Source organism: Burkholderia sp. MSMB1498 (assembly GCF_001526245.1).
GTDB lineage: Bacteria > Pseudomonadota > Gammaproteobacteria > Burkholderiales > Burkholderiaceae > Burkholderia > Burkholderia savannae.
The window spans coordinates 1-56,036 of sequence record NZ_LOYJ01000130.1 but is presented as its reverse complement, the minus strand read 5'-3'; the positions used below and the strand labels follow the sequence as shown (position 1 = coordinate 56,036).

Below are 56,036 nucleotides of genomic sequence, written 5' to 3'. Positions count from 1 at the left end.
GGCGCAAGGCGCGCGTGCTACCATAGTCCGTTCCTAATCCCGTCCTTCGATGTCCCTGCAATGAACTCCGAGACTCTTTCGGCCGAGCTGCCTGCGACGCTGACGATCGCGTCGCGCGAGAGCCGCCTCGCCATGTGGCAAGCCGAGCATGTGCGTGATGCGCTGCGCAAATTATATCCAGCTTGCGACGTGAAAATCCTCGGGATGACGACGCGCGGCGATCAAATTCTCGATCGCGCGCTCTCGAAGGTCGGCGGCAAGGGCCTCTTCGTGAAGGAACTCGAGAACGCGCTCGCCGATGGCCGCGCGGATCTCGCCGTGCATTCGCTGAAGGACGTGCCGATGGAGTTGCCCGAAGGCTTCGCGCTCGCGGCCGTGATGAGCCGCGAGGACCCGCGCGACGCGTTCGTGTCGAACGACTACGCGTCGCTTGCCGAACTGCCCGCGGGCGCCGTCGTCGGCACGTCGAGCCTGCGCCGCGAGGCGATGCTGCGCGCGCGCCATCCGCACCTCGACGTGCGGCCGCTGCGCGGCAATCTCGACACGCGGCTCGCGAAGCTCGACCGCGGCGACTACGCGGCGATCATTCTCGCCGCCGCGGGCCTGAAGCGCCTCGGCCTCGCCGCGCGCATCCGCGCATTGCTCGACGCCGAAGACAGCCTGCCCGCCGCGGGCCAGGGCGCGCTCGGCATCGAGATCGCCGCGCGCCGCGCGGACGTCGCCGCCTGGCTCGCGCCGCTGCACGACGCCGCGACCGCGCTCGCCGTCGAGGCCGAGCGCGCTGTGTCGCGCGCGCTCGGCGGCAGCTGCGAGGTGCCGCTCGCCGCGCATGCGGTGTGGCAGGGCGACGAACTGCGCCTGACGGGCAGCGTGTCGACGACGGACGGCGCCCGCGTGCTCGTCGCGCGCGCGCAGGCCCGCGCCGCGACGCCCGCCGACGCGCTCGCGCTCGGCCGTGCCGTGTCCGACGATCTCGAGCGCCAGGGCGCGCGCGCGATCGTCGACGCGCTCGTCGCGGCGAGCGCGCAAAAGGGCGGCGCGTGATGGCGGGCGCGCCGCGCGCGTTCACGGCGGTGCTCACGCGCCCCGACGGACAATCGGCGGAGCTTGCCGCGCAGCTTGCCGCGGCGGGCCTCGACGTGCTCGACTTTCCGCTCATCGACATCGCGCCGCTCGCCGACGACGCGCCGCTCGCCGACGCGTTCGCGCGGCTCGATGCATACGCGCTCGTCGTGTTCGTGTCGCCGAACGCGATCGATCACGCGCTCGCGCGGCTCGGCGCGATCTGGCCGCATCCGCTGCCGATCGGCGTGGTCGGGCCGGGCAGCGTCGCCGCGCTCGCGCGGCATGGAATCGCGGCGGGCGCGCATCGCGTGATCGCGCCGCGCGAGCCGGACGACGGCGGCGGCGAGCCGCACTACGATTCCGAAAGCCTCTTCGCCGAGATCGTCCGCGCGTTCGACGGCGAGGCGAAGCTCGCCGGCAAACGCGTGCTGATCGTGCGCGGCGACGGCGGCCGCGAATGGCTCGCCGAGCGGCTGCGCGAAGCGGGCGCCGAGGTCGAGCTCGTCGCCGCGTATCGGCGCGTGAGCCCGGAGCCTTCGATCGGCGCGTGGGAGCGCGTGCATGCGCTGCTGTCGGGCGCGCCGCACGCGTGGCTCGTGACGAGCTCGGAAGGCGTACGCAATTTGCGCGAGCTCGCGCACGAGCATTTGAACGAGACCGAGATCGACGCGCTGACGCACGCGCAGTTCGTCGCGCCGCATCCGCGGATCGTCGAGACCGCGCGCGCACTCGGTTTTGATAGGATTACGCTGTCCGGCGCAGGCGATGAGCGCATCGTCCGCGCGTTTCGTACGTTGGCCGATCAGGCCGATCAACCGGCGACTGCCGCTCCGATGCCTTCTCGCATGACAGACACCAACGATACCAAAGACGTCTCTTCCAAACCGGCCGCGGCCCCCGTTGCGCCGCCGAATCAACCGTTTACGCCGTTTGAAACGAAAGAGCGGCGCAGCGGCTCGAGCGCGGCGCTGTGGTTCGTGGTCGCCGTGATCGCGGCCGCGGCGGGCGTCGGCGGCTATGCGCTGAACCGTAAGGTCGATCGCCTCGACCAGCACGCGGTCGAGCGGCAGAAGGCGCTCGACGCGCAGACGGCCGAGATCCGCACGAAGACCGATCAGGCGCTCGCGAGCGTGCATCAGGCCGATTCGCAGCTGTCGCAGCTCGAAGGCAAGCTCGCCGATGCGCAGACCGCGCAGACCGCGCTGCAGCAGCAGTATCAGGACCTGTCGCGCAATCGCGACGCGTGGATGATCGAGGAAGTCGGCCAGATGCTGTCGAGCGCGAGCCAGCAGCTCCTGCTGACGGGCAACACGCAGCTCGCGCTGATCGCGCTGCAGAACGCCGATTCGCGGCTCGCGTCGTCGCAGAGCGCGCAGGCCGTCGTCGTGCGCAAGGCGATCGCGCAGGACATCGAACGGTTGAAGGCCGCGCCGTCGGCGGATCTCACCGGGCTCGCGATCAAGCTCGACGACGCGATCGGGAAGGTCGACGCGCTGCCGCTCGCGGGCGAAGCGATCGCGCCGCACGCGCAAACGACGCCAGACGTCGCCGCGAACGCCGAGCAGGCGGCCGCGGCGGCGGGCGAGCCGCGCTGGAAGGCGTGGTGGCGCGGCTTCTCGGCGGGCATCGGCGCGCAGCTGAAGTCGCTCGTCGAAGTGCGCCGCATCGACCACGCGGACGCGATGCTCGCGTCGCCCGAGGAAGGCTACTTCGTGCGCGAGAACGTGAAGCTGCGCCTGCTGAGCGCGCGGCTGTCGCTCCTCGCGCGCAACGACGGCGCGATGAAGTCCGATCTGCATGCCGCGCAGGCGGCCGTCGCGCGCTACTTCGACGGCGCGTCGAAGGACACCCGGATCGTTCAGGATCTGCTCAAGCAGGTCGACGCCGCGTCGCTGACGGTCGCGGTGCCGAACCTCAACACGAGCCTGAACGCGGTTCAACAGTTCAAGAGCCGGGGTTGACGACATGACGCTGCGTGGAATCATTTGGCTCGCCGTGCTGTTCGCGATCGCCGCGGCGCTCGCGACGGTCGGCCGCTTCGACACCGGCCAGGTGCTGATCGTCTACCCGCCGTATCGCGTCGACGTGTCGCTCAACTTCTTCGTGCTCGCGATCATCGTCGCCTTCATCGTGCTGTATGCGCTGATGCGGATCGTGCGCAACGTGTGGCGGATGCCGCAGCGCGTCGCCGCGTATCGCGCGCGGATGCGCAACGAGCGCGCGCAGGCCTCGTTGCGCGACGCGCTCGCGAACCTGTACGCGGGCCGCTTCTCGCGTGCGGAAAAGGCCGCGCGCGATGCGCTCGCGGTCGACGCGAACCAGGGCGCGGCGAGCCTCATCGCCGCCGCGGCGACGCACCGGATGCACGAGTATGCGCGTCGCGACGAATGGCTCGCGAAGGTGAGCGGGCAGGAATGGCAGGACGCGCGCCTGCTCGCGACGGCCGACATGCGCGCGGACGGCCGCGACGCCGAGGGCGCGCTCGCCGCGCTCGCCGAGATGCAGGCGTCGGGCGGCAAGCGCATCCATGCGCAGCAGATCGCGCTGCGCGCGCAGCAGCAACTGAAGAACTGGGGCGAGGTGCTGAAGATCGCGAAGGCGCTCGAAAAGCGCGAGGCGCTGCATCCGGCCGCCGCCGTGCGTCTGCGCCAGCAGGCGGCCGAGCATCTGCTGCGCGATCGCCGGCACGACGCCGACGCGCTCCTCGAAGTGTGGCAGTCGCTGTCGGCCGCCGAGCGGCAGTCGCCGCGCCTCGCGGATCTCGCGGCCGAATTGCTGATCGCGCTCGAGCGCCGCCAGGAAGCGCGGCGAATCGTCGAGGACGCGCTCGCGCACAACTGGAACGCGCGGCTGCTGCGCCGCTATCCGGACACGGCGGGCTCCGACGCGCTGCCGCTGATCCAGAAGGCGGAGGGTTGGCGCCGGGAACGCCCGGAAGACGCGGACCTGCTGTTCGCGCTCGGCCGGCTGTGCCAGCAGCAGCAACTGTGGGGCAAGGCGCAGTCGTTCCTCGAATCGGCGCTGAAGCTCGCCGACGACGAGCCGCTCAAGATCCGCACGCATCGCGCGCTTGCGCGCCTGTTCGAGCATCTCGGCGAGACCGACAAGGCCGCGCAGCATTATCGCGAAAGCGCGCTCTCGATCACGGTCGTTTGAGCGTTCGCGCCGGGGCGTCGCCCGGCGCGCGGGCGGGACGCAAAGAAGACGGCGGCCTTGGTGGCCGCCGTTTTCGTTTTTGCCGGCACGGGCGCGCCGCGCGTCGAATCAGATGTCGACGAGCGCCTTCGGCACCGACAGCGCGAGCAGGCCGCCCAGCAAGAGGAACCCGGCGAGCATGTACATCCCGGCGTCGTTCGACGCGGTCGCCTGCTTGAGCCAGCCGACGAGGTACGGGCTCAGGAAGCCGGCCAGATTGCCGACCGAATTGATGATCGCGATGCCCGCGGCCGCGGCCGTGCCGCCGAGAAACGCGGTCGGCAGGCTCCAGAAGAGGGGCAGCGTCGTCAGGATGCCCATCGTCGCGATCGTGAGGCCGAGCATCGCGAGCATCGTGTCGTGCGCCCAGACGACCGACAGCACGAGCCCGAGCGCGCCCGCCGCCGCGGGGATCGCGAGATGCCAGCGCCGCTCGCGGCGGCGGTCCGCGCTGTGCGCGATCGCGAGCATCGCGACGACGGCCGCCGCATACGGCACGGCGGACAGCAGGCCGATCGAGAACGTGTCGGTCACGCCCGTCGACTTGATCAGCGTCGGCAGCCAGAAGCCGACGCCGTAGAGCCCCATCACGAACGAGAAATAGATGAGGCCCATCAGCCACACGCGCGGGCTCGCGAACACGACGGCGAGCGGCAGGTCTTCCTTGCGCGCGTCCTCGAGCGCGATGTTGCGCGTGAGGAGGGCCTTTTCATCGTCGTCGAGCCATGCCGCCTTCGCGATCCGGTCGTCGAGCGCGAACAGCAGCAGGATGCCGACGAGCACCGACGGCACGCCCTCGAGCAGGAACAGCCACTGCCAGCCGTGCCAGCCGTTCGCGCCGTCGAACGTCTTCAGGATGTAGCCGGAGATCGGGCCGCCGACGACGCCCGACAGCGCGACGGCCGTCATGAAGAGCGTGGTCATCCTGCCGCGGCGGTGCGCCGGATACCAGTAGGTCAGATAGAGGATCACGCCGGGGAAGAAGCCCGCTTCCGCGACGCCGAGCAGGAAGCGCATCGTGTAGAACATCGCGGGCGTCGACACGAACATCGTCAGCGCGGAGATGATGCCCCACGTGACCATGATCCGCGCGATCCACACCCGCGCGCCGACCCGGTGCAGGATCACGTTGCTCGGGACCTCGAACAGAAAGTAGCCGACGAAGAAGATGCCCGCGCCGAGGCCGTAGACCGCGTCGGACAGATGCAGGTCGGACGCCATCTGCAGTTTCGCGAAGCCGACGTTCACGCGATCGAGATACGCGACCACGTAGCAGAGCAGCAGCAGCGGCGCGAGCCGCCACGAGACCTTGCGGTAGGTTGCCGCCTCGAAGGCGGACGGCGGAGTCGGCGTGAACGCCGGCGCGGTGCTGGCCATGATGTCTCCTCTGGCACGTTTGAATGGCGGCAGGCGGGGTGGACCGCGGGCGGCGCGGCGCGTTCAGACGCAGCGGCCGCCGTCGACTTCGACGCACACGCCGGTGACGAACGCCGCGTCGTCGGATGCGAGATAGAGCGCCGCGTTCGCGATGTCCTGCGGCGTCGACAGGCGGCCGAGCGGGATCGTCGCGATGAAGCGCGCGCGGTTCTCCGGCGTGTCCGGCACGCCCATGAACTCGGCCGTGAGGCCGGTCTCGCCGAGCACCGGGTTCACGCAGTTCACGCGAATCCGGTCGGCTCCGAGCTCGACGGCGAGAGTCTTGCTCGCGGTGATCATCGCGCCCTTCGTGCTGTTGTACCAGACGAGGCCCGGGCGCGGCCGCACGCCAGCGGTCGACGCGATGTTGACGAACGCGCCGCCGCCCGCTTGGCGGAAGTACGGCACGAACGTCTGCACGCTCCAGAAGAGGCTCTTCATGTTGACCGCATACACGCGATCGAACTCGGCTTCGGTGACGTCGAGCACCGGCTTGTTGCGATGCGTGGTGCCCGCGTTGTTGACGACGACGTGCACGCCGCCGAACGCGTCGAGCGCGGCGTCGAGCAGCGCGCGCCAGTCGTCGCCGCGCGACACGTCGCCCGCGATGGCGAGCGCGCGGCCGCCCGCGAGCGCGATTTCGCTCGCGACGCGCTCGGCCGCCGCCGCGTTCAGATCGTTGACGACGACGCACGCGCCCTCGCGCGCGAACGTTTTCGCGATGCCTTCGCCGAAGCCCGAGCCTGCGCCCGTGACGACGGCCGTCTTGCCGCTCAACCGCATCGATTGTCTCCTGGATCTTGTCGTGAACGTTGCGAACGCGAACGCCGCCATGACGACGGCGGGCGGCGACGCGCGCTCGCGCGCTGTGCCGTGCGGCATTGCGCGCCCGCTCAGTCGTGCTTGAGCGCGATCGTCTTCAGCACGGTGAAGCCGTACAGCGCCTCGAAGCCTTTCTCGCGGCCGTAGCCCGAGCGCCCGGTGCCGCCGAACGGCAGCTCGACGCCGCCGCCCGCGCCGTAGTTGTTGACGAACACTTGCCCCGCGCGCAGCCGGCGCGCGAGCCGCATCTGGCGCGCGCCGTCGCGTGTCCACACGCCCGCGACGAGCCCGTACGGCGTGCCGTTCGCAAGCGCGAGCGCTTCGTCCTCGTCGGCGAACTTCATCGCCGCGAGCACCGGGCCGAACACTTCCTCCTGCGCGAGCCGGTGCGTGTGCGGGACATCGCGCAGCAGCGCGGGCGCCTGGTAGAAGCCCGTTTCGGGCGCGTCCGGCACGACTTCGCCGTGCGCGGCCATCACGATGCCGTCGTGCTGCGCGTCGGACAGGAAATCCCACACGCGCTGCTGCTGTTTCGCGCTGATGAGCGGCCCGCAGTCGAGATCGGCGCGGCCGGGGCCGACCTTCAGCCCGTTGAACGCGGTGGCGAGACGCTCGACGAGCGGCTCGTAGACCGCCCTGTCGATCAGCACGCGGCTGCCGGCCGAGCAGGTCTGGCCGGCGTTCTGCACGATCGCCGATACGAGCACGGGCAGCGCGGCGTCGAGATCCGCGTCGGCGAACACGATCTGCGGCGACTTGCCGCCCAACTCGAGCGTGACGCTCGCGTGGTGCTCGGCCGCCATCTGCGCGACGAGGCGGCCCGTGTCCGGCGAGCCGGTGAACGAGATGTGATCGACGCCCGGATGGCGCGCGAGCGCCGCGCCCGCTTCGTGGCCGTAGCCCGTCACGACGTTGAGCGCACCCGCGGGAAGCCCGGCTTCGGCCGCGAGCGCCGCGACGCGCAGCACCGACAGGCACGCGTCCTCCGACGGCTTGACGACGCATGCGTTGCCCGCGGCGAGCGCCGCGCCGACGCTGCGCCCGAGGATCTGCATCGGGTAGTTCCACGGCACGATGTGGCCCGTCACGCCGTGCGGCTCACGCAGCGTGAGCACCGTGTAGCCGTCGCGGTAGGGGAGCGTCTCGCCGTGCAGCTTGTCCGCCGCGCCCGCGTAGAACTCGAAATAGCGGGCGAGCGCGTCGGCGTCCGCGCGCGCCTGCGTGAGCGGCTTGCCGGTGTCGCGCGACTCGATGAGCGCGAGCTCCTCGCGGCACGCGGCGACGAGCATCGACAGCCGGTGGAGCATGCGTCCGCGCTCGGCCGCGCTCGCCGCGCCCCACGGGCCGCCGAACGCGGCGCGGGCCGCGTGGACGGCCGCGTCGACGTCGGGCGCCGTGCCGCGCGCGAGCCGCGCGAACGGCTCGCCGTCGGACGGATCGATCACGGCGATCGTCTCGCCGCCCGCGGGCGCCGCCCATGCGCCCGCGATGAAATGCTTCGCCTCTTCCATGCTCGCTCCCGGCTGCTCGGGCCGTGTCTGATCGTTGGCCGATTATCGGCCGAACGCGACGCAAGCGCCATCGGGCGATTGGCTATAATGCGCTTTCCATCGGAGGCGCCCGCGAGGCCGCCATCCGTCCCGATTCCCATCCGAACTTCAGAGAACGCTCATGAGCTTCAGCAACGTCCCGGCCGGCAAGGATCTGCCGCAAGACTTCAACGTGATCATCGAGATCCCGGCGCAAAGCGAGCCGGTCAAGTACGAAGCCGACAAGGAACTCGGCCTCCTCGTCGTCGACCGCTTCATCGGCACCGGCATGCGCTATCCGGTGAACTACGGCTTCATTCCGCAGACGCTGTCGGGCGACGGCGATCCCGTCGACGTGCTCGTCATCACGCCGTTTCCGCTGCTCGCGGGCTCGGTCGTCCGCGCGCGCGCGCTCGGCATGCTGAAGATGACCGACGAATCGGGCGTCGACGCGAAGCTCGTCGCGGTGCCACACGACAAGGTCTGCCCGATGACGGCGAACCTGAAGTCGATCGACGACGTGCCCGCGTACCTGAAGGATCAGATCAAGCACTTCTTCGAGCAGTACAAGGCGCTCGAGAAGGGCAAGTGGGTGAAGGTCGAGGGCTGGGACGGCATCGACGCGGCGCACAAGGAAATCACCGAAGGCGTCGCGAACTTCAAGAAGTAAGCGGCGCGACGGCGCTCGCCGCGGCGCCGTCCGGTTGCGCGAAACCGCGCGTGTCTCGTCAAGAGGCCGCGCGGTTTTGTTTGGTGCGCGTCCGCTGCGGGGCCGCCGCGCGGGCGGAACGCGCGCGCGCAGGCTCCGCTCTCCTTCCCGAAGTCGTCGGGGCCCCGGAAGACCCGGTCGCCGTCTGTTTCGATATTTTCGCCGCGTTTGGGGCCTTCTTCGGCTTCTTCGGCTTCGCGGCGCGATCCGCGGTAGCCGTGCCGCCCGTCGTCATCGCCGCGCCGATTGCGGTTGCGGCTTCGGCCGTCGCCGTTTCGGCGATGCCGGCTGCCGGCGCGGGTGTCGCGCAATCGCCGTCCGCGCGGCGTGTCGCGCCGGCGTCAGGGGCCGGCAGCACCGACGCGAGCGAGAGCGAGCCTCCCGCTAGCGCGCGCTTTTGCGTCGGCGTCAGCCGTTTGACCCAATATTCGGCGCGCGACGCGCTCGAGCGATCGGCGAGCTCGAACGACGCGAGCACGGCCCTCGGCTTGCGCGCGCGCGTGTAGCGCGCGCCCTTGCCTTGCGCGTGCTGCGAGAAACGTGCGGCGACGTCGGTCGTGATGCCGGTGTAGACGCTGCCGTCAGCGCATTCGATCAGATACAGATACCAGGACATGAAGGGCGGCGTGATGCGAAGCCGCCAGTGTCGCAGAAATTGCGCGGCGCGAGCGCGCGATTCGCCCGTCGGTTCATCCGGCGGCCGCCCCCGGTCGCGCGGCTAGCGGTGCGCGACCGCGTGGCCGGGCCGCGTGCGCGTCGCGGGCGCTTCCTGGATGCGCCGGAAGATCGCCGCGGACACGAGCGTCACCACGCCGACGCAAACGAAGCTCAGCTTGAAGCCGAGCAGCGACGAGCCGGTCTGCTCGCCAAACAGGCTCGTGAGCCCGCTGCCCACCGACGCGCCGAGCCCCATCGACAGCATCTGCACCATCGAATACAGGCTGTTGCCGCTCGCCGCGTCGCGGTGCGGCAGGCCTTTCAGCGTCACGCTGTTCATTGCCGCGATCTGAATCGAGTTGATCGCGCCGAAGATCGCAATCAGCGCCATTTCGGCGACGAGCGGCGTGTCGGGGCCGATCGCCGCGAACAGCGCGATCACGGCGCCGACGATCAGCGTGTTGACGAACAGAAACGTGCGATAGCCGTAGCGGCGAACGAGCGGCGCGATCCACGGCTTCGCGATCACGCCCGCGATGGCGGCCGGCACGAGCATGAGCCCCGAGCGCAACGGAGAATAGCCGAATTCGAGCTGCATCATCAGCGGCAGCAGGAAGGGCGTCGCGCCGATGCCGATCCGCGAGACCAGGTTGCCGGCGAGGCCGACAGCGAAGTTCGGTTCGCGAAAGAGTTCGAGCCGGAAGAGCGGATTCGCGCGCCGGCGCGCATGGGCGACGTACATGATCGCCGCGGCCGCGGCGATCGTGGTCACGCCGAGGGTCCAGTCCGTGTAGCCGCCGTCGGACAACGCGTCGATCGCGAGCGAGCCGGCGATCATCGCGCTCGACAGCAGCGTGTAGCCCGTGTAATCGAACGGCGGAGGATCGATCGGCTCGTCGCGCGGCATGTAGCGGTGGACGGCGACGAGGCCGACCGCGCAGATCGGCAGGTTGACGAGGAACACCCAGTACCACGACATCGACTGCGTGAGCCAGCCGCCGAGCGTTGGGCCGAGGATCGGCCCGATCTGGCCGAAGATCGACACGAACGCGAGCGCGGCCACGTATTCGTCGCCGGGCACACCGCGCAGTACCGCGAGCCGGCCGATCGGCAGCAGCATCGAGCCGCCGATGCCTTGCAGCACGCGGGCGACGACGAGCTGCGTCGCGCTCGTCGCGGCCGCGCAGCAGAGCGAGCCGAGCGCGAACACGACAATCGCGACGAAGAACACGCGACGCGTGCCAAAGCGATCCGCGAGCCAGCCGGACGCGGGCGTGAGGGTGGCCATCGTCAGTGTGTAGGCGGTGACGACGCCGTGCATCGAGAGCGCGTCCTGGCCGAGCGCGTGGGCGATCGACGGCAGCGCCGTGTTGACGATGGTCGTGTCGACGGACTGCATGAAGAACGCGGTGGCGACGATCCATAGCAGCGTCGTTCGGGAAGAGGTGTTGGGCATGAGCGCGGACCGATGAGTTGGGTGCGTCGCGCCTGGCGCGCGCGACGCAAGCCCCGCCGCCTCGGGCGGCGCGCAGCGCTTGCCCGAGATCGTCGGGGGCGTTGGTTAGTGGGCGCGCGTGTCGAGGCGCGTGGCGGGCGGCAGGCCGGCGGCCGGAGCGGCGCCCGCCGCGCGGGCCGCTCGGCGAGCGCCGAGGGGCGGGAAGCCCGATGGCTTGCGCCGCCGCGCTGGTTTCGCAGACGCCATTTCAAACGGCGTTTCGGGACTGATATAGGGCGATAAGAATGGCCGGCGCGTGCCGTTTAGAATCGGCAGATGGAATGACATCATTTAATACTCCTAATTGATAATCCGCATGAAGATTCTCAACCAAAAGATCAAAATGTCTCCCCATCCTCTCCGACCGCGTCAGGCGGTGCGCCGAAGGGTGAAGCTAGCGGGTGGCCTTGGAATATGAGTGTTTTTATCGATTTTCAGAATATCGAATCCGAAAATCAGAAACAGGGACGAAAGCGAATGAAATCCGCCTCTCTCTATTTCGGTGCGCATTAAGCGCACCGAAAGTCTAGGGGGTTTTGTGTGAATATTGCAACCGAATAATCTTTCAATTTCCGATTTGGAACGAATGATAATCAAATATCTCGCATAACCTGTTGAGGGAAATGAATGGCGATGCCGTTTGGGAGGCCGGCGCGCCGCGCTCGCGCGACTGCCGGCCGCGGGACGAGGCGCACGCCGCGGGCATCGCGTCGTGGTCAGCGTTCGCCGTCCCTGAACGGATTGTGCTCGCGCAACTCGTCGACGTAGGCGTGAATCTGGTTCGCCTCCTGCGAGAGGAAGCGGCCCACCGCGTCGGCGAACGCCGGATGCGCGAGCCAGTGCGCGGAGCGCGTGACGGTCGGCATGAAGCCGCGCGCGAGCTTGTGCTCGCCTTGCGCGCCGCCTTCGAACGTGTCGAGCCGCTCGTCGATGCAGAATTCGAGCAACTGGTAGTACGCGGTTTCGAAATGCAGGCACGGCACGTGTTCGAGCGCGCCCCAGTAGCGGCCGTACAGCGTGCCGCCGCCCGACGCGTCGCGCTGGTACACGGCGAGCGCGCTCGCGATCGGCCGGCCGTCGCGCTCGGCGATCACGAGCAGCAGGTTCTCCGGCATCGTCGCGCCGATCTCGCGGAAGAAATCGAGAGTCAGATACGGGCTCGAGAAGTGCTCGCGGTACGTCTGGCGGTAGCAGCGCGCGAAGAAACGCCAATCCGCGTCGGTCGCGTCCTCGCCGCGCACGCGCCGGAACGTGACGCCCGCTTGCGCGACCTTGCGGCGTTCCGCGCGGATGTTCTTGCGCTTCTTCTGCTCGAGCGTGCCGAGGAACGCGTCGAAATCGCGGTAGCCGTCGTTGAGCCAATGGAACTGCACGCCTTCGCGCAGCATCATCCCCATGTCGGCGAGCGTGCGCGCCTCGTCTTCGGTCGGAAACAGCACGTGCAGCGAAGACACCTCGCTCTGCTCGGCGAGCGCGACGAGCGTCGCGGCGAGCCGACGGCGCGCGTCGTCGTCGACGGCGAGGAGCCGGCTGCCCTGCACGGGCGTGAACGGCACCGCGCACAGCAGCTTCGGGTAATACGGCAGCTCGTTGCGCTGGTATGCGTCGGCCCACGCCCAGTCGAACACGTATTCGCCATACGAATGGCGTTTCGCGTAGACGGGCGCGGCCGCGACGAGCGCGCCCGTCGCGGCGTCCGCGAGCGTGACGAAGCGCGGCGTCCAGCCGGTGTCGTCGACCGCGCAGCCCGCGCGGTGCAGCGCGCTCAGGAAGGCGTGTTTCAGAAAGGGCGTCGGGCGCGGCGCGCGCGCGACGAGCGCGTCCCACTCCGCGGCGCTTGCGTCGAGCGGAGACGACAGGATGCCCATGCGATAATCGCAGCGTTCGTGTTTCAACGATCCGAATCCGTTTCTTTAGTGGCCGGTTGTACCTGTCAGTACCCGTTCGTACCCGTTTGCACCGTCGGCCAGGCGCGCTGTCGCGCCGGCCGGCCGTGCGTTTGATCAAAGCTGTTCGCGCCGCGGCCCGAGGAGGCCGCGCTGATCCCGTGATGAAGACGACCCGTATCGCACTTGCCCAACTCAACGTCACCGTCGGCGATTTCGCCGGCAACGTCGCCAAGATCGTCGCCGCCGCACGCGCCGCGCACGACGCCGGCGCGCAGCTTCTGATCGCGCCGGAACTCGCGCTGTCGGGCTATCCGCCCGAGGATCTGCTGCTGCGTCCCGCGTTTTACGCGGCGTCCGACGCGGCGCTCGCCGCGCTCGCCGCGCAACTCGCGCCGCTCACGGGGCTCGCGGTGCTCGTCGGCCATCCGCTGCGCGGGACCGGCGCGGGCGCGCCAAGCGCCGATGGTAATGCAAACCGCGCGATCGAGCGCGGCGTCGCGCCCGTCGACACGTACAACGCGGCGTCGCTCATCGTCGGCGGCGAGATCGTCGGCACGTACCGGAAGCAGGATCTGCCGAACACCGAGGTATTCGACGAGAAGCGCTACTTCGCGACCGACGCCGCGCCGTACGTGTTCGAGCTGAACGGCGTGAAGTTCGGCGTCGTGATCTGCGAGGACGTGTGGCACGCGTCGGCCGCGCAGCTCGCGAAGGCCGCGGGCGCGCAGGTGCTGATCGTGCCGAACGGCTCGCCGTATCACATGAACAAGGAGGCGGTGCGCATCGACATCCTGCGCGCGCGGATTCGCGAGACGGGCCTGCCGATGGTCTACGTGAACCTCGTCGGCGGCCAGGACGAGCTCGTGTTCGACGGCGGCTCGTTCGTGCTCGACGGCGCGGGCGAGCTCGTCGCGAAGATGCCGCAGTTCGAGGAAGGCCACGCGATCGTCGAATTCGACGGCGCCCGGCCGCTGCCCGCGCGCATCGCGCCGGCGCTCTCGGTCGAGGCGCAGGTGTATCGCGCGCTCGTGCTCGGCGTGCGCGACTACATCGGCAAGAACGGTTTTCCGGGCGCGATCATCGGGCTGTCGGGCGGCGTCGATTCGGCGCTCGTGCTCGCGGTCGCGGTCGACGCGCTCGGCGCCGGGCGCGTGCGCGCGGTGATGATGCCGTCGCGCTACACGGCCGACATCTCGACGACCGACGCGGCGGACATGGCCAGGCGCGTCGGCGTGCGCTACGACGAGATCGCCATCGCGCCGATGTTCGACGCGTTCCGCGCGTCGCTCGCCGCCGAATTCGCGGGCCGCGCGGAAGATGCGACCGAGGAGAACATCCAGGCGCGCATTCGCGGCACGCTGCTGATGGCGCTGTCGAACAAGTTCGGCTCGATCGTGCTGACGACGGGCAACAAGAGCGAGATGGCAGTCGGCTACTGCACGCTGTACGGCGACATGGCGGGCGGCTTCGCGGTGATCAAGGACATCGCGAAGACGCTCGTCTACCGGCTCTGCCACTACCGCAACGCGGCGGCCGAGTACGGCAAGCCCGACATCATTCCCGAGCGAATCTTGACGCGCGCGCCGTCCGCGGAGCTGCGCGAGAATCAGACCGACCAGGACAGCCTGCCGCCGTACGACGTGCTCGACGCGATCATGCGGATGTACATGGAAGAGGACCGGCCGCTCGCGGACATCGTCGCGGCAGGCTATTCGGAGGCGGACGTGAAGCGCGTCACGCGGCTCATCAAGATCAACGAGTACAAGCGCCGCCAGGCGCCTGTCGGCATTCGCGTCACGCATCGCGCGTTCGGGCGCGACTGGCGCTATCCGATCACGTCGCGCTTCACCGAGAGCATCGACTGACGCGGCGCGCGGCGTAGAATCGGCGGACGACTTTCATTCATTCGACGCAAGGGGCACATCATGAAACGCATCACCGCCATCATCAAGCCGTTCAAGCTGGACGAAGTGCGCGAGGCGCTCGCCGAAGTCGGCCTGACCGGGCTCACCGTGACGGAAGTGAAGGGCTTCGGCCGCCAGAAGGGGCACACGGAGCTCTATCGCGGCGCCGAGTACGTGGTCGACTTCCTGCCGAAGATGAAGATCGAAGTGGTCGTCGCGAACAATCTCGTCGATCAGGTGATCGACGCGGTGATCGGCGCGGCGCGCACCGGCAAGATCGGCGACGGCAAGATCTTCGTGTCGGACGTCGAGCGCGTGATCCGGATTCGCACGGGCGAGGAGAACGAAGCGGCCGTTTGACGCCCCGGATGCGCGCGGCCGCCGGTGCGGCGGGGCCGGGCGGCTTCGGCCGCGCGAGGTCGCCGCCGAGGAGTTCGCCCGCGCATCGCCCGCAGCGCCCACAGCGCCCGCAGCGCCCATAACGCTTGCAACGCGCGCACGGTGTTCGACGCCGCGCCGCGCGGATATCGGCCGGCGCGCCGATCGCGCAACATACGCCGCGCAGCGCGCCATGCGCTTTCATGCGTATCCGCGCACGCGACACAAATAAAAAAAACGGTGCGACACCCCAAGGTATCGCACCGGTACGCGCCTCTCGCAGCAGCGTGAAAAGACTATCGGTTCGAATGATCCAGCGCGTGTGCTTAGAACAGGTGCTGGATGCCGGCGTACACGCCCGTCTGGTTGCCGCCGAACTTCGGGTTGCCCGTGGAGATGTCGGTGCCGGCCGGGTTCGCGTTCAGGCCGAAGTTCGCGGTCTTGCTGTTGCGCACCGTCGCGACCTGCACGTCGAGCAGCGTGCGCTTGGACAGGTTGTACGAGCCGCCGACCGTGTAGATGTTCGCGTTGCCGCCGCCGTGGTTCGCGTTCACGTGATAGACGGCCGCGATCAGCGCGGCGGCGGGCGTTGCCTGCCACGTCACGCCGCCCCAGACTTGCTGCGTCGTCGTGATGCCGTTGTTCACGGCCGGGCCGCCGTCCGCGTGCGATGCCTGGTACGCCGCCTGCAGCTTGAACTGGCCGAGGAACACGTTCACGCCGGCGAAGTATTCGCGCGAGTAGTTGAACACGTCGTCGAGCTTGCCGTTGGCCGGATCGCGCGCTTCGTCATAGAGGCCGCGGATCTGGAAGAGCGACGTCGTGTAGGTCAGTTGCAGGCCCGCGCTGCGGCCCTGGCTCGTCGAGCCGTTGCCGTTCCAGTTCGTCGCGTTCGACAACGCGTATTGGCCGTAGACGTCGAAGCCGTAGAGCTTCGGCGATTGATACGAAATGTTGTTGCTGGTCTTGTTCCAGTTGCGGCCGCGCACGAGCGACGCCGTCGACCACGACGACTGCCCGAACGGGTCGAAGTCCCACACGCCGTTCGCGATCGCGAGCTCGCGGCCGAGCAGCAGGGTACCGTATGCGTCGTTGGAGATGCCGATCGTCGCCCAGCGATTCCAGAGGCTGCCGCCGCCCGGGCCGTTGCCGTTCATCGTGTCGAAGCTGCCTTCGAGCTGGAACACGATCTTGTTGCCGCCGCCGATGTCCTCGGAGCCCTTCAAGCCCCACAGGCTCGTGCCCCAGTCGCCGCTTTCCGCGCGCCAGCGGCTCGTGCTGCCGCCGTTCGCGCTCGGCAGGCCGTTCATGTATTCGATGCCGGCGTCCAGACGGCCGTACAGCGTCACGCTGCTTTGAGCGTGAGCCGCCACTCCGGCAGTCGCCAGTACTGCCGCGAGCATAACTTTCTTCATCATCTCCTCCATACCCTGTCAAAAAGTCAACCCAGAACTGCGCAACCTGTCCGGCTTTGCGTGCCGGACAAAATGGGGTAACCAGAGAGACCGCGTGCAGGCCGGATGGGCGACGCACTTGAGCGAAGCGAACGGGAGTGCCGTTTTGCGGGCCCGTGCGGCCGATTGGCCTTGCCGGGGTCTCCTGTCGTCATGAAGTCAAACTACATTTCATGACTTTCGTTTTGCTACTTTGGTTACTAATTTAGCAAAAATACACTTTTGTGGCGACGAAAATCGTTGTTTGACTAGCACGTGTCGCCAAATCGCCATATATGTGTGCGCGGCCCCGCCGAACGACTTTCGTCAACGCGGCCGAATCCCTTGCCCGTCAAGGCACGCACGGAATCCGGGGGCATGGGTCAAGGATTGCCACTATTGACGCTGGAAATTCGTGCGGTTAAAAGCGCCGCGCCGATTGCGTCAGGAATCCGTAATGAAAACGCGGCTGGCGGACCGGGCGTGCGGCCGCCGTTTCGCCGTTTCGCCGTTTGCGACGCGGCGCACGGCGGAGCCGGCGTCAGCGTGCGCGAGCGGTCGATGCGCCCGCGATCCGTTTCTACGAGGGAATCGGCGCGAGCGCGCAGAGCGAGTGGGTGCGTTACCGGCTCGCGGGCGACGCGCTGCGCGCGTTCGCGAGCGAAGCGCCCGCGGATGCCGCGAAAGAGTTCGAGCCGGATGCGGCGTGACGAGACGGTGGCGCGGGCGGGGCGTGCGCCGCACGGCGCGCCCGCTCGGCGGCTTACTTGAGGCTGCCCGACAGGAACTGCCTCAGGCGCTCGCTCTTCGTGTTGCCGAACACGTCGGCGGGCGCGCCTTCTTCCTCGACCCGCCCCTGGTGCAGGAACATCACGTGGTTCGACACGTTGCGCGCGAAGCCCATCTCGTGCGTGACGACGATCATCGTGCGCCCTTCCTCCGCGAGCTTTTGCATCACCTTGAGCACTTCGCCGACGAGCTCCGGGTCGAGCGCCGACGTCGGCTCATCGAACAGCATCACGTCCGGATGCATCGCGAGCGCGCGCGCAATTGCGACGCGCTGCTGCTGACCGCCCGACAGATGTGACGGATACTGCTTTTCCACGCGCGGCGCGAGGCCCACTTTCTCCAGATATTCGCGCGCGCGCTCCTCGGCCTCGCGCTTCGGAAGGCCGAGCACGTGCACCGGCGCCTCCATCACGTTCTCGAGCACGTTCATGTGCGCCCACAGGTTGAAGTGCTGGAACACCATCGCGAGCTTCGTGCGCACGCGCTGCAGTTGCTTCGAATCGGCCGCCTTGAGCGCGCCCGTCTTGTCCTGCGCGGTGCGCACCTCCTCGCCGTCGACGAAGATGCGGCCGGCATTGGGCTGCTCGAGGAAGTTGATGCAGCGAAGCATCGTGCTCTTGCCCGAACCGGACGAACCGATCACGCTGATCACGTCGCCCGCGTTCGCGCGCAGCGAGAGGCCCTTCAAAACTTCGTTGTTGCCGTAGCGCTTGTGGAGATCGTCGACGAAGAGCTTGTGCATCTGGGTGTTTATCTGAGGCATGTCCGGGCGAAACTCATTTGCCTTGCGGGCGCAGGTATGCGAGCCAGCGACGCTCGGCGCGGCGGAACAGCCACACGAGCGTAAACGAGATCGCGAGGTAGAGAAGGGCGGCGATGCCGAATGCGTGGAACGACATGTAGGTCGCCGAATTGACGTCGCGCGCGATCTTCAGGATGTCGGGCACGGTCGCCGTGAACGCGACCGTCGTCGCGTGCAGCATCAGGATCACTTCGTTGCTGTAGAGCGGCAGCGCGCGGCGCAGCGCCGACGGCAGCACGATCCGCCGATACAGCGTGAACGTCGACATCCCGTACGCGCGCGCCGCCTCGATCTCGCCGTACGAGGTCGACTTGATCGCGCCCGCGAAGATCTCGGTCGTGTACGCGCAGGTGTTCAGCGTGAATGCGAGCAGCGTGCAGTTCATGCCGTCGCGGAAGAACGCGTCGAGCATCGGCGTGCCGCGCACGGCCTGCAGGCTGTAGAGGCCCGTGTAGCAGAGCAGCAGCTGCACGTAGAGCGGCGTGCCGCGAAACACGTACGTATAGAGCCACACGGCGCCGGAAAGCCACTTCTTCCTCGACACGCGCGCGACCGCGAGCGGCACGGACAGGCAGAAGCCGATTCCGATCGACACGACGAGCAGCCACAGCGTGATCGCAAGGCCGGTGAAGCGATACCCGTCGGTATACAGGTAATTGCGCCAGTATTCTTGGATCAGTTCGATCATAGGTCAGCCTTGCGTACGCCTGTCGAATAGCGCTTCTCGAGCCACATCAGCACGAAGTTCGAGATCGTCGTGATCGCGAGGTAGATCGCGCCCGCGAGCAACGTGAAGAAGAAGAAACGCAGCGTGCCCTTGCCCGCGTCCTGCGACGCCTTCACGACGTCGGCGAGGCCGATGATCGACACGAGCGCCGTCGACTTCACGAGCACCTGCCAGTTGTTGCCGATGCCGGGCAGCGCGAAGCGCATCATCTGCGGGAACATGATTCGCGTGAACACCTGCCAGTTCGTCATTCCGTACGCGCTGCCCGCCTCGAGCTGGCCGCGCGGCACCGCGAGGAACGCGCCGCGGAACGTCTCGGTGAAGTACGCGCCGTAGATGAAGCCGAGCACGAGCACGCCGGCCGCGAACGGATCGATGTCGATTTGATCCCAGTTCATCAGATCGGTGAACTGATTCAGCCAGATCTGCAGGCTGTAGAAGAGCAGCAGCATCAGCACGAGGTCCGGCACGCCGCGGATGAGCGTCGTGTAGAGCGTGCCGATTCCGCTCGACAGGCGGTTCTTCGACAGTTTCGCCGCCGCGCCGACGAGGCCGAGCAGGAACGACAGCGCGAGCGACAGCACCGCGAGCTTGACGGTTTGCCAGGTGCCGGAGAGGATCAGCGGGCCGTAGCCTTGAAGAAACATATGAAGTCCTTGACGGTGCGTCGTGCGCGCCGCGAAAGACGCGGCTCGCGTGTTGCGCGAGACGCCCCGTGCGTGTCATCGCCGTTCCGCTTTCGCGGATCGCGCCGTCGCGCCCGCGATCGGCGGGGCGGCGGCGCTTCACGGCGCGTGGTGTCGACCGCTGGTGCTGCGCGGGCCGCGCGCCGGTCGCTCGGCGCGGCCCGCTCGGCGCTCATTTCGCCGAATAGATGCTGTACGGGAAGTACTTGTGCGACAGCTTGTCGTACGTGCCGTCCTTGTGCATCGACGCGAGCGCGCGGTTGATCGCGTCCTTCAGGTCCGCATCCTCCTTGCGCAGGCCCATCGCGGTGCCGTCGCCGAGCGTCTTCGGGTCCTTCGCGGCCGCGCCCGCCCACGCGAAGCCCTTGCCGCGCGGCGTGCGCAGGAAGCCGTAGTCGGCCTGCAGCTCGTCTTGCAGCGTCGCGTCGAGGCGGCCGGAGCCGAGATCGGCGTACACCTGATCCTGGTTCTGGTACGACACGATGGTCACGCCCTTCGGTTCCCAGTGCGTCTTGGCGAACGTCTCCTGGGTCGAGCCCTGCTCGACGCCGACGCGCTTGCCCTTCAGCGATTCGACGCTCGGCTGAAGCGGCGAGCCCGCCTTCGCGATCATTCGCGCGGGCGCGTCGTACAGCTTGTCGGAGAAATCGATCTGTTCGCGGCGCTTGTCGGTGACGGTCAGCGACGACACGATCACGTCGAATTTCTTCGCCTTCAGCGCGGGGATGATTCCGTCGAGATCCTGCGGCGTCCACACGCACTTCGCATTGATCCGCTTGCAGACTTCCTTCGCGAGATCGACGTCGAATCCGACGATCTCGCCGCTCGGCGCGGTCGATTCGAACGGCGGATAGCTGGCGTCGACGCCGATCCGCACGGTCTTCCATTCCTTCGCGAAGGCGCCGCCCGCCGCGAGGGCGAGGGCCGCGCACAAGGCGAGCTTCTTCATGTCGTTCCTCTTCCTGACTTCCCCGGCCGCGCGGCCGGACGCGTCCGGGCATGCGCGCGCCGGGCGTATTCTAAGGCGGCCAAAATTCGCGTTCGTCGACCTCGGCGCGCCTCGAAAGGGGGCGCAGCGCCGTCGACGGCGGCCAAAAGCGCGGTATTTTACCCGAACACCGGCCGCGGCCTAGAACAAACGATGCGCGCGTTTCGCCGGGCGCGCGTTTCGCCCGGCCGCACGCGAGCGCGAAGGGCGGCGCGCCGTTTTTCGCGCGCGGACACCGGTTCGCCCTCGTGCGCGGCGGCGCGCCGGGAATCGTTCGGACGATTGCATGGATCGCCGCAACGATCCGGTGCAACCGTGCAGGATTGTTGCATGCGCGTGCGACCCCTACATTCGAGGCTGTCGACATTTCTCAATGGGAGGCGTCATGTTTCAGATCCGCCGCGCGGGCGATCGCGGCCACGCCAATCATGGCTGGCTCGATAGCCATCACAGCTTTTCGTTCGCCGACTATCGCGATCCCGAGCACGTGCACTTCGGCGCGCTGCGCGTGCTGAACGACGACCGCATCGCGCCGACGCGCGGCTTCGGCATGCATCCGCATCGCGACATGGAGATCGTCACGTACGTGCTCGACGGCGCGCTCGCGCACCGCGACAGCATGGGCAACGGCTCGATCATCCGCGCGGGCGACGTGCAGCGGATGAGCGCGGGCACGGGGATCGTGCACAGCGAATACAACGCGTCGCGGGAGGCGCCGCTGCATCTGCTGCAGATCTGGCTGCTGCCGACCGAGCGGGGCGGCCGGCCCGGCTATCAGGAGGTGCGCTTCGCCGACGCGGACAAGCGCGGCCGGCTGCGGCTCGTCGCGTCGCCGGACGGGCGCGACGGATCGGTGTCGATGCGCGCGGACGCGTCGATCTATGCGGGCCTGATCGACGGCGACGAGCGCGCCGAGTTCGCGGTGCCGGGCGGGCGGCGCGTGTATGTGCACGTCGCGCGCGGCGGCGTGACGGTGAACGGCAACGCGCTCGAGGCGGGCGACGGTGCGCGCATCGCCGACGTCGAGGCCGTCGTGTTCGAGCGCGGCGAGCGCGCGGAGGTGCTGCTGTTCGATCTCGCGTGATGCGGCCGGCGGCGGACGATGCGCCTGCCGGATGCGGGTGGGGCGGCGGATGTCGAAGGTCGAAGGTCGAAGGTCGAAGGTCGGACACTGACACGGACACGAAGCCGAAAAGGTCGAGGAGCGAAGTCGCTCGGCATGGAAAGGCGCGACGCGCTGGAGGCCGAAGTGCGAAGCGGTTGACGCGCCTTGGGCCGAAGCGCGAGGAAGCCGGAACGCGGCGAGGGTGGCGCGGCAAGAGGGCGGGCCGCGCCGATGTGAAAACGCCGCGAGCGGGCGAGAGCCGGTCGCTGCGTTCGTACCGGCGGCGGCCCGCGGCGAGGGCAATTCGGCCGGGCTGATGCGGCCGACGACACGAGACCGCGCGACGAGACCGCGCGCAGGACGCGCGCCGAACGACGGGACAACGGGCGAAGTCGATCGGGCGCGCAGCGGTTTCGCGAAGCCGGGGCCGCACCCAGGGGCGGCGGATCATGCGGGGCTGACTTGGCGGATCGGCCGCGCGGGCGTGCCGGACGCGACGTTGCGGCGCATCGCATGCGCCGATCGACGTCCGGCTCGGGCGGCGGGCGCGGCCCGAGACGAGAAGTGACGCAATGTCGCGCACCGCTCCGCGCCATACCGCGCCGCATCGCTCCGCACCGCTCCGTACCGCTCCGTACCGCGCGGCATCGCGCGGCATCGCACCGCCGCACCGCATTGACGCGCCTCCCGCGACGGCGGCTACCCGATCGCGTCGCCGGGCGCGTCCGCGCGGCCCGTCTTCACTGCTGCGGCTGCTGCGGCGCGGGCGCCGATGCGCCCTTCGCCGCGCGGCGCTGCTCCCAGCGCTCCTTCATCTTCGCGCGCCGCTCGTCCATCTTCGCGAAATGCTGCTTGATCGCCGTGCTGACGGTCGCCTTCTGCTGATTGTTCAGGCCGTTGTAGAACGCGAGCCACGCGGACGCCGTTTGCTCGCGCAACTGCGCGTTCTGCTGCTCGGCCTGCTGGCGCGCCGCGTGCAGCGCGTTCAGGTCGAGGATCGGCTGGCTCTGCTGGGCCTGGAACTGCTGGCGCAGCGCGTCGTGGCTCTTGCGCATCGCCTCGCGGTTCTGTTTCGCCGTGTTGACGGCGGCCTGCCATTGCTGCTCCTGCGCGGCGCTCAGGTTCAGCTTGTCGTGGATGCGCTTCATCATCATGAACGGGCCGCCGTCCATGTGATGATGCTCGCCCGGACCGCCCGGCGGCGGCATGTCGGGCGGCGCGGCGTGCGAGACGGCGCTGAACGACAGGGCGAGCACGGCGGCGGCGATGGCCAGGCGGGAAGTCTTCTTATACATTGAGCAACTCCTGTATTGAAAAGTCCGGTGCTGCGGCCGGCTCGGCGGTGGGGCGGTCGCGCCTCGCCGTCTGTCGGCGTATCCGGTAAGGCGCAGCGTATCCAAGCGCCGCCGCCGCCGTGTTACGTGCGCCGCGGCCGCGATTACCGCGCATTACACTTTGCTTGCGCGGTAATCCGCAGTAACCCTTTCAGGGATTTGTTTCGCTCAGCCCCGACAACCCGCACGGTAAACTTCACGCCATGACTACTCAGATCCTCATCGTCGACGACGACCAAGAATTGCGCGACCTGCTGCGCGACTACCTCGTGCGGCAAGGCATCGAGGTGTCGGTGCTGCACGACGCCGCTTCGCTCGAAAAGCGCCTCGAACGCGAGCGCCCCGATCTCATCGTGCTCGACCTGATGATGCCGGGCGTCGACGGCCTGACCGCGCTGCGCCAGCTGCGCGCGGCGGGCGACGACATTCCCGTGATCATGCTGACCGCGCGCGCGGACGACGTCGACCGCATCGTCGGCCTCGAGCTCGGCGCGGACGATTACCTCGGCAAGCCGTTCAACCCGCGCGAGCTGCTCGCGCGCGCACAGGCGGTGCTGCGCCGCCGCCGCGCGACGCCGTCGGCGGCCGCGCCCGAGCAGCGCGAGCCGTACGCGTTCGGCCGCTTCGTGCTCGATTTCCAGGCGCGCACGCTGTCGGTGGACGGCAAGCCGGCGACGTTGTCGAGCAGCGAATTCGCGCTGCTGAAGATTTTCGTCAATCATGCGCTGCGCACGCTCACCCGCGAGCGCCTGCTCGAGCTGCTGCACGGCCCCGAATACGACGGCACCGACCGCGGGATCGACGTGCAGGTGTGGCGCCTGCGCCGGATTCTCGAAACGGACCCGTCGACGCCTCGCTTCATCCAGACGGTGCGCGGACGCGGCTACGTGTTCGTGCCGAACGGCGAGGCTCATGCGCAAACCCATTGATTCGCTGTTCGGGCGGCTTGCGCTCCTCGTCGTCTGCGTGCTGCTGCTGTCGCATTTCGCGTGGTATTTCGCGATCCGGCTCGAGCGCAATCAGTTTCAGACGCGCTACGCGGTCGAGGAGGCGGCGTTCCTCGTCGACGCGGTGCGCCAGCACGCGGAGCGCTCGCCCGACCAGCCGCTGCCGTCGCGCGTGCGGCTCGTCGCGCCGGGCAGCGGCGACGTGCCGGACGCGAAGCAGGATCTGCCGCCGCCGCTCAGGCGCTTCGCCGACGATCTGCGCGACCGCTTGCCGTCCGGCACGCAGGTGCGCATCGGCAAGCCGGGCCATCCGCCCGTGCTGTGGGTGAAGCAGCCGACCGACCGCGACTGGATCGTCGTGCCGGTGCAACCGCTGCGGCCGTCGCGCTCGCTCGACCGGATGGTGATCTGGCTCGTGATGATCTTCTCGGCCGCGGTGATGGCGGCGCTCTTCGCCGCGTGGCAACTGCAGCAGCCGCTCAGCTCGCTCGCGCGCGCGGTCGCGCGCTTCGGCCGCGGGATGGCGGTGCCGCCGCTGCCCGAGCGGGGGCCTCGCGAGTTGCGCCAGCTCACGCACGGCTTCAACCAGATGGTTCAGCAGGTGTCGCGCGCGGAGAACGATCGCGCGGTGATGCTCGCCGGTGTCGCGCACGATCTGCGCACGCCGCTCGCGCGGATGCGGCTGCGCGCCGAGATGATGGACGACGCGCGGCTGCGCGACGGCGTCGTGCGCGACGTCGACTCGATGACGCACATCGTCGATCAGTTCCTCGTGTTCGCGCACGGCGACGCCGACCGCAGCGAGCCCGTGTCGGTCGATCAGGCGTGCGCGCGGATCGCGCGCACGTACCGCGCGGTGTCGCCGAACGCGCCCACCGTGCGCACCGAGCTCGCGGCGGGGTCGGGCTTCCGCCTGCCGACGGCGACGCTCGACCGGGTGCTGTCGAACCTGCTCGACAACGCGCACGCGTACGGCGCGCCGCCCGTCGTGATCGCGACCGCGCGCACCGCGGCGGGTTACACGCTGACGGTCAGCGACCACGGCAAGGGCATCGCGCCGCGCGATCTGGCGGACGCGACGCGCCCGTTCGTGCGGCTCGATCCGGCGCGCGGCGGCAATGGCCACAGCGGCCTCGGGCTCGCGATCGTCGAGCGGCTCGTGCAGCGCACGGGCGGCGCATGCGAGATCGGGAACCGGGAAGAAGGGGGCTTGCGGGTGGCGATGTCGTTTCCGTTCGACGTCGTGCCGAAGGTCGAACCGCAGGCGGAGGCGTCCTGACGCGCCGCCGCGCGGGAGCCGCGGCGCCCGGCGCGATCGCGCCGGACGGCCGCGGGCGGCCGGTCACTCGCCGAAGAGCGTGCTGAGCGTCTCGGCGGCGTTGCTGTCGATCGTGTTGTAGGTGACGCTCGTCGCCTCGAAGATGTAGAGCGTCGTGTACTTGCCGACACGCTCGAGGATGTCCTCCTGCAGCGTCTCGGGCACGATGTTCATGTTCAGATACCAGGCCGTCGACGACAGCCGCGTCTGGAACGAGCCATATTCCTGCATCAGTTGATCGAACGCATCGGCGTCCTGGTCCCGGCACACGATAACCAGATTTCCTGCCATTCACTCCTCCTGATTGACCATCGGTCCCGCTTGGGGCTAATACCGATCATACCCGCTTCGGCGTGTCCGTTCGTCGACGAAAGCCTCGCTTGGCGGGCGCGCGCGTCGCGCGGGCGCTTGGGCGGGTTCACGGCAGGGCCGGATCGCGGCATAATTCGACGTTGCGGCGCAGCAGCGGCCAGCCGGCGCACCGCCACCCCTCGCAGATTCGCCCGCCGCCCGCCCGTTCCGGGCCCGATGCGCTCGCGGCCGGGCGGGGTTTCCACAGTTCGTCGTCCGGAAGGTTGTGCCTGAAATACAGGATGTAGTAGTGTCGTGCCGTCGCGTGCGGGCGGGTGCCGCGTCGCGAATGGAAACGGCGGGAAATCGGCGTGTCGGGGTGCCGTGCGGCCGTTTCTGCAGTTAAAACGAATTACCGTGTACGTGCGCCTTGCCATGAGTCACATTCGCTTTCTGGCTTTATTTTTCGATTCGCACGGCTTTGCCGGGGAGGGCGCCTGATGGATCTCGGATTCTTCAATCCGAATCGGACCGCCAACGCATCCGCGTGGCGCGTCCTGCCGAACCGCTGGGACTTCGTCGCGTTCCCGCTCATCATCTGCGTGATCGCGATGGCCGCGATCGGTTTTCACGAGACGCTTGCGCCGTTCGCGACGCTCAATACGCAGAAGATCTCGCTCGATCCCTCGAACCTGCCCGAGTACGCGATGCGCACGACGCTGCGCATGCTGGCGGCGATGATGGCGTCGCTCGTCTTCACGCTCGTCTACGGCACGCTCGCCGCGAAGAGCCGCCGGGCCGGCATGGTGCTCATTCCGATCCTCGACATCCTGCAGTCGGTGCCGGTGCTGGGCTACATCTCGTTTACGGTGACCTTCTTCATCGCGCTGTTTCCGGGCCGGGTGCTCGGCGCCGAGCTCGCCGCGATCTTCGCGATCTTCACGAGCCAGGCGTGGAACATGACGTTCAGCTTCTATCAGTCGCTGCGCACGGTGCCGCGCGATCTCGACGAAGTGTCGCGCGGCTTCCACCTGACGTCGTGGCAGCGCTTCTGGAAGCTCGAAGTGCCGTTCTCGATGCCGGGCCTCATCTGGAACATGATGATGTCGATGTCGGGCGGCTGGTTCTTCGTCGTCGCGTCCGAGGCGATCACCGTCGGCAACAACACGATCACGCTGCCGGGCATCGGCGCTTATCTCGCGCAGGCGATCGCCGACAAGAACCTCGGGGCGGTCGGCTGGGTGATTCTCGCGATGACGGTCGTGATCATCGCGTACGATCAGTTGCTGTTCCGGCCGCTCGTCGCATGGGCGGACAAGTTCCGGATGGAGACGACGAGCTCGGGCAACGCGCCGGAGTCGTGGTTCCTCGATCTCGTGCGCCGCACGCGCCTCATTCATCAGCTGCTCGTGCCGGCCGGCTGGTTCCTGGCGAAGACCGCGCGGCTGTCGTTTCGCCTGCCGTCTTTCGACGCCGTGCGTTTCGCGACGCCCAAGATCGACAAGCAGGCGTCGCGCGTCGCGGACTTCGGCTGGGCGATCCTCGTGCTCGCGGGCACCGCGTACGTGGTGTGGCGCGTCGTCGCCTACGTGCAGACGGGCGTGTCGCTCGCCGAAGTCGGCCACGTGTTCGTGCTGGGTTTCATCACGTTGCTGCGGGTGTTGCTGCTCATCGTGATCGCATCGCTGGTCTGGGTGCCGATCGGCGTATGGATCGGCCTGCGGCCCGCGATCGCCGAGAAGGTGCAGCCGCTCGCGCAGTTTCTCGCGGCGTTCCCGGCGAACCTGCTGTTCCCGGTGTTCGTGATCGTGATCGTGCGTTTCCACCTGAACGCGGACATCTGGCTGTCGCCGCTCATCGTGCTCGGCACCCAGTGGTATATCCTGTTCAACGTGATCGCGGGCGCGACCGCCTATCCGAACGACTACCGCGAAGCGGCCACCAATTTCCGCATCCGCGGCTGGCAATGGTGGCGGCAGGCGATCCTGCCCGGCATCTTCCCGTACTACGTGACGGGCGCGATCACCGCGTCGGGCGGCGCGTGGAACGCGAGCATCGTGTCGGAGCTCGTCCAGTGGGGCGACACCAAGATCCAGGCGCACGGCCTCGGCGCGTACATCGCGCAGACGACGGCCGCGGGCGACTATCCGAAGATCATCATGGGCATCGCCGTGATGTCCCTGTTCGTCACCCTGTTCAACCGCCTGTTGTGGCGTCCGCTGTACGCGTACGCCGAAGCGAAGCTGCGTCTCGATTGAGACTGATGTCAGCCGATTGAGACCGACCGAGAGCGAAACGCGATGCAAAACCCGAATGCTGTAAATGCACCCGTCCAGACGCCGCCCGCGCCGCGGCGGGGCAGCGAAGAAATCCTGCGCGTCGAGAACGTGAGCCGCGGCTTCAACAAGACGCAGGGCGAGCTGCTCGTGCTCGACGGCGCGAACCTGTCGCTGCGCGAAGGCGAGATCGTCGGGCTGCTCGGCCGCTCGGGCTCCGGCAAATCGACGCTGCTGCGCATCATCGCCGGGCTGATCGAGCCGACGGGCGGCGATGTCACCTATCTCGGCAAGCCGCTCAACGGCCCGGCCGAGGGCGTCGCGATGGTGTTCCAGACGTTTGCGCTGTTTCCGTGGCTCACGGTGCTGCAGAACGTGGAGGCGGGCCTCGAGGCGCTCGGCGTCGGCGCGCGCGAGCGGCGCGAGCGCGCGCTCGCCGCGATCGACCTGATCGGTCTCGACGGCTTCGAGAACGCGTATCCGCGCGAGCTGTCGGGCGGCATGCGCCAGCGCGTCGGCTTCGCGCGCGCGCTCGTCGTCGATCCGACGCTGCTGCTGATGGACGAGCCGTTCTCGGCGCTCGACGTGCTGACGGCCGAGACGCTGCGCACCGACCTGCTCGATCTGTGGACGCAGGGCCGCATGCCGATCAAGTCGGTGCTGATCGTCACGCACAACATCGAGGAAGCGGTGTTCATGTGCGACCGGATTCTCGTGCTGTCGTCGAATCCGGGCCGCGTGATCGCCGAGATCAAGGTGCCGTTCAAGCATCCGCGCAACCGGCTTGACCCCGCGTTCCGCCGGCTCGTCGACGACATCTACGCGAAGATGACTGCGCGCCAGGTCGGCGAAGCGACGAAGAAGGGGCTCGAGCTCGGCAGCTGGCTGCCGCAGGTGTCGACGAACCTGATGGCGGGCCTCATCGAGACGCTCGCCGCGCCGCCGTATCACGGCCGCGCGGACATGCCGGAAATCGCGCGCACGCTGCATCTCGAGGTCGACGATCTGTTTCCGATCGCCGAAGTGCTGCAGTACCTCGGCTTCGCCGACGTGCGCGAGGGCGACGTGTTCCTGACGCCGCCGGGGCGCGTGTTCGCCGAGTTCGGCACGCAGGAGCGCAAGATGATGTTCGCCGAGCATTTGCTGCGCCACGTGCCGCTCGCCGCGCGGATCAAGAAGGTGCTGAACGAGCGTCCGGGGCACCGCGCGCCGCGCGTGCGCTTCGAGCAGGAGCTCGAGGATTTCCTGTCCGACGGCGCGGCCGAGGAGACGCTCGACGCGGTGATCGACTGGGGCCGGTACGGCGAGATCTTCTCGTACAACGATCAGACCGAGATCTTCAGTCTCGAGGACGTCGAGTCCTGAGCGGCGGCGGGCCGCTTGCGGCCCGTGCGGGACGAGCGGCGGCGCGGACGGGAGAGCCGCTTGCGCTTGCCGCGGCTGCTTGATGCGTTGCCGCCTTATGCGTCGGCACCTCATGCGTTGCCGCCGGGATGCGCTGCGCACGGGCGCAAGCGCGTTGGCTTCGTTTGCGTGCCGCCGTTGCGCCTCGTGCTTTCCGCGGAAGAGGGCGAGGCGCGCATCGCTGGCGCCGTCTCGCCGCCGAATTCGCGCGGCCCTGTCGTGGCGTAAGGCTGGCGAGTAAGGCCGGCGTGGAGCGCGGCCGGGCTTATCAGGCAGCCGCAACCGGCTCGCGGCGTCCGCGTCGCATCACTGCAGATTGCCCCAGCGCTCGACGGCCGGCTCCGCCGACGCCCATTGCCAGCCGTGCGCATCCTGGCACGCGTTCGCCAGATACCAGTCGGCGCGCGCGCCGTCCTTCACCGAAAACGCGAATTCCTTGCAGAGCGCGAGCGGCGTCTGGAACGCGCGCGTCACGCGCACTTCGCCTTCGCCGTTCTCGAGCGGCACCTTGTTCTTCACTTGCCACGCGCGCGTCTCGCCGACGGCGAGTCCGCCCGCCGCCTGCGCGATCGCATCCTGCTGATTCTTGTGCAACTGCTTCATCGTGCGGTTGACGGCCTCGTCGGTCGCCGCCTGCACCGCGATGCCGACGCCGATGCCGACAGCCGGATTCGCGGTGACGAGGCCCGTCGCCGCGCCCGCGAGCGCGCCGCTCGCCGCGCCCACCGAGCCGCAGCCGGAGAGGCCGAGCGCGGCCGCGGCGAACGCGAGCGCCGCCGCGAGCGGCAGCGCCGCGCGCGCGCTCACGCTCATTGCAGCGCTCCCCAGCGGCCGGTCGCGGGCTCAGCGGACGCCCATTTCCACGTCGGGCCGTCCCGGCAGATCGTCGCGACATAGAAGCCCGATTGCGCGGGCTCGCTCTGCTTCGCATCGGTGTCGACCGAGAACACGATTTCCTTGCAGTCGAGCGGCCCGACGCTGATGAGCCGGCTCACAGTCACGCGGCCGTGCTCGTCGTCTTCGATCGGAAACGAGTGATGCGTCGACCAGGGCGCGACGCCGCCGACGTCGAGCGGCCCGGCGGCGGTGGCGATCTGCGCCTGCGAGTAGCGATGCGCGACGCGTTGCGTGTACTGGACGCCCGCTCGCGCGCCGGCGACGGCGCCAAGGCCGATACCGGTCGCGACGGCGGCGTTGTTGGTGACTTTTGACGCGATGGCCGCCCCGGCGATACCGGCGCCCGCCGTCGCGCCTTCGCTATAGAGCGAGTTGCAGCCTGAGAGCAGCGTCGAGAAGGCGGCTGCGCCGAGCGTGGCCGAGGCGACCCAGCGGCGCGCCGGCCGTGCGATGCGATGGTTCATCCCTGAATGCGGTCCTGTCTTCGTGCGCCGCGCGTTTCGCGTAGCGACCGTAGAGCGCCATTGTTCTGCAATTGTCCGACGAGAAATGCAAACAATTGACAAACGTTTGCCGCGCACGCGGAGCGCGCGCGAGCGGCAACATTGTGGTGCAAAGCGCCGGAGAGGGGTCGAATCGTTACAAATTGAATGTAATTGTTACCGTGAACCCAGCGCGACGATCCTAAACTAAAGGGCTATGGACTGTTTCACCGACGGCCTTGCGCCGCTCCGATCATGAGACACCCTGCCATGCGCCGCTCCAAGCGCCCCGAGCATCGCGGGCGCGACGCCGGCACCGGCCCGTCGCGGCCGGTCAACGCCACGACCACTCCCGCGCCAGCCGGCTCCGCGCCGCACACGCCTTCGGACGGCGATCACAACCAAGGCGGCACGCGCCCGGAAGGGCTCGACTATCAGCGCGATCTCGGCTCGGAGCAGGACGCATGAGAACGTCCTTGTTACACATGCTTGCATTTTTAACGCTTGAAACGTCGCGAGGTGGCATGCGACTTGCCTGATTCGGCGGGAAGGCTGTAACCCGTTCGCCGGGCAATCTGACTACAGGAGGGTAAGCCGTAATGAGCAGATTGATCGTGGTATCGAATCGCGTGGCGGCCGGCCAGGATGCGCGTCCGACCGCGGGCGGGCTGGCGGTCGGCGTGCTCGACGCGCTGAAGGAGACGGGCGGCGTCTGGTTCGGCTGGAACGGCGAGATCGCCGGCGCGCCCGAGGCGCCCGTGATCGAGCGGGACGGCAACGTGACCTACGCGACCGTCGGCCTCACCCGCCGCGACTACGACCAGTACTACCGCGGCTTCTCGAACGCCACGCTCTGGCCCGTGTTCCACTATCGCGGGGATCTCGCGCGCTTCGATCGCCAGGAATACGCGGGCTATCTGCGCGTGAACTGCGCGCTCGCGAAGCATCTGCGCGAGCTCGTGCAGCCCGACGACATCATCTGGGTGCACGACTACCACCTGCTGCCGTTCGCGCATTGCCTGCGCGAGCTCGGCGTGAAGAATCCGATCGGCTTCTTTCTGCACATTCCGTTCCCGTCGTCCGAGGTCCTACGCACCGTCCCGCCGCACGAAGAGCTGATGAAGTTCATGTGCGCGTACGACGTCGTCGGCTTGCAGACGGAAAACGACAAGCAGGCGTTCGTCGACTACATCGAACGGCGCGGGCTCGGCGCGTCGAGCGAGGACGGGATACTGCACGCGCACGGCCGCGTCGTGAAGGTCGCCGCGTATCCGATCGGCATCTATCCGGACGCGATCGGCAAGGCGGCCGTCGAATACGGCTCGCGCAAGGCGGTGAAGGCGCTGCGCGACACGATGGGCGAGCGCAAGCTCGTGATCAGCGTCGATCGTCTCGACTACTCGAAGGGCCTCGTCGAGCGCTTCCAGGCGTTCGAGCGGATGCTCGCGAACGCGCCCGGCTGGCAGGGGCGCGTGTCGCTCGTGCAGATCGCGCCGCCGACCCGCTCCGACGTGCAGACCTATCAGCGCATCCGGCAGACGCTCGAAGGCGAGGCGGGGCGCATCAACGGCCGCTTCGCGCAGCTCGACTGGACGCCGATCCAGTACCTGAACCGCAAGTACGAGCGCAATCTGCTGATGGCGCTGTTCCGGCTGTCGCAGGTCGGCTACGTGACGCCGCTGCGCGACGGGATGAATCTCGTCGCGAAGGAGTACGTCGCGTCGCAGGATTCGAACGATCCGGGCGTGCTCGTGCTGTCCGAATTCGCGGGCGCCGCGGCCGAGCTGCCGGGCGCGTTGCTCGTGAACCCGTTCGACCTGTCGCAGATGGCGGAGTCGCTCGAGCGCGCGCTCGCGATGCCGCTCGAGGAGCGGCAGGCGCGCCACGCGGAGAACATCGAGCGGCTGCGCGGCAACGATCTGTCGGTGTGGCGCGATTCGTTCCTCGCGGATCTGCGCAGCGTCGCGACGGCCGCGTCGGTCACGCAGCGCGCGGGGCGGCGCGTCGCGAATGCTTGACGCGGGCGCCGACGCGCGCGCGGGCGAACCGGGCACCGACGCTGATGCCGATGCCGATGCCGATGCCGATGCCGCGGTCGCGCGTTTTTTCGTGATCACGGGCGGGCCGGGCTCGGGCAAGAGCACGCTGATCGATGCGCTCGAAGCGCGCGGCTGCGCGCGCTCGCACGAAGCCGGGCGCGGCGTGATCCAGGATCAGACGGCGATCGGCGGACATGCGCTGCCGTGGCGCGATCGCGCCGCGTTCGCCGAATTGATGCTCGGTTGGGAAATGCGCTCGCATCATCTCGCGCGTCGCGCGCGCGGGCCGGTGTTCTTCGATCGCGGCGTGCCCGACGTGATCGGCTATCTGACGCTGTCCGCGCTGCCCGTTCCCGCGCATCTCGCCGCGGCCGCCGAGCGGTTTCGCTATTGCCGCGACGTGTTCATCGCGCCGCCGTGGCCGGAGATCTATGTGCAGGATGCCGAACGCAAGCAGGATTACGCGCAGGCGGTGCGCACTTACGACACGATGGTCGACACCTACGCGGCGTGCGGGTATCGGCTGATCGAACTGCCGCGCGCGAGCGTCGACGAGCGTTGCCGCTTCGTTCTCGATTTCGTCGCGGCGGCGGCGTGACCGCCGCCGCGATTCTTGCCTCTTCTTTCCGGCATCAACGGGCGAGCGCGCCGATCGACGCCGCATCGGCACGCTCGCCCGCCTCGCCCTCGCTTCGGTTTCCTTCCTGATTGCCGCCGTCGTTCGGGTATTTCACTGAATGCGGCCGCGCCGCTCACGCGTGGCGGTGCGTCGGTTGCTGCGCGCCGTTGAACGGCTCGGGCGTGCGGGTCGGATCGAAGTCCGCCCAGCGGCCCGACTGCCAGCGCCCGGTCGCGCGCTCGATGTCGCTGCCGCCCGCATCGGCGAGCACGCGCGCGGCGTCGGCTTGGGAGTCGGCCGTCACGTGTACGGCGACGAGCATTCCGGACGAGCGCATCTCGTGATGGATCGCCTCGTGCGCGAGCTCGCGCGCATGCGCGCGCGTGAAGTCCTCCTTGTGCATCATCCGGCCGAGCCATCCGCCGAGATACGCGCCCACGCCCGCCGCACAGATCGCGACGACGAGCGATGGCGTGAAGAGCGAGAACAGCGCGACGCCGAAGATCGCGCCTGCGACGGCGCCGATCGTCGTGCTGTGTCTCGCGTGCTGCAGCGCGCCGACGGGAGGCGGCGCGGCCGGGTGTTCCGCGTGGGACAGGTATTCGGATGACGGTCGCGCGTGCTGGCCGCGCGGATTGACGAAGAACAGACTGACGTCCTCGGCGACGAAGCCGCTTTCGAGAAGCCGCTTGGCGGCGGTCTCGGCGGCGCGCTGCGTCGTGAAGCGTGCTGCGACGATCAATGACATGGCGCCCTCCTGACGGTTGCGTGAAGACCAACCGAAGCCCGTCGCCGGAACGGCGGACGCGCTCGATTCGCGGCGCGGGCATGTATTGGACAGGCGGCGAGGTAAGGAGTGCGGGCCGAGGCGGGGCGTGCGTGCGGAATCGGGCGACGACGGCCGGAGGGCGGGCGGAGATTTAGCGGGGTAGGAACGTGGAGCCGTCGCGCGGGTGTCGTTGGCGGCAGGGCGGTGGGCGCTTCGCGCGGCGGTCATGGGGCGGTCATGAGCCGGTCATGAGGGGCGGATCGTCCGAACGGCCGAGTCGACGAGGCCGCGCCGCGCTGCGAAAGTGGCGGGACGTTGAGGGCCGGATGCGCGGCGATGGATCGCGGGAGAGCGCGGGATGAACAGGCGATGCGGGCGGATGGCGCTTCGGCGCGGAGGCGGCGAAACCGGCCGGGAAACGGCGTGCGGCGGGCCGCGCATCCAACACGGGGCCGACGGCCGCGGCGAGCGGCTTTGCGTTACCCCGCGGCGGCGGCCGTGTCGCGTTTCGCCCTGATTCTCATCAGGCTGACGGCGGCGGCGACGGCGGCGAACGCGGTCGCTGCATAGAGCGCGATCGTCGGCCCATGCTGCGGCGCGACGCCGAAGATCAGCGCGACGAGCGCGGCGCCGAGCGTCTGCCCGGTGAGCCGCGCGGTGCCGAGCATCCCGCTTGCGCCGCCCGCGCGTTCGCGCGGCGCGGACGACAGGATCGCGCGGTTGTTCGGCGACTGGAAGAGCCCGAAGCCCGCGCCGCAGAGCGCCATCCGCCAGACGATGTCGACGGGCGCCGGATGCGCGCCGATCGTTGCGAGCGCGAGGAGGCCGGATGCGAAGAGCGCGAGGCCGATGCCGCCCAGCGCGCCCGCCGAATAGCGGTCGGACAGCACGCCCGCGAGCGGCGCGGCGACCACGATGACGAGCGGCCACGGCGTCATGTAGAGCCCGGTCTGCACCTGCGAAAAGCCGAGCGTGTTCTGCAGCCAGAACGGCAGCGCGACGAACGCGAGCATCTGCGACGTGAACGACGCGACCGACGTGCCGATCGACAGCGCGAAGATCGGGATGCGCAGCAGATCGACGGGCAAAAGCGGCGCGGGCTGCGACAACTGGCGCCTGACGAAGAAGTAGCCGATGACGACGGCCGCGAGTGCGGTGGCCGCGACGTTCGCGCGATTCTCGCCGTGACCGAGCCCGTCGACGGAGACGATCAGCAGCCCGAACACGCACGCGTTCATCGCCGCGCCGATGAAGTCGTACGGCGCGTCGCGGCCCGGATTCACGGGCAGCGCGCGCAGGCTGCCGTACACGGCGGCGATGCCGATCGGCACGTTGATCGCGAAGAGCCACGGCCAGGGCGCGACGGCGAGCACCGCGGACGCGACGGTCGGCCCGACCGCCGACGACAGCGCGACGACCATGGCATTGATCGCGACGCCGCGCCCGAGCTGCGACGACGGATAGATCATCCGCACGAGCGCGGTATTCACGCTCATGATGCCGGCGGCGCCGAAGCCCTGGATCACGCGCAGCGTCGCGAGCGCGGGCAGCGTGCTCGACAGCGCGCAGCCGAGCGATGCCGCGGTGAAGAGCGCGAGCCCCGCGATGTAGACGCGCCGGTAGCCGATCCGGTCGCCGAGCGACGCGAGCGGCAGCAGCGAAATCGTGACGGCGAGCTGGTACGCGTTGACGATCCAGATCGATGCGGCGTCGGAGGCGCGCAGATCGCGGGCGATCGTCGGCAGCGCGACGTTCGCGATCGCGCCGTCGAGTACGGCGAGCGTGATGCCTAGCGCGACGCAGACGATCGCCCAGTAGCGTTGCGGGAGCGGCAGTCCGGAGTCGGCGTTCATGGCGGAAGCGATGGCGAGGCGAGGGAGCGGCGATTCGTTGCGGATGCAACCGCCGGCATGCGCGCAGAGGCGCGCGGCCGGTGGCGAAGGGCCGGGGGCGAGGCGCCCGGCCCGGACGGCGGCTCACTTCAGTTCGTAGAGACCGGTGTAAGTCGCCGAATCGACTTCGTTCAGATGGATCATGAAGCGGGCGACCGCGTTGGTCGTGTCCTTCGTGACGGGCAAGGTATCGACCTTCAGCGCGTGCAGCCGGAAGACGTAGCGGTGCGGCTTGTCGCCGCGCGGCGGCGCGGCGCCGCCGAAGCCTTCGTCGCCGTAGTCGTTGCGCACCTGGACGGCGCCTGCGGGCAGCGAAGCGCCGCCCGCGCCGCCCGCGCCTTGCGGCAGGTTCGTTGCGTCGACGGGGATGTTGACGACGGTCCAGTGCCAGAAGCCGCTGCCCGTCGGCGCGTCGGGATCGTAGACGGTGAGCGCGAGGCTCTTCGCATCGGCGGGCACGCCTTCCCAGTGAAGCGCGGGCGACCGGTTGCCGCCATCTACGCCGAAGCCTTCGTGGTGGTATTCCTGCGCCTTCGGCATGAAGCCGTTGGCCGGAAACTCGTCAGTCCAAAGCCGGAAATCAGCCATGGGGGCCTCCTTGTGAAGTTCGACAGAATGACGCTCGCGGCGCGGCAACGCATGCTCGCAAGCGTCGGCATGAGCCGATCGAGTGTATCACCGGCGCCCGAATCGTGAAGTCGGGCGGCGTGCGGGAGTGAAGGCGCGCGGCGACGCCTATCGTGCGTGGCGCGACGGTATGCGCAAGCGGTGCGGAAGCGCTTGCGGCACGAGTTGCTCGAAGCCGCGCGGGTAGGGACGCGGCTGCTCGGGATCGGGCAATCGGGCGATGGGGTGATGGGGTGATGGGGTGATGGGGTGATGGGGTGATGGGGCGATGGGGCGATGGGGTGGCGGAGCGCTCGAAAGCGCTGCGGCAGGGCATGATGCTCGTCGTCCGTCGCAGTAGGACGCCCGATCGATTGATCGGCCAATCGATGCATTCTGCCGGACGGGCTTGCTTCACGACGCACCGAACTCGCCCGCCGCCCGCCGCCCGCCAACCGCCAACCGCCCGAAGCAGCTTGCCCGCTGCCCGCGTGCTGTCGTCACGCCTCGAAATCGAGCCCGCCGAGCAGCACGAGCACTTCGGCCTGCGTGCGCGAGCCGAAGTCGATGCCGCGCGCGTTTTCCCAGGCCGGCAGCTTGAGTTTCAACGCCGCGAGATAGCGCTCGAAGCGCGCGGCGCCGTCCGGCGCCATCAGGCGCTCGATCTCGTCGGTGTCCCACGTGAGCACGATGTCGAGCGGATGAGCGTAGCCGCGCACGTGCTCGGCGTGCGGCGAGACGATCCGCACCTGCGTCGGATGGCCGTGACCGCCGTAGCCGACGACCTCGGTGTTCGCCCGTCGCTCGAGCAAGTCGCCGATTGCGCGCGCGATGCGCGGTGCGAACTCGGTATCGAATCGGCGAGCGGTGTGGGGGTTCATCGAGGGCGTCTCCTTTGTGCCAAAAATCGTAGCACGGCCCAGGCGGCGCGCGCGCGGATGTGACACGCGTAATTGCGCGTTACCACTTGCTGCATCTATTACGGCCGGCGGCGCCCACAATGGGCCTCGTCATGCACCACGTTTGGCGGAGTCCATCATGAAGAAGATCGCGGCAGTTCTGGTGACGGCGGGTAGTCTCGCGCTCGCGGGGCCGGCCGGCGCGCACGATCGCGGCGGCGACATCGTCGGCGCGCTGATCGGCGGCGCGGTGCTGGGCGCGATCGTCACGTCCGCGCTGAATCCCGCGCCGGCCGTCGCGTACTCGGCGCCCGTCTATCAGGCCCCGGCCTATCAGCCGGCGCAGTATCAACCCGCGCCGGCTTACGGCGCGCCGCCCGCGGGCTATTGCTACGATCAGTATCGACGCGCTTACGTCGATTGCGGCGCGCAAGCATACGATGGCGGCGGTTACGGCGCGTATGGCTACGCGCAGCCGCGGCCTGCCGGTTGGTGATGTGAGCGTCCCGCTTGAGCGGCGCGCCGATGCGCGGGCCGCCGCGCACGATCGGGCGGGCTTCGGTTCGATGCGGCGCGCATCGGATCACGCCGAAACCGCCGAAACCGAAACCGCCGAAACGATGGGGCGGAGGAGCGTGTGGCCGTCGGATGATCGTAGGGCTCTGAAGACGACGGCAGTCGGCCGGCGGGTCGCCGAACAGAAGCGCGTCAAATGGACGTACGCCGCCAAATGCCGCGTCCGGGCGTTCCGCGAGACGCGCGCGATAGGTGACGCAGCGGCGGGTGACGCAGCGGCGCTGCGCTAGACGGGCGGCCGCGGCCGCCCGCCCATTGACGGACCGCGCGACAGCGTCACCGACGCCCCGAGCATCCCTCACGCGAACCCGAACCGATCGGCGGCGCCATGAGCGCACGTGAGCGCGCCCGTCGCGATCAACCGGACCATGGCCAGCCCGGTCGCGCTGCTTCCTTTCTCGATACAACTCGTTGCAAATCCACGGTTGGCGTCAGTGCCTTCCGCCACGGCCACCGCCGTGGCCGCCGCCGCCCGGCCAATCGTTGCCCCCGCGGACATTGCGCCCGCCAGCCGGGCCACGACCGCCTTGCCAGCCATTGCCGCGACCGCCGCGCCACTGGTCGCCGCCTCGCCAGCGGTCGTCGCCGCGCCAATGGTCGCGGTCCCGCCATCCGCCGCCGCCCCAGATGTTTACCGTTCCGTACACGGGCGCGTAGCCTGGCACGTACGCGTAGTCGCCCGGATAATACGGTTGCGCGTAGCCATAGCCGTAACCGTTGTCCGGCACGGCGACGCAACCGGCAAGGAGCGCAGCGGCCCCGAGCGAAGCGACGAGTTTCAGCATGACTTTCTCCCTTCTCCCTGTTTTCACTGCCGTTTGCATTGTGATTCGCTCGAACTCGCTTGGTGCGAAGCGAATTGTGTCTGCACATTACAATCACGTAAGCAGTCGCAGTGCGGAAGCCGGCTGTGCGCCGCGCTTCCGTTCAATTCAATCACTCATCAGGAGCACCGTATGAAATCAGCCTCTCGCTTGGCCGCCTGGGCGGCGTGCGCCGCATTCGTCGGCTTCTCCGGCGTCGCGGCGGCGGCGAGCGCCGCGACGCCCGCCGCGGGCGTCGATCCCGCGTCCGCGCCCACGCCGTCCGCGGAAGACATCAAGATGTTCCCGGCCGCCCAGGCGGGGCAGAAGCGCGAGGTGATCGTGCTGCCGGCCGAAAAGCTGGAGGACGACATTCGCGTCGAACTGGTGATCGGCAAGAAGATCAAGGTCGATTGCAACCAGCACTGGTTCGGCGGCGAACTCAAGCACGAGACGGTCAAGGGTTGGGGCTATCCGTATTACGTGCTCGCCGACGTGAAGGGGCCGGCCGGCACGTTGATGGCGTGCCCGGGCCAGGAAGCGCAGGAGGCGTTCGTGCCCGTGCGCGGCGGCGGCTACCTGTTGCGCTACAACAGCCGTCTGCCGATCGTCGTGTACGTGCCGAACGAGTTCGAGGTTCGATACCGGTTGTGGTACGGCTCGAACGAAGTGGCGCGCGCGGTCGAGAAGTAAGCCGCGCCGTGTCCGTCGATCCGGAGCCGCGGCGGCGGCCGCACGCGATGCGTGCGGCGCGCGGACCGCGGCGCCCCGGCGCGCGCAAGCGAAGGCATCACGGCATCGAGCACGTGAGCCAGTTGCGGATTTTCCGCGCGTCCGCAAGATGGTCGCTCGGCCCCGGCGCGCCGAGCAGCACGATGTCGACCGGGCGTCCGCGCACCGCGTAGCGGAGCACGACGCAATGGCCGGCTTCGTTGATGAAGCCCGTCTTCTGCAGCACGATGCTCGAATCGCCGGCGCGCACGAGCGCATCCGAATTCACGTACTGGAGCTGGCCGCGGCCGGGGAAGACCGTCTTCGACGTATCGGTCGAGAACGTCTTGATGCGCGGATAGCGGTTCGCCGCGGCGACGAGCCGCGACAAATCGCGCGCCGTCGACACGTTGCGCGGCGACAGCCCGGTCGCGTTGACGAAGTGCGTACGCTTCATGCCGAGCGTGCGCGCCTTGCGGTTCATCGCGGCGACGAACGCGGGCCGTCCGCCTGGATAGTCGCGCGACAGCGCCGCCGCCGCGCGGTTTTCCGACGACATCAGCGCGATGTGCAGCATGTCGCGGCGCGACAGCACCGAGCCGACTTTCAGCCGCGATCCCGTGAATTTCTCGTAGTCGCGGTCCTGCGCGCTCACGCGCAGCGGCCGCGACATCGGCGCGCGCGTGTCGAGCGCGACCATCGACGTCATCAGTTTCGTGATCGACGCAATCGGCACGACACGGTTCGCGTTCTTCTCGATCAGCACCGCGCCCGTCCGTTCGTCGACGACGTAGGCTGCGCGCGAACGTAACAGGCTGCGTGACGCGGCCGTGTAGCCGCAGCTCGCGAGCAGCTTCGGCTTCTCGGCCGCGACGACGGCGCGGTGCGGCGCGCGCTGGCGCTTGCGCGTCGGCTGATGCGCAAGCGCGGTCGAACGCGCGCGATGCCCGGTCTTGCGGTGGAGCGCCATGCGCTTTTGCTTCGCATGCGGATGACGATGCCGCGCGCGGGCGGCGCGCTTGACGTGCTTCACCGGCTTCGCATGAGCGCTGCGCGCGACGCGACAGGCGCTGCCGTGCGCGGCCGACGTGCGAGCGCAGGCCTTTCCCGCCGCATGGGCGGGCGACGCGAGCGCGACGCACAGAACGGACGTGAACCAGACGACGCAGACGGCGGACATCAGACGGACGAGAAAGTGACGGGTGCGCGGACGATGCGGCGTGGAGGGCATGGCGATCGGGAGCGGAGTGGGAGTCGGGCGAACGTGTCGCGCGATAGGACAGCGGAGCGGCCGGGAAATTCGCGGCGTCGGCGATTTCGATGGCTGCGGCGGAGTTCGACGGAAGGCGCCGCGCGAGCGGCGGCGAAGGATGGCGAGCGCGAGGCGACGCCTGCGCGTGCGGGCGCGCGTCACTCCCAGATGCCGCGCACGGCGACCGCGACGATCACCGGCACCGAGAAGACGAGCGGAATTGCGAAATACGGCGCTTCGCGGTCGACGAGCCACGTGTAGATCACCCATGCCGCGCCGAGGCCGAACGTGACGAGGCCGATTAGCGCGGCGAAGATGTTCAGCACGAGGTTCGACGGGCGTCTGCGTTGCTGGGTGGCGGGATCGGGCGGAGTGGTTTTCATCGCGATTCGGAAGGCTTCGTGGCGGCCGCGCGCAGGCGGCTCGCGGCGGTCGGGCGGTGGCCGACGCGCCCGCATGGTGCGCAGGGCGACGCTCGGTCGCCCTCGTCGGCTTTGCGCGCGGCCTCCGGAGGAGCGTCGGATCGACGGCAATCATCGCAGCAAAGCGCACGGCCTTGCAAGGCACGCATCGCGCGCGCCAGCCGGCAGCGCGGATGTCGATGGCGGTTCGAACGGAGCGCGACATGGATTCGGCCGCGATGAACGCGCGCTTCGATGTCGAGGCGCCAGCGGATTCGCCGACATTCGGGGGGCAGAGGATCTGATGCGCCGCAGGTCGACGCCGACATGAAGCGATGCGAGTCCATCGCGCCGACGATGCCGAATCGCGGCACGAACATCTGCTTGCTCAGGCTCGCCTCGATTGGCGCGTCGAGCGTTTCCTTCCGCTGTTCCACCCGGAATTCGGGCCGCCGGATGCGCGCCGGCAGCGCGGCAGCGCTTTCCGTTTGGCTCGCGCCGTTGCCGCTCGCTCGATGTCGTTCATTCGGGCAATCGCTTTGATTGCTCGAACGCCGAGCCCCGCGAATCGAGCGGCGACGGACATTGCACAAGAGCATGTGAACGGCAAGGCATTCAATCGAAGTCGAGGCGGGCGCCGGTCGCGACACGATGCGGGCATTTATTGCGCGTTTTCGCGCCGAAGCCGAACGGTTGCTCGCCTGCTCGCCGCGCGGCGGAACTTGCCGACCGGGCTTGCGTCTCATTCGAAACGAATTTTCCCGGGGGCATTCATGATCATTCGACATTATCGTTCGACCGCTCGCCGCGCGGCGCTCGCCGTCCTGGTTGCCGGCATCGCGGGTGCGGCGGCGGCCGCCGACGAGCCGGCGCAGACGCCGACTTTTTCCGAGGCCATCGCGCAGAGCGCGCATCGCGCCGAGTGGCAGCGGATGATCGCCAGCGAGAAGCGAGTGCCGGAATGGCTCGCAAGCGACAACCGGGTCAGCTCGCCGTACCGGCGCGAGCAGGTCGAAGGCGCGTCGTATCTGGTGGGCTGGATGTGCAAGCCGCACGATTGCGCGGCCAATCAGTTCTACGGCGTGATCGACGAGGATTCTCATCGGGTGTGGGGGATGCTGGTGACGCTGCCGGAGACGCCGGGCGCATACGACGCGCCGAGCAAGTACGCGAGCTTCCGCTGGTTCGGCATGCCGGACGAACGGATGAAGGCGTATCTGCAGGATCAATTGAAGCAGGACCCGAACTGGAAGTGATGCGGAACGCGCGGCCCCGGACGAATGAATGGTCGAACGGGGCCGCAGATGATCGCCGATCGGAGTGCGCGCGGTCTGGTTGCGGAGGGGGCGTGCTTTTCGCCTGAGCCGATCAATCCGTTTGGCGGCGATGCGTGACGGGCGAGGGGCGCCTTGCGGATCTGGCCGCGCGATGACCGAGCGTTATGGAGTGGTCTGTAGCCCCGACAGCGTCCGGTCATGATCCCTTACTGGAAGACCGCGCGAGAGCGCCGGAGGATTTGCTTCGCCGTCTCGCGTATCCCGCGTGCCTCGGCTTCGCGAACGATGCTCAGCATGTGCGGCGAATCGATCTCCGCGATCGGGCGAGCGCCGATCTTCCGAAACACGTCGACCTCAAGCGAATGCAGCACCTTCTCCGCGTAGCCGTCGCTCCAGCCCGGACGCTGGGAGCCGTACCACTCGCGCGCTACTGCCTCGAATGAGTTTGCCGCCGCGATTTCGGCGGCCCGTTTTGCGTCCTTCTTCGCTTCGCCCGGATCGATGCCGGCCGCGATCTGTTCGCGGGCCTCGTCGCACTTCTTCCGTGCCGTCGCGAGCGTGACGGCCGGATAGGCGCCTAGGGTGAGCGTTTTCTGTTTGCCGAGGAAGCGCTAGGACAAACGCCGGTACTTCGCGCCGTTCGGTTGGACGAGCAAGAACATTCCGTTGCCGTCCGTGAGTTTGTACGGGGCCGCGCTGGCCTTCGCGTTCCGTACCTGCACGGCGTGAGCGGCATTGTTGGTATCTCTGTTGTTGGTATCGGCTGATACCAGCAAAAAATACCAACACTTTCTCCGGCTGTCGCGGAGCAACCTTGGGTAACGATGGGAGCTAGAAGGCCGCCAGACGGGCCCGAGCGGGGGATTTCTTGTGAATCTTGGGGATGGCTGGGAGCATGACTGGTCCCCCCGACAGGAATCGAACCTGTATCTAGCGCTTAGGAGGCGCTTGTTCTATCCATTGAACTACGGGGAGCGGATAGTTTGAGCGGATGGACCGGCGCTTTGTGAGTCAGGCGCCTAGCCTTGTTCCGCTTGCCTTTCCAGGATTGTGCCTGCTCGCGGATGACGCGAAATGACGGGCGGTGAAGCACGGCTCAATACCCTCGCTGCTACAACACAATCGCTACAAATCGACCTTGTAGCTCCGTGCGTTATCGCCGCATTGCGATAGTGCACGGACGGGGGCATGCATGCTTCGATCCTGAAGATCGGCGATCGCTGGCGGGCCCAGGTCCTCAGCCCTCAGGACCGTCAGCGAGGGTAGACGAGTATACCAAAGACTTTTCGAACAAAGGAGGCCGCGAGGCTTGGGCGCGCGATATCGAGTCCGGGATCGCTTTCGTTTGCCTCATGCGCCGAGCATCGCGCGACCAACTCTCGATCGTTTGCCGTTGATCGGGCCGGGAAAGCAATGCTGCGACGCCCCGGGGCCTGATGAGATCGTCGAGATATTCGGGCGGTTCGCTGAGCATCCGCAGCGGAAGCAGGCCGCGCCCGACGTCATTCGCGTCGCAACGAACGGCGCGTTTCATCGCGGAGAACGGTTCCGTTTGACCGTGGTCTCGATCGACCCCGGTGGGTTGGCGAGCGTGCGCTTGCTTGACTGCGCGACGCGAGGTGTCCGCGCATTCGATTCGAACGCCTCGCCGTCATAGGCGAGGCGTTTGTCGAAATCGTCTCCGCGCCATCCGCCGGCGACAGCGTCGAACGCTTTGTGCTTGACGCCGCCAAGCGCCAACCGCATGCGCCGCGAGCAGCGACCAGCGAGCAAAGGCGTCGGAGCCGGCGGCCTTTCAACTCGGAGCCGACCGTGTTTGCCCACCTACATGCGATCGAGCGACAAAGCGCAAACATTCTTGTCGGGCGGGCAGTATTCGGCGAGCCGGCTCCGCGCGCTGTCGTAGTCCTTTTGCTGCTCGGGTGTCAAATTTCCTAGCCCGATTCTTTCATAGGCCTGCGTCAAGCCGAAATAGGCCCAGCTGTTGCCTCTGAAACTCGTGTACGCGTTGTGTTCCGGGTCGTCGTCGCCGAGCGACGCGTGGAGCGTCTTGATCGCCTTGTCGTATTGGCCGAGGCCGATCTGGAGCGCGGCCAGGGTTTGCCCGACCGGAACCATCCAGTAAGGCGGCTCGTCGTAGTTCATCTTGTCCTGCTGCTTGACGGAGCGTTCGAGAATGCGCACCCCGCGTTGCGCGTCGTCTTTCATCTGGTCGATCCGCGCGCGCGCGACCGATTGCATGATCTGTGCCGTCTGGCTGTTCATCACTTCGTCGGGCCGCTCTTTCCTGAAGGCGATCACGTCCTTTACAAGTTTCGCGTACGCACTTTGCGCGCCGCGAACATCGTGTTTGCGGACGTATGCAAGCGCTCGTGCGTAATTCCAGGAAACGCTTGCAAAGCGCCAGTCCTTTTCTGTCCCGTGCGGCGGCGGCTGCCGGATGATCTCGTCCGGCGACATGAAATACGGCAGCGATTGGTAATAGACGCCGCGATAACGGTCGGTCCGGAACGTAATGCCTTCGCCTTCCGATTCCCGCAGGCGATCAGCCGCCCAGCTCATGTTCTCGACGTTGCCGGCCATGATCGCCGAAGCAAGCGCGAAATGGATATTGTGCCGGTAGTAGCCCCAGCGATAACGGTCGCCGTCCGGATGATCGATGCCGCCCGCGAGCTTGGCATCGACTTTCTTGAAGTAGCCTTCGTCGCTCAACGTTGCGTCCCGATTCGCTTCGAACGATTGCCGGTGCGCGCCGGTGCGGTAATAGATGTGCGAGGGCATGTGGACCAAGTGGCCGGCATCGGGCGCGAGTTTGGCCAGCTTGTCCGCATAAGGCGTCACGTCGTTCGGCTCGGTCGATCCCTCGCGAATATGGATGTACCAATGGACGAGTCCCATGTGATCGGAATGGTCCTTCAGCCCGCCTTCGATCGCCTCGACTGCCTGGGGAATGTCACGGTAAGTGGCGTTCCCCTGACGGTCCCAGTATTCCCAAGGCTTGAGGTTCATCACGGCATCCGCGTACAGGGTTTGGATGTCGGGATCGTCCGGGTAGCGATGGGCGAGCGCGGTCATCGCCTCGGCGTAGTCTCGGTTGCGCCGGTTCTGGCGCTCGAGTTCGCCGGGTAGTTGCGCGTGAGCTTCATAGCGTGGCAGCAATGCGTCGACGAGCGAGCGTTCCTTCGGATCGGCATCACGTATGCGAAGTGCGTCCTTGAGATTCTGTTGCGCGATCTGGCGATCCGCTTCCGGCTGATCGAGCTGGTTGATGTTCACGCCCAGCGACATCGCGATCCCCCATCGGCACATGACGCAGTCGGGGTCTCGCTTGAGCGCGGCCTTGAACGCGCGGTACGCTTCGCGAAAGTTGAACGCGCAGTAGAAGCGCAAGCCTTGATCGAAGAATGCTTGCGTTTGCGGGTTTTCCGTCTTGATTTTTTTCGTCAGTGTCCCGAGGCGGAAATCCGTCGGCGGCTCGGGATCGTCGGCCGCGATTTTCGAAAGCGAGAACGATGTGCTGCTGCCGGGCGGCGCGCTCATCATGTGCTCGCTTTCCATGTGCGGCATGCGGTGCTCAGCCGTGGCATGCGCGTCGTCATTGGGTGCGGACATCGCGCAAGGCGCGCTCAGCGAAGCCACAAGGCCGATCGTTCCATACAGGCAAGCTTGCCTGAGCCGGTTCCGAAGGTTGCCGTCGCCGCAAGAACGCGAATGATTTTCGGTTGTTCCCATTGCATGCTCTCCCGGAAATTGAACGCCTCGCGCTGCCGTGCTGGCGAACCACTGTGCCGCGAGCCGATCTCAATGCCTCATTCGCGCGACATGCGCGCTCGCGGCGCGGACGTTGATCCGAGGCGGCGTGCCCGGACCGGTTGCGGCTGCCGTGCGAAGTCGACGGCCCGAACGGCGCGTTCTGCGCGGTGCGGCTGCCCGTAGCGCGCGGCGCGGGCAGCGATCACACCATGCGGGCGCGGCTCGCGCCCGCGGCACGAGCTGCCTGCGATGCAGCGCGCCGATCTCGACGAGGCTGAGCGCGCGAGCCGTTGGGCGCGCGTCGAACGCGCCCCGTGCATTGTCGAAGCCGATCACCGACGATGCGATCGCTCACCGCTCACCGCTCACCGCTCACCGCTCACCGCTCACCGCTCACCGCTCACCGCTCACCGCTGCGGCACACACCATCCGAGCACGAATCGAGCCTTCATTCCCGCTCGTTATTCCCCAACGGTCACTTTTCCGGTTATCGCGTCCACGAACACGAATTTCCTCGCCTGGCGGAGCCCCGAACCGAAAATATAGAGGGGGTTTCCTCGTTTGGGGCCGAGCGGATTGCGCAGCGTGACCGTATCGTATGCGCCTGTTTGCCCCGCTGCCTTCTTCGCGCGATCGGCCTCGTCCAGATCCAGCTTGACGGGCCATTCGATCACCACGTCTCCGACCCAGGGCGCTGGATAAAGCACGGGGGAACCGAATTCGTCGTAGCTTGTGGATTCGATGATGACCGTGTTGTTCTCGTCTTGAAACACGACTCGCAGTTTGTCGATTTGCTTAGGGTCAGTGGTCGGGCCGCCTGAGGCCACACCATCCACTTCATAGAGCTTGGCGTGCGGATACTGCTTGGTCACTTTGTTGATTGCGATAGTCACCCTTCCTTTGAAACCTAGAACAGTTGTCGACATGGTGGTTTTCTCCACTGAGCGGTAGGCTTCCTCAATATCGAGGGGCGTCGCGTGTCTTCAGGTCACGCCCAGCGTATTTAAGGTATCCGACGGCCGAAGTTCAACCTGGAAAATGTAGTGGGATTGCCGCAGGTTTGCCGGGCATCGCCGTTTCCGCGAGGGCGGCCTTGCGCGCGTGGCCGGGCGGAATCCGTTCCGCCGCGCGATGGCGGGAGCGCATTTGTTTCACGCGACCCAGGCGATCGACCAACGAGGCTTCGCCATCGTCGGCAAGCTGCATGGTTCATTGTTGCGGGTTGGCGCACTGACAGGCGCTGCGATGACAGACGCGCAACACGCTCTGCGAACTTGGAAGACGCGCTTCCGCGCGAAATGGAGCCATTCGTGGTCGAGCTCGGTGAGAGTTTCACGTTCGCCGCGCGTCGGAAGCGGCGGCGGCACGGTGATGGCGCTCAAGTGGATGGCTACCTTCCTGCAACGTGACCCAGCCGAATGCGGCCATGACGGTCAGCAGGCCGAGCAGGAACGCGAGCGATAGAAATCTGCCGAGATTGCTGGCCGCTTCTCCCGTCGAGCTGGCGGGTGCTTGCCTGGATGATTCCGCCTGTGCCACGTTTTCTCCTCCCATGGTCGTCCGTATTGATTCGCTGCGTGTGCATCCGACGGGATTGTACGTTCCAAAATGGAACTTATTGGGCAGAGGAATGCTTTCAAACATCGCCGGGAACGCGTGATCCCGGCGAAGTGCGCTAGGACAGGGCGTGTGAAAGCGGGAGCGCCCGTTTCGAACAGCGCATCGGCCGGAAAAAATCGCAGTCTTACGCGAATTCTTTCAACGCCGGTGAACGTGCAGGAGGAAGGGATGGGGCGCACGGCCGCCTTGTCCGGCGACCATTTCGGCGCGTGAACGGCCGCCCCCGAAGCGCATGAGTCTGGTTGCTTGCGACGACGTGCGTTGGGGTCGGGCCTGGTGAGGCAGGGGAGATGGGCCGCTGCGGCAGCGCGGAACAGGCATCGGGCTCCGGCCTTAGCGCGCCGCCGGCCGGATCGCCGGGCTCAGAACTCCACGACGACGAAATCTTCCTTGCCGACGTCGCACAGCGGGCAGCGCCAGCCGTCCGGAATGTCGGCGAAGCGGGTGCCGGCCGCGATGCCTTCGTCCGGCAAGCCGTCCGCTTCGTTATAGACCCAGCCGCAAATCAGGCAGACCCAGCTCTTGTATTCGACCACTTCGCTCATGTTGCACTCTTGAAGAACCATTGCATTCGACGTCGTCCGATCGCGCGAACTCGGCGCGTCGGGCGGCGAAAGGCGCAATGGTACCGGATTTGCCGCGAACGCCCGTCGGAGCGCGGCGCGGGGCGGGCGCGCCCGCGGCCTGCCCGCGGGCGTCGCGAGCCGGTGCGCCGGGCGTGCGCCGCCGGTCGGCCGGGCGTCCCGGAGCGGCGCCGAGCCCGCGACGCGGCGGCGGTTCGCGGTGTATCCTTCGATGGCCTTTCAACCCCAAAGGAGAGAGCGATGCTCTACAACAAATGGCTGGCCGGCGCGTTCACCGCGGCCGCGCTCTTCGCGTCCGCCTCGGCGCACGCGGAAGCGAGGGTGTACTTCGTCGAGCCGACCGACGGTGCGTCCGTCTCGAACCCCGTTCACGTGAAATTCGGCCTCGAGGGCGATGTGGCGCTTCGGCCCGCGGGCGACATGACGCCCAACACCGGCCATCATCATCTGCTGATCGACGGCAAGCCCATTCCGAAGGGCGACGTGATCCCCGTCAGCGAGCGTTCGCTGCATTACGGCAAGGCTCAGACCGAAACCGACGTGAAGCTGCCGCCCGGCCGCCATACGCTGACGCTGCAGTTCGGCGACGGCGCGCACCGCTCGTACGGCCCGGAGCTGAGCCAGACGATCACGATCAACGTCCAGTAGGCCCATTCGGGCAGTCCGGCACGCGAGGGCCGCCGCGCCAGGCCCTCGCCGCCGCCGGGCGCCGCCGCGCGGCCCGTCGCACTAGGCCGTCGTGCCATCTCGGCGTCGCGCGCCGCCCCCGGTACAATGAGCGCTTCCGATTTTTCTCCGCCGTCCTCCCCATGTCGCTTTATTCCATCACCGGCGCGCAACTCGCGTTCGGCCACGTCGCGCTGCTCGATCACGCGGATTTCTCGCTCGAAGCCGGCGAGCGCGTCGGGCTCATCGGCCGCAACGGCGCCGGCAAGTCGTCGCTGCTCAAGATCGTCGCCGACCTCGCGAAGCCCGACGACGGGCTCGTCACGCGCCAGCAGAGCCTCGTGACGGTCTACGTGCCGCAGGAGCCGGAATTCGAGGCCGGGCAGACGGTGTTCGACGCGGTCGCATCGGGCCTCGCCGGAACGCGCGCGCTGCTCGCCGAGTACGACGAGATCGCGCACCGGCTCGCGGACACGCCCGAAGGCGCGGAGCACGACGCGCTGCTCGCGCGGATGAACGCGCTGCAGTCGTCGCTCGATGCGACGGACGCGTGGAGCTGGCGCACGCGGGTCGCGACGACGCTCGCGCAAATCGGCCTCGACTGCGACACGCAGGTCGACGCGCTGTCCGGCGGCATGCAGAAGCGCGCGGCGCTTGCGCGCGCGCTCGTCGTGCAGCCGGACGTGCTGCTCCTCGACGAACCGACCAACCACCTCGATTTCGACGGCATCCGCTGGCTCGAGGAACTGCTCGTCGCGCAGCGCGCGGGCCTGCTTTTCATCACGCACGACCGCGCGTTCCTCGATCGCGTGGCGACGCGCATCGTCGAGCTCGATCGCGGCCGCCTGCTGTCGTATCCGGGCAACTTCTCCGCGTACCAGGTCCGCAAGGCGCAGCAGCTCGAAGTGGAGCGGGTGGAGAACGAGAAGTTCGACAAGCTGCTCGCGCAGGAAGAGGTGTGGATCAGGAAAGGCGTCGAGGCGCGGCGCACGCGAAGCGTCGGCCGCATCGCGCGGCTCGAGCAGATGCGCAGCGAGCGCGCGGAGCGCCGCAACACGCAGGGCAACGTGAGGCTCGACGTCGCGCAGGGCGAGAAGTCGGGCAAGATCGTCGCGGAGCTGACCGACGTGACGAAGCGCTACGGCGAGCGCGCGGTCGTCGACCGTTTTTCGAGCACGCTGATGCGCGGCGACAAGATCGGCTTCGTCGGCCCGAACGGCGCGGGCAAGACGACGCTGCTCAAGCTGATCCTCGGCGAAATCAAGCCCGACGAAGGCACGGTGCGCACCGGCACGAACCTGCAGGTCGCGTACTTCGACCAGATGCGCGCGCAGCTCGATCCGGAAAAGAGCCTCGCCGACACGATCAGCCCGGGCAGCGAATGGGTCGAGATCGGCGGCGTGCGCAAGCACGTGATGAGCTATCTCGGCGATTTCCTGTTCGCGCCCGAGCGCGCGCGCTCGCCCGTCAAGTCGCTGTCGGGCGGCGAGCGCAACCGTCTGCTGCTCGCGCGCCTGTTCGCGCGGCCGGCGAACGTGCTCGTGCTCGACGAGCCGACCAACGATCTCGACATCCCGACGCTCGAGCTGCTCGAGGAACTGCTGACCGACTACGACGGCACGGTGCTGCTCGTCAGCCACGACCGCGCGTTTCTCGACAACGTCGTCACGTCGGTGATCGCGTCGGAGGGCAACGGCCAGTGGCGCGAATACGTCGGCGGCTTCACCGACTGGCAGATCCAGCGCGAGCGCGCGCAGCGGATCGCCGACGACGACGCGGGCAAGCGCGCGGCGAAGGAGCCCGCGGCCGCGAAGGACGACGCGCCGAAGAGCGCGGCGGGCCGCAACGCGCAGCGCACGGTCAAGCTGTCGTTCAACGAGCAGCGCGAGCTCGACGCGCTGCCGGAGCGGATCGCCGCGCTCGAGGCCGAGCAGAAGGCGGTCGGCGCGCAGCTCGAGGACGGCTCGATCTTCTCGAAGGACCCGCAGGAGGGCGCGCGCCTGACCGAGCGCTTCGCGGCGCTCGACGACGAGCTTCTCGCGGCGCTCGAGCGCTGGGAGGCGCTCGAAGCGAAACGTAAGCCTTCATGAGTTCGCCGTTGCGGAACCAGTAAAATACGCCGCGTTCCGGACGGGGCCCGCGCGGCGCACGCGCGCGGCGCGCCGCCCGCTTTCGAAGCAATCCGAGCACGCCATTGTTTCGACTCGAATTTTTATCGAATTCAACGTTTTGTCCACGACGTTATCCACACGAGTTGGGGATAACGTCAAGGTGAATGACGAACCTGAGCTTCTATGTCTACGAAAAAGCCCGCAGCGGCGTATAGCGAAGCATCGATCAAGGTGCTGAAGGGCCTCGAGCCCGTCAAGCAGCGGCCCGGCATGTACACGCGCACCGAGAATCCGCTGCACATCATCCAGGAAGTGATCGACAACGCGTCCGACGAGGCGTTGGGCGGTTACGGCAAGCAGATCACGGTCACGCTGCATCCCGACCAGTCGGTGTCCGTCGAGGACGACGGGCGCGGCATCCCGTTCGGGCTGCATCCGGAAGAGAAGGTGCCCGTCGTCGAAATCGTGTTCACGCGGCTGCACGCCGGCGGCAAGTTCGACAAGGCGAAGGGCGGCGCGTACACGTTCTCGGGCGGCCTGCACGGCGTCGGCGTGTCGGTGACGAACGCGCTCGCGACGCGGCTCGACGTGACGGTCTGGCGCGACGGCAAAGTCGCGCAGCTCGGCTTCGCCGACGGCGACGTCGTCAAGCCGCTCGCGACGCAAGGCGCGGGCCGCGGCGAGAAGAAATCCGGCACGCGCGTGACCGTGTGGCCGAATCCGAAGTATTTCGATTCGCCGAACCTGCCGACGGGCGAGCTGCAGCGGCTGCTGCGCTCGAAGGCGGTGCTCCTGCCGGGCGTCGAGGTCGTGCTCGTCAACGAGAAGACGGGCGAGCGGCAGAGCTGGAAATACGAAGACGGCCTGCGCGGTTATCTGCTCGACGAGATGAACGGCAGCGAGCTGCTGATTCCGCTGTTCGAAGGCGAGCGCTTCGCCGATTCGCGCTCGGGCGACGACACGTTCGCCGAGGGCGAGGGCGCGTCGTGGGTGGTCGCATGGAGCGAGGAAGGCTCGCTCGTGCGCGAGTCGTACGTGAACCTGATTCCGACGCCCGCGGGCGGCACGCACGAATCCGGCCTGCGCGACGGCCTCTATCAGGCGGTGAAGAGCTTCGTCGAGCTGCACAACCTGCAGCCGAAGGGCGTGAAGCTGCTCGCGGAAGACGTGTTCGCGCGCGTGTCGTTCGTGCTGTCGGCGAAGGTGCTCGATCCGCAGTTCCAGGGGCAGATCAAGGAGCGCCTGAACAGCCGCGACGCGGTGAAGCTCGTATCGTCGTTCACGCGCCCGGCGCTCGAGCTGTGGCTCAACCAGCACGTCGAGCACGGCAAGAAGCTGGCCGAGCTCGTGATCAGGCAGGCGCAGGCGCGCACGCGCGCGGGCCAGAAGGTCGAGAAGAAGAAGAGCTCCGGCGTCGCGGTGCTGCCCGGCAAGCTGACCGATTGCGAGACCGAGGACATCGCGCGCAACGAAATTTTCCTCGTCGAGGGCGATTCGGCGGGCGGTTCCGCGAAGATGGGCCGCGACAAGGAATACCAGGCGATCCTGCCGCTGCGCGGCAAGGTGCTCAACACATGGGAGACCGAGCGCGACCGCCTGTTCGCGAACAACGAGGTGCACGACATTTCGGTGGCGATCGGCGTCGATCCGCACGGCCCGGACGACAGCGTCGACCTGTCGAACTTGCGTTACGGCAAGATCTGCATCCTGTCGGACGCGGACGTCGACGGCGCGCACATCCAGGTGCTGCTGCTCACGCTGTTCTTCAAGCACTTCCCGCAACTGATCGAGCGCCGCCACGTGTTCGTCGCGCGGCCGCCGCTGTTTCGCGTCGACGCGCCCGCGCGCGGCAAGAAGCCCGCGCAGAAGCTCTACGCGCTCGACGAAGGCGAGCTCGAGGCGATTCTCGACAAGCTGCGCAAGGACGGCGTGCGCGAATCGCAATGGACGATCAGCCGCTTCAAGGGCTTGGGCGAGATGAGCGCCGAGCAGCTGTGGGACACGACGATGAATCCCGACACGCGCCGCTTGATGCCGATCGCGCTCGGCGACCTCGACTTCGAGTCGACCGTCGCGCAGATGACGATGCTGATGGGCAAGGGCGAGGCCGCCGCGCGCCGCAACTGGCTCGAGGAAAAGGGCAACGAAGTCGAAGCGGATATCTGAGCGCGGCCGGGCGCGCGCCCGGCTTCGCACGCATCGCATAAACGGACACGAAATCTAGATGGACGACAACACTCCCGATCTTTTCGCCGAGCCGGCCGCGCCCGAGGGCGATTTCCTGACGCTCGGCCGCTACGCGGAGCGCCAGTATCTCGACTACGCGGTGAGCGTCGTGAAGGGGCGCGCGCTGCCTGACGTGAGCGACGGCCAGAAGCCCGTGCAGCGCCGCATTCTTTACGCGATGAACGAGATGGGCCTCGGCGACAACGCGAAGCCGGTGAAGTCCGCGCGCGTCGTCGGCGACGTGCTCGGCAAGTACCACCCGCACGGCGACCAGTCCGCGTACGACGCGCTCGTGCGTCTCGCGCAGGATTTCTCGATGCGCTATCCGCTCATCGACGGCCAGGGCAACTTCGGCTCGCGCGACGGCGACGGCGCGGCGGCGATGCGCTACACCGAAGCGCGCCTCACGCCGATCGCGAAGCTCCTTCTCGACGAGATCGACGAGGGCACGGTCGACTTCATGCCGAACTACGACGGCTCGTTCGACGAGCCGAAGCTCTTGCCGGGCCGGCTGCCGTTCGTGCTGCTGAACGGCGCGTCGGGGATCGCCGTCGGCCTCGCCACCGAGATTCCGTCGCACAACCTGCGCGAAGTCGCGGCGGCCGCGGTCGCGCTGATCCGCCATCCCGCGCTGCCGCACGCGGAGCTGATGCAACTCGTGCCGGGGCCGGACTTTCCGGGCGGCGGCCAGATCATCTCGAGCGACGCGGAGATCTCCGCCGCGTACGAAATCGGCCGCGGCAGCCTGAAGGTGCGCGCGCGCTGGAAGATCGAGGATCTCGCGCGCGGCCAGTGGCAACTCGTCGTCACCGAATTGCCGCCGAGCACGTCGGGCCAGAAGGTGCTCGAGGAGATCGAGGAGCTGACGAACCCGAAGCTCAAGGCGGGCAAGAAGACGCTCACGCAGGAGCAGATCAACACGAAGAAGGCGATGCTCGACCTGCTCGACGCGGTGCGCGACGAGTCGGGCAAGGACGCGCCCGTGCGGCTCGTGTTCGAGCCGAAGACGCGCACGATCGACCAGACCGAATTCGTCAATTCGCTGCTCGCGCACACGAGCCTCGAATCGAACGCGACGCTCAATCTCGTGATGATCGGCGAGGACGGACGGCCCGCGCAAAAGGGGCTCGCGTCGATTCTTGGCGAATGGGTGCGGTTCCGCCAGGCCACCGTCACGCGGCGCTGCCGCCACCGGCTCGGCAAGGTGAACGACCGGATTCACATCCTCGAAGGGCGGATGATCGTCTTTTTGAACATCGACGAGGTGATCCGCATCATCCGCGAATCGGACGAGCCGAAGGCCGCGCTCATCAGCGCGTTCGGCCTCACCGAGCGGCAGGCCGAGGACATTCTCGAAATCCGTCTGCGCCAGTTGGCGCGGCTCGAGAAGATCAAGATCGAGAAGGAGCTCGAGGAGCTGCGCGCCGAGAAGGCGAAGCTCGAAGAGCTGCTCGCGAACGAAAGCGCGATGAAGCGGCTGATGATCAAGGAGATCGAGGCCGACGCGAAGCAGTACGGCGACGAGCGCCGCACGCTGATCCAGCAGGAGAAGCGCGCGACGTTCGAGGCGAAGGTGGTCGACGAGCCGGTGACGGTCGTCGTGTCGCAGAAGGGCTGGGTGCGCGCGCTGAAGGGCCATGGGCTCGACCCGGCGAGCTTCTCGTTCAAGGCGAGCGACGGCCTGTACGCGGCGTTCCAGTGCCGCACGCCCGACACGCTGATCGCGTGGGGCAGCACGGGGCGCGTGTATTCGGTGCCGGTCCAGGTGCTGCCGGGCGGGCGCGGCGACGGCGTGCCCGTCACGTCGCTGATCGAGCTCGAATCGGGCTCGCATCTGCTTCATTACTTCGCGGCGCCCGCCGAGCAGCCGTTGCTGCTCGCGTCGAGCAACGGCTTCGGCTTCATCGCGAAGGTTGGCGACATGGTGAGCCGCGTGAAGGCGGGCAAGTCGTTCATGACCATCGACGAAGGCGCGGCGCCGCTCGCGCCGATGCCGGTGCTGGCGGATGCGTCGCAGGTCGCGTGCCTGTCGAGCGGCGGGCGTCTGCTCGTGTTCGGCATGGACGAGATGAAGACGCTCGGCGGCGGCGGACGCGGCGTGATCCTGATGGCGCTCGATCCGAAGGAGACGCTCGTGCAGGCGCTCGCGATCGATGCGGCGGGCGTCGTGCTGACGGGCACGGGCCGCGGCGGCAAGGCGCAGGAAGAGGCGCTGGCGGCGCGCGCGCTCGAGCCGCACGTCGGCAAGCGGGCCCGCAAGGGGCGCGCGCCGGATACGAAGCTGAAGGTGAGCGGATTGCGCCCGGTGCTCGGCTGACGGGGCGCGGCGCGGGAGCGTGCGGCGGGGCCGCGTGCCCGCATCGAGATGCGGGCGCGGGGCCCGGCCGGATCGTCGGGTTTCGGCTTCGGAACGTTTCGGCGCCGTCGGGCGGCTTCGGGCTGCTTCGACGTCGGCGCAGTGCCGCGCGGCCGTGACGTCGGCCGCTGCGATGTCGACCGTCGCCGGAAATCGGCCGCTGTCGCGGGCATTCGGAATAGTTTGGTTGCTGGCGATTCGATCTTCGTTCGTCGTTCGTCGCATCGCGATCGACGGTCAGGTTTGTGGTTCAGGGCAGTAACGAGTACGCTGCTGCGAACGGCGAACGGCGAACGGCGAACGGCGAACGGCGAACGGCGAACGGCGAACGGCGAACG

The 56,036-nt window shown here is 67.9% G+C and carries 51 protein-coding genes, 1 tRNA gene and 2 pseudogenes; 23 read left to right on the top strand and 31 right to left on the bottom strand.

Going from position 1 to position 56,036, the window contains the following annotated elements; all coding sequences use genetic code 11:
• Window positions 1–60: 60 nt before the first annotated feature.
• From hemC to WS91_RS31180, 3 genes are read left to right on the top strand one after another with little or no spacing between them, the layout of a single operon-like run.
• The gene (gene hemC, locus WS91_RS31190; protein ID WP_038751752.1) at window positions 61–1,044 is read left to right on the top strand and encodes a hydroxymethylbilane synthase; all 984 of its coding nucleotides are present in this window, start codon (window positions 61–63) and stop codon (window positions 1,042–1,044) included.
• Complete coding sequence (gene hemDX, locus WS91_RS31185) at window positions 1,044–3,026, top strand: fused uroporphyrinogen-III synthase HemD/membrane protein HemX (protein WP_059574741.1); 1,983 nt, start codon at window positions 1,044–1,046, stop codon at window positions 3,024–3,026. The genes hemC and hemDX overlap by 1 nt, the downstream gene beginning before the upstream one ends.
• Window positions 3,027–3,030: 4 nt before the next feature.
• Window positions 3,031–4,221, top strand: a complete 1,191-nt coding sequence (locus tag WS91_RS31180) for a heme biosynthesis protein HemY (RefSeq protein WP_038751746.1) — start codon at window positions 3,031–3,033, stop codon at window positions 4,219–4,221.
• Window positions 4,222–4,329: 108 nt separating this feature from the next.
• Here the strand turns inward: WS91_RS31180 and WS91_RS31175 are convergent, their stop codons facing one another.
• From WS91_RS31175 to WS91_RS31165, 3 genes are all read right to left on the bottom strand, one after another.
• Entirely contained in the window at window positions 4,330–5,637 is a 1,308-nt protein-coding gene (locus WS91_RS31175; RefSeq protein WP_038751743.1) for an MFS transporter, read from the bottom strand.
• 63 nt (window positions 5,638–5,700) lie between these two features.
• Complete coding sequence (locus tag WS91_RS31170; protein ID WP_038751805.1) at window positions 5,701–6,459, bottom strand: SDR family oxidoreductase; 759 nt, start codon at window positions 6,457–6,459, stop codon at window positions 5,701–5,703.
• 110 nt (window positions 6,460–6,569) lie between these two features.
• Window positions 6,570–8,009: an aldehyde dehydrogenase family protein gene (locus WS91_RS31165; RefSeq protein WP_059671662.1), complete on the bottom strand. Its 1,440-nt coding sequence runs from the start codon at window positions 8,007–8,009 to the stop codon at window positions 6,570–6,572.
• Window positions 8,010–8,169: 160 nt separating this feature from the next.
• Between WS91_RS31165 and ppa the strand changes: the two genes are divergently transcribed.
• Window positions 8,170–8,697 carry an inorganic diphosphatase gene (ppa, locus tag WS91_RS31160; protein WP_038751738.1) on the top strand — a complete coding sequence of 176 codons (528 nt, stop codon included), beginning with the start codon at window positions 8,170–8,172 and terminating at the stop codon, window positions 8,695–8,697.
• 58 nt (window positions 8,698–8,755) lie between these two features.
• Here ppa and WS91_RS31155 read toward each other — a convergent pair whose 3' ends face one another.
• From WS91_RS31155 to WS91_RS31145, 3 genes are all read right to left on the bottom strand, one after another.
• Window positions 8,756–9,352, bottom strand: a complete 597-nt coding sequence (locus WS91_RS31155; protein ID WP_038751735.1) for a GIY-YIG nuclease family protein — start codon at window positions 9,350–9,352, stop codon at window positions 8,756–8,758.
• A 102-nt stretch (window positions 9,353–9,454) separates the two neighbouring features.
• Window positions 9,455–10,849 (bottom strand): DHA2 family efflux MFS transporter permease subunit, encoded by a 1,395-nt coding sequence (locus WS91_RS31150; RefSeq protein ID WP_059671661.1) that lies wholly within the window; start codon window positions 10,847–10,849, stop codon window positions 9,455–9,457.
• 755 nt (window positions 10,850–11,604) lie between these two features.
• Window positions 11,605–12,783, bottom strand: coding sequence for a GNAT family N-acetyltransferase (locus WS91_RS31145; RefSeq protein WP_038751730.1), 1,179 nt, complete (start codon window positions 12,781–12,783; stop codon window positions 11,605–11,607).
• Between the two features lie 155 nt (window positions 12,784–12,938).
• Between WS91_RS31145 and WS91_RS31140 the strand changes: the two genes are divergently transcribed.
• Together WS91_RS31140 and WS91_RS31135 are read left to right on the top strand one after the other, a co-directional pair.
• Entirely contained in the window at window positions 12,939–14,642 is a 1,704-nt protein-coding gene (locus WS91_RS31140) for an NAD+ synthase (protein WP_059643686.1), read from the top strand.
• A 60-nt stretch (window positions 14,643–14,702) separates the two neighbouring features.
• Window positions 14,703–15,041, top strand: a complete 339-nt coding sequence (locus WS91_RS31135; RefSeq protein WP_004193987.1) for a P-II family nitrogen regulator — start codon at window positions 14,703–14,705, stop codon at window positions 15,039–15,041.
• Between the two features lie 344 nt (window positions 15,042–15,385).
• Here the strand turns inward: WS91_RS31135 and WS91_RS31130 are convergent, their stop codons facing one another.
• From WS91_RS31130 to WS91_RS31105, 5 genes are all read right to left on the bottom strand, one after another.
• A complete protein-coding gene (locus tag WS91_RS31130) occupies window positions 15,386–16,474 on the bottom strand; it encodes a porin (RefSeq protein WP_038751802.1) in 1,089 nt (362 codons plus the stop codon).
• Window positions 16,475–17,255: 781 nt separating this feature from the next.
• Window positions 17,256–18,023, bottom strand: coding sequence for an ABC transporter ATP-binding protein (locus WS91_RS31120; RefSeq protein ID WP_082758444.1), 768 nt, complete (start codon window positions 18,021–18,023; stop codon window positions 17,256–17,258).
• 34 nt (window positions 18,024–18,057) lie between these two features.
• On the bottom strand, window positions 18,058–18,771 hold the full coding sequence (locus WS91_RS31115; protein ID WP_038753552.1) for an ABC transporter permease: 714 nt from the start codon (window positions 18,769–18,771) through the stop codon (window positions 18,058–18,060).
• On the bottom strand, window positions 18,768–19,457 hold the full coding sequence (locus WS91_RS31110; protein ID WP_038753554.1) for an ABC transporter permease: 690 nt from the start codon (window positions 19,455–19,457) through the stop codon (window positions 18,768–18,770). Before WS91_RS31110 ends, WS91_RS31115 begins: the two co-directional genes overlap by 4 nt.
• 211 nt (window positions 19,458–19,668) lie before the next feature.
• A complete protein-coding gene (locus tag WS91_RS31105) occupies window positions 19,669–20,445 on the bottom strand; it encodes an ABC transporter substrate-binding protein (protein ID WP_038753556.1) in 777 nt (258 codons plus the stop codon).
• Window positions 20,446–20,869: 424 nt separating this feature from the next.
• Between WS91_RS31105 and WS91_RS31100 the strand changes: the two genes are divergently transcribed.
• A complete protein-coding gene (locus tag WS91_RS31100) occupies window positions 20,870–21,568 on the top strand; it encodes a pirin family protein (protein ID WP_038753558.1) in 699 nt (232 codons plus the stop codon).
• Between the two features lie 761 nt (window positions 21,569–22,329).
• Here the strand turns inward: WS91_RS31100 and WS91_RS31095 are convergent.
• Complete coding sequence (locus tag WS91_RS31095) at window positions 22,330–22,884, bottom strand: periplasmic heavy metal sensor (protein ID WP_059671659.1); 555 nt, start codon at window positions 22,882–22,884, stop codon at window positions 22,330–22,332.
• 242 nt (window positions 22,885–23,126) lie between these two features.
• Between WS91_RS31095 and WS91_RS31090 the strand changes: the two genes are divergently transcribed.
• Together WS91_RS31090 and WS91_RS31085 are read left to right on the top strand one after the other, a co-directional pair.
• Window positions 23,127–23,852, top strand: a complete 726-nt coding sequence (locus tag WS91_RS31090) for a response regulator (protein ID WP_010102282.1) — start codon at window positions 23,127–23,129, stop codon at window positions 23,850–23,852.
• Window positions 23,836–25,149 carry an ATP-binding protein gene (locus WS91_RS31085; RefSeq protein ID WP_059574727.1) on the top strand — a complete coding sequence of 438 codons (1,314 nt, stop codon included), beginning with the start codon at window positions 23,836–23,838 and terminating at the stop codon, window positions 25,147–25,149. The genes WS91_RS31090 and WS91_RS31085 overlap by 17 nt, the downstream gene beginning before the upstream one ends.
• A 63-nt stretch (window positions 25,150–25,212) precedes the next feature.
• Here the strand turns inward: WS91_RS31085 and WS91_RS31080 are convergent, their stop codons facing one another.
• Entirely contained in the window at window positions 25,213–25,479 is a 267-nt protein-coding gene (locus tag WS91_RS31080; RefSeq protein WP_004198606.1) for a double-stranded DNA-specific endonuclease, read from the bottom strand.
• Window positions 25,480–25,979: 500 nt separating this feature from the next.
• Between WS91_RS31080 and WS91_RS31075 the strand changes: the two genes are divergently transcribed.
• Window positions 25,980–27,737, top strand: coding sequence for an ABC transporter permease (locus tag WS91_RS31075; RefSeq protein WP_038753566.1), 1,758 nt, complete (start codon window positions 25,980–25,982; stop codon window positions 27,735–27,737).
• Window positions 27,738–27,779: 42 nt separating this feature from the next.
• Entirely contained in the window at window positions 27,780–29,120 is a 1,341-nt protein-coding gene (locus WS91_RS31070) for an ABC transporter ATP-binding protein (RefSeq protein WP_059671658.1), read from the top strand.
• A 345-nt stretch (window positions 29,121–29,465) separates the two neighbouring features.
• Here the strand turns inward: WS91_RS31070 and WS91_RS31065 are convergent, their stop codons facing one another.
• On the bottom strand, window positions 29,466–29,972 hold the full coding sequence (locus tag WS91_RS31065) for a hypothetical protein (protein ID WP_038753574.1): 507 nt from the start codon (window positions 29,970–29,972) through the stop codon (window positions 29,466–29,468).
• Window positions 29,969–30,520 (bottom strand): hypothetical protein, encoded by a 552-nt coding sequence (locus WS91_RS31060; RefSeq protein WP_038753578.1) that lies wholly within the window; start codon window positions 30,518–30,520, stop codon window positions 29,969–29,971. The genes WS91_RS31065 and WS91_RS31060 overlap by 4 nt, the downstream gene beginning before the upstream one ends.
• 288 nt (window positions 30,521–30,808) lie before the next feature.
• Between WS91_RS31060 and WS91_RS31055 the strand changes: the two genes are divergently transcribed.
• The 3 genes from WS91_RS31055 to WS91_RS31045 all read left to right on the top strand — a co-directional run bounded on the left by WS91_RS31055 (window position 30,809) and on the right by WS91_RS31045 (window position 33,175).
• Window positions 30,809–31,006, top strand: a complete 198-nt coding sequence (locus WS91_RS31055) for a hypothetical protein (protein WP_038753581.1) — start codon at window positions 30,809–30,811, stop codon at window positions 31,004–31,006.
• 131 nt (window positions 31,007–31,137) lie between these two features.
• Entirely contained in the window at window positions 31,138–32,556 is a 1,419-nt protein-coding gene (gene otsA, locus WS91_RS31050) for an alpha,alpha-trehalose-phosphate synthase (UDP-forming) (protein ID WP_059671657.1), read from the top strand.
• A complete protein-coding gene (locus WS91_RS31045; RefSeq protein WP_059671656.1) occupies window positions 32,549–33,175 on the top strand; it encodes an AAA family ATPase in 627 nt (208 codons plus the stop codon). Before otsA ends, WS91_RS31045 begins: the two co-directional genes overlap by 8 nt.
• A gap of 154 nt (window positions 33,176–33,329) precedes the next feature.
• Here the strand turns inward: WS91_RS31045 and WS91_RS31040 are convergent, their stop codons facing one another.
• The 4 genes from WS91_RS31040 to WS91_RS31025 form a co-directional block, all read right to left on the bottom strand.
• Window positions 33,330–33,944 (bottom strand): glycine zipper domain-containing protein, encoded by a 615-nt coding sequence (locus tag WS91_RS31040; protein WP_038753589.1) that lies wholly within the window; start codon window positions 33,942–33,944, stop codon window positions 33,330–33,332.
• Window positions 33,945–34,444: 500 nt separating this feature from the next.
• Window positions 34,445–35,818: an MFS transporter gene (locus WS91_RS31035; protein ID WP_038753592.1), complete on the bottom strand. Its 1,374-nt coding sequence runs from the start codon at window positions 35,816–35,818 to the stop codon at window positions 34,445–34,447.
• 123 nt (window positions 35,819–35,941) lie between these two features.
• Window positions 35,942–36,445 carry a YbhB/YbcL family Raf kinase inhibitor-like protein gene (locus WS91_RS31030; protein ID WP_038753594.1) on the bottom strand — a complete coding sequence of 168 codons (504 nt, stop codon included), beginning with the start codon at window positions 36,443–36,445 and terminating at the stop codon, window positions 35,942–35,944.
• 518 nt (window positions 36,446–36,963) lie between these two features.
• Window positions 36,964–37,344 (bottom strand): DUF5594 family protein, encoded by a 381-nt coding sequence (locus WS91_RS31025; RefSeq protein WP_038753597.1) that lies wholly within the window; start codon window positions 37,342–37,344, stop codon window positions 36,964–36,966.
• A 157-nt stretch (window positions 37,345–37,501) separates the two neighbouring features.
• Between WS91_RS31025 and WS91_RS37050 the strand changes: the two genes are divergently transcribed.
• The gene (locus WS91_RS37050) at window positions 37,502–37,858 is read left to right on the top strand and encodes a hypothetical protein (RefSeq protein WP_038753600.1); all 357 of its coding nucleotides are present in this window, start codon (window positions 37,502–37,504) and stop codon (window positions 37,856–37,858) included.
• A complete protein-coding gene (locus WS91_RS37045) occupies window positions 37,824–38,168 on the top strand; it encodes a hypothetical protein (RefSeq protein ID WP_145986799.1) in 345 nt (114 codons plus the stop codon). Before WS91_RS37050 ends, WS91_RS37045 begins: the two co-directional genes overlap by 35 nt.
• A 201-nt stretch (window positions 38,169–38,369) precedes the next feature.
• On the opposite strand, the gene WS91_RS31010 is transcribed toward WS91_RS37045, so the two are convergent.
• On the bottom strand, window positions 38,370–38,723 hold the full coding sequence (locus WS91_RS31010; protein ID WP_059574721.1) for a hypothetical protein: 354 nt from the start codon (window positions 38,721–38,723) through the stop codon (window positions 38,370–38,372).
• A gap of 171 nt (window positions 38,724–38,894) precedes the next feature.
• Here WS91_RS31010 and eco point away from each other — a divergent pair, with 171 nt between their 5' ends.
• Window positions 38,895–39,434 carry a serine protease inhibitor ecotin gene (gene eco / locus WS91_RS31005; protein WP_038753609.1) on the top strand — a complete coding sequence of 180 codons (540 nt, stop codon included), beginning with the start codon at window positions 38,895–38,897 and terminating at the stop codon, window positions 39,432–39,434.
• 97 nt (window positions 39,435–39,531) lie between these two features.
• Here the strand turns inward: eco and WS91_RS31000 are convergent, their stop codons facing one another.
• From WS91_RS31000 to WS91_RS30990, 3 genes are all read right to left on the bottom strand, one after another.
• Window positions 39,532–40,683 (bottom strand): serine hydrolase, encoded by a 1,152-nt coding sequence (locus WS91_RS31000; protein ID WP_038753612.1) that lies wholly within the window; start codon window positions 40,681–40,683, stop codon window positions 39,532–39,534.
• A gap of 179 nt (window positions 40,684–40,862) precedes the next feature.
• Complete coding sequence (locus WS91_RS30995; protein WP_038753614.1) at window positions 40,863–41,087, bottom strand: hypothetical protein; 225 nt, start codon at window positions 41,085–41,087, stop codon at window positions 40,863–40,865.
• Window positions 41,084–41,851, bottom strand: coding sequence for a hypothetical protein (locus tag WS91_RS30990; RefSeq protein WP_152611822.1), 768 nt, complete (start codon window positions 41,849–41,851; stop codon window positions 41,084–41,086). Before WS91_RS30990 ends, WS91_RS30995 begins: the two co-directional genes overlap by 4 nt.
• A gap of 27 nt (window positions 41,852–41,878) precedes the next feature.
• Here WS91_RS30990 and WS91_RS30985 point away from each other — a divergent pair, with 27 nt between their 5' ends.
• Entirely contained in the window at window positions 41,879–42,361 is a 483-nt protein-coding gene (locus tag WS91_RS30985; protein WP_038753620.1) for an inhibitor of vertebrate lysozyme family protein, read from the top strand.
• Window positions 42,362–42,591: 230 nt separating this feature from the next.
• On the opposite strand, the pseudogene WS91_RS37715 reads toward WS91_RS30985, so the two are convergent.
• Both WS91_RS37715 and WS91_RS30975 read right to left on the bottom strand, forming a co-directional pair.
• A pseudogene (locus WS91_RS37715) lies at window positions 42,592–43,118 on the bottom strand (tyrosine-type recombinase/integrase); the annotation flags it as partial.
• 164 nt (window positions 43,119–43,282) lie between these two features.
• A tRNA-Arg gene (locus WS91_RS30975) sits at window positions 43,283–43,357 on the bottom strand.
• 367 nt (window positions 43,358–43,724) lie between these two features.
• On the opposite strand from WS91_RS30975, the pseudogene WS91_RS38270 reads away from it, so the two are divergent.
• Window positions 43,725–43,955: pseudogene (locus WS91_RS38270) on the top strand (site-specific integrase); the annotation flags it as partial.
• Here the strand turns inward: WS91_RS38270 and WS91_RS36570 are convergent.
• The 6 genes from WS91_RS36570 to WS91_RS30955 form a co-directional block, all read right to left on the bottom strand.
• Window positions 43,913–44,128 carry a hypothetical protein gene (locus WS91_RS36570; protein WP_156432578.1) on the bottom strand — a complete coding sequence of 72 codons (216 nt, stop codon included), beginning with the start codon at window positions 44,126–44,128 and terminating at the stop codon, window positions 43,913–43,915. The pseudogene WS91_RS38270 and the gene WS91_RS36570 sit on opposite strands and share 43 nt — an antisense overlap.
• Window positions 44,129–44,206: 78 nt before the next feature.
• Window positions 44,207–46,114: a tetratricopeptide repeat protein gene (locus tag WS91_RS30965; protein WP_442854984.1), complete on the bottom strand. Its 1,908-nt coding sequence runs from the start codon at window positions 46,112–46,114 to the stop codon at window positions 44,207–44,209.
• A 482-nt stretch (window positions 46,115–46,596) separates the two neighbouring features.
• Window positions 46,597–47,076, bottom strand: coding sequence for a hypothetical protein (locus WS91_RS30960; RefSeq protein ID WP_226377150.1), 480 nt, complete (start codon window positions 47,074–47,076; stop codon window positions 46,597–46,599).
• An 85-nt stretch (window positions 47,077–47,161) separates the two neighbouring features.
• Window positions 47,162–47,341, bottom strand: coding sequence for a hypothetical protein (locus WS91_RS36560; protein WP_156432576.1), 180 nt, complete (start codon window positions 47,339–47,341; stop codon window positions 47,162–47,164).
• A 126-nt stretch (window positions 47,342–47,467) separates the two neighbouring features.
• Window positions 47,468–47,779, bottom strand: coding sequence for a hypothetical protein (locus WS91_RS35200; RefSeq protein WP_156432575.1), 312 nt, complete (start codon window positions 47,777–47,779; stop codon window positions 47,468–47,470).
• Window positions 47,780–48,117: 338 nt separating this feature from the next.
• Window positions 48,118–48,300, bottom strand: coding sequence for a rubredoxin (locus tag WS91_RS30955; protein WP_038748749.1), 183 nt, complete (start codon window positions 48,298–48,300; stop codon window positions 48,118–48,120).
• A gap of 279 nt (window positions 48,301–48,579) precedes the next feature.
• On the opposite strand from WS91_RS30955, the gene WS91_RS30950 reads away from it, so the two are divergent.
• The 4 genes from WS91_RS30950 (at window position 48,580) to parC (ending at window position 55,659) form a co-directional block, all read left to right on the top strand.
• Window positions 48,580–48,987, top strand: coding sequence for a DUF4399 domain-containing protein (locus WS91_RS30950; RefSeq protein WP_038748730.1), 408 nt, complete (start codon window positions 48,580–48,582; stop codon window positions 48,985–48,987).
• 161 nt (window positions 48,988–49,148) lie between these two features.
• A complete protein-coding gene (locus WS91_RS30945) occupies window positions 49,149–51,095 on the top strand; it encodes an ATP-binding cassette domain-containing protein (protein WP_059671653.1) in 1,947 nt (648 codons plus the stop codon).
• A 204-nt stretch (window positions 51,096–51,299) separates the two neighbouring features.
• Window positions 51,300–53,282, top strand: coding sequence for a DNA topoisomerase IV subunit B (gene parE, locus WS91_RS30940; protein WP_038748726.1), 1,983 nt, complete (start codon window positions 51,300–51,302; stop codon window positions 53,280–53,282).
• Window positions 53,283–53,340: 58 nt separating this feature from the next.
• Complete coding sequence (gene parC / locus WS91_RS30935; RefSeq protein ID WP_059574710.1) at window positions 53,341–55,659, top strand: DNA topoisomerase IV subunit A; 2,319 nt, start codon at window positions 53,341–53,343, stop codon at window positions 55,657–55,659.
• Window positions 55,660–56,036 lie beyond the last annotated feature (377 nt).

Coding starts and splice junctions, on each gene's coding strand:
- WS91_RS31030 (WP_038753594.1), bottom strand. CDS start 36,445: ATGGCTGATTTCCGGCTTTGGACTGACGAGTTTCCGGCCAACGGCTTC.
- eco (WP_038753609.1), top strand. CDS start 38,895: ATGAAATCAGCCTCTCGCTTGGCCGCCTGGGCGGCGTGCGCCGCATTC.
- parC (WP_059574710.1), top strand. CDS start 53,341: ATGGACGACAACACTCCCGATCTTTTCGCCGAGCCGGCCGCGCCCGAG.
- WS91_RS30965 (WP_442854984.1), bottom strand. CDS start 46,114: ATGGGAACAACCGAAAATCATTCGCGTTCTTGCGGCGACGGCAACCTT.
- WS91_RS31100 (WP_038753558.1), top strand. CDS start 20,870: ATGTTTCAGATCCGCCGCGCGGGCGATCGCGGCCACGCCAATCATGGC.
- WS91_RS30985 (WP_038753620.1), top strand. CDS start 41,879: ATGATCATTCGACATTATCGTTCGACCGCTCGCCGCGCGGCGCTCGCC.
- WS91_RS31150 (WP_059671661.1), bottom strand. CDS start 10,849: ATGCCCAACACCTCTTCCCGAACGACGCTGCTATGGATCGTCGCCACC.
- WS91_RS31010 (WP_059574721.1), bottom strand. CDS start 38,723: ATGCTGAAACTCGTCGCTTCGCTCGGGGCCGCTGCGCTCCTTGCCGGT.
- WS91_RS31085 (WP_059574727.1), top strand. CDS start 23,836: ATGCGCAAACCCATTGATTCGCTGTTCGGGCGGCTTGCGCTCCTCGTC.
- WS91_RS31110 (WP_038753554.1), bottom strand. CDS start 19,457: ATGTTTCTTCAAGGCTACGGCCCGCTGATCCTCTCCGGCACCTGGCAA.
- WS91_RS31155 (WP_038751735.1), bottom strand. CDS start 9,352: ATGTCCTGGTATCTGTATCTGATCGAATGCGCTGACGGCAGCGTCTAC.
- WS91_RS31120 (WP_082758444.1), bottom strand. CDS start 18,023: ATGCACAAGCTCTTCGTCGACGATCTCCACAAGCGCTACGGCAACAAC.
- WS91_RS30950 (WP_038748730.1), top strand. CDS start 48,580: ATGCTCTACAACAAATGGCTGGCCGGCGCGTTCACCGCGGCCGCGCTC.
- WS91_RS31045 (WP_059671656.1), top strand. CDS start 32,549: ATGCTTGACGCGGGCGCCGACGCGCGCGCGGGCGAACCGGGCACCGAC.
- WS91_RS31040 (WP_038753589.1), bottom strand. CDS start 33,944: ATGTCATTGATCGTCGCAGCACGCTTCACGACGCAGCGCGCCGCCGAG.
- WS91_RS30955 (WP_038748749.1), bottom strand. CDS start 48,300: ATGAGCGAAGTGGTCGAATACAAGAGCTGGGTCTGCCTGATTTGCGGC.
- WS91_RS30995 (WP_038753614.1), bottom strand. CDS start 41,087: ATGAAAACCACTCCGCCCGATCCCGCCACCCAGCAACGCAGACGCCCG.
- otsA (WP_059671657.1), top strand. CDS start 31,138: ATGAGCAGATTGATCGTGGTATCGAATCGCGTGGCGGCCGGCCAGGAT.
- WS91_RS37050 (WP_038753600.1), top strand. CDS start 37,502: ATGAAGAAGATCGCGGCAGTTCTGGTGACGGCGGGTAGTCTCGCGCTC.
- WS91_RS31075 (WP_038753566.1), top strand. CDS start 25,980: ATGGATCTCGGATTCTTCAATCCGAATCGGACCGCCAACGCATCCGCG.
- WS91_RS31180 (WP_038751746.1), top strand. CDS start 3,031: ATGACGCTGCGTGGAATCATTTGGCTCGCCGTGCTGTTCGCGATCGCC.
- WS91_RS30990 (WP_152611822.1), bottom strand. CDS start 41,851: ATGAGACGCAAGCCCGGTCGGCAAGTTCCGCCGCGCGGCGAGCAGGCG.
- WS91_RS31170 (WP_038751805.1), bottom strand. CDS start 6,459: ATGCGGTTGAGCGGCAAGACGGCCGTCGTCACGGGCGCAGGCTCGGGC.
- WS91_RS31130 (WP_038751802.1), bottom strand. CDS start 16,474: ATGAAGAAAGTTATGCTCGCGGCAGTACTGGCGACTGCCGGAGTGGCG.
- WS91_RS31055 (WP_038753581.1), top strand. CDS start 30,809: ATGCGCCGCTCCAAGCGCCCCGAGCATCGCGGGCGCGACGCCGGCACC.
- WS91_RS31000 (WP_038753612.1), bottom strand. CDS start 40,683: ATGCCCTCCACGCCGCATCGTCCGCGCACCCGTCACTTTCTCGTCCGT.
- WS91_RS31080 (WP_004198606.1), bottom strand. CDS start 25,479: ATGGCAGGAAATCTGGTTATCGTGTGCCGGGACCAGGACGCCGATGCG.
- WS91_RS31105 (WP_038753556.1), bottom strand. CDS start 20,445: ATGAAGAAGCTCGCCTTGTGCGCGGCCCTCGCCCTCGCGGCGGGCGGC.
- WS91_RS31095 (WP_059671659.1), bottom strand. CDS start 22,884: ATGTATAAGAAGACTTCCCGCCTGGCCATCGCCGCCGCCGTGCTCGCC.
- hemC (WP_038751752.1), top strand. CDS start 61: ATGAACTCCGAGACTCTTTCGGCCGAGCTGCCTGCGACGCTGACGATC.
- WS91_RS31115 (WP_038753552.1), bottom strand. CDS start 18,771: ATGATCGAACTGATCCAAGAATACTGGCGCAATTACCTGTATACCGAC.
- WS91_RS37045 (WP_145986799.1), top strand. CDS start 37,824: ATGGCTACGCGCAGCCGCGGCCTGCCGGTTGGTGATGTGAGCGTCCCG.
- ppa (WP_038751738.1), top strand. CDS start 8,170: ATGAGCTTCAGCAACGTCCCGGCCGGCAAGGATCTGCCGCAAGACTTC.
- WS91_RS31065 (WP_038753574.1), bottom strand. CDS start 29,972: ATGAGCGTGAGCGCGCGCGCGGCGCTGCCGCTCGCGGCGGCGCTCGCG.
- WS91_RS31140 (WP_059643686.1), top strand. CDS start 12,939: ATGAAGACGACCCGTATCGCACTTGCCCAACTCAACGTCACCGTCGGC.
- WS91_RS31060 (WP_038753578.1), bottom strand. CDS start 30,520: ATGAACCATCGCATCGCACGGCCGGCGCGCCGCTGGGTCGCCTCGGCC.
- WS91_RS31165 (WP_059671662.1), bottom strand. CDS start 8,009: ATGGAAGAGGCGAAGCATTTCATCGCGGGCGCATGGGCGGCGCCCGCG.
- hemDX (WP_059574741.1), top strand. CDS start 1,044: ATGGCGGGCGCGCCGCGCGCGTTCACGGCGGTGCTCACGCGCCCCGAC.
- WS91_RS30945 (WP_059671653.1), top strand. CDS start 49,149: ATGTCGCTTTATTCCATCACCGGCGCGCAACTCGCGTTCGGCCACGTC.
- WS91_RS31070 (WP_059671658.1), top strand. CDS start 27,780: ATGCAAAACCCGAATGCTGTAAATGCACCCGTCCAGACGCCGCCCGCG.
- WS91_RS36560 (WP_156432576.1), bottom strand. CDS start 47,341: ATGCAGCTTGCCGACGATGGCGAAGCCTCGTTGGTCGATCGCCTGGGT.
- WS91_RS31135 (WP_004193987.1), top strand. CDS start 14,703: ATGAAACGCATCACCGCCATCATCAAGCCGTTCAAGCTGGACGAAGTG.
- WS91_RS36570 (WP_156432578.1), bottom strand. CDS start 44,128: ATGCGGTTGGCGCTTGGCGGCGTCAAGCACAAAGCGTTCGACGCTGTC.
- WS91_RS31025 (WP_038753597.1), bottom strand. CDS start 37,344: ATGAACCCCCACACCGCTCGCCGATTCGATACCGAGTTCGCACCGCGC.
- WS91_RS31035 (WP_038753592.1), bottom strand. CDS start 35,818: ATGAACGCCGACTCCGGACTGCCGCTCCCGCAACGCTACTGGGCGATC.
- WS91_RS31090 (WP_010102282.1), top strand. CDS start 23,127: ATGACTACTCAGATCCTCATCGTCGACGACGACCAAGAATTGCGCGAC.
- WS91_RS31175 (WP_038751743.1), bottom strand. CDS start 5,637: ATGGCCAGCACCGCGCCGGCGTTCACGCCGACTCCGCCGTCCGCCTTC.
- parE (WP_038748726.1), top strand. CDS start 51,300: ATGTCTACGAAAAAGCCCGCAGCGGCGTATAGCGAAGCATCGATCAAG.
- WS91_RS35200 (WP_156432575.1), bottom strand. CDS start 47,779: ATGTTTGAAAGCATTCCTCTGCCCAATAAGTTCCATTTTGGAACGTAC.